We start from the raw sequence: 53,086 nt of genomic DNA on the forward strand, positions 1-53,086 counted from the left end.
GCCGCGGCCCTGGCCCTGATGGAGACCGACCGCACCGCCGACGACCTGGCCCGCCGGGCCATGGGGATCGCCGCCAGGATCTGCGTCTACACCAACGGCAATCTGACCGTGGAAGTGCTGTAAGAGCCCGTCATCCCGACCAAGGGCCGCAGAGCCGGGCGCTCCGCCCGGGATGACTTGGTTGGGTTCTGTCCAATCCTTCACTTGAGGGTTGATGGAGCAGGGGCCTAGCTACGGCGAAAAGCTGGGGAGCTTCCGCCAATGTCCAAAGTCGCCCTCTTCGCCCTGCTGGCCCTGGCCGCCACGCCAGCCCTGGCCGCCGACCCCGCCCCGGTGGTGGCCGCCGAGCGGGCCTTCGCCGTCGACGGCCTGGCCCTGGGTATCCGCGATTCCTTCCTCAAGCATTCGGCCCCCGAGGCGATCCTGTTCGCCCCGGGTGTGCGCAAGGTCCACGAGCTGTTCCCGTCCCGCCCCGCCGACCAGGGCGGCCCGCCCCTGGTGTGGTGGCCCCTGTGGGCGGGGATCGCGCGGTCCGGCGACCTCGGCTTCACCACCGGCCCCTCGACCTATGACGGCAAGCCGGGCGCATACTATTTCACCGTCTGGAAGAAACAGGCCGACGGCGGCTGGAAATGGGTCTTCGATGGCGGCGCCCCCTCCAGCACCGCCGGCGCCCTGCCCCAGGGGTCGCCGCCGGCCTATCTGCCGGTCTCCACCACCAAGGGGAAATATCCCGAGTCCGCCTTCGCCGATGTGCGCAAGGCCGAGGCGGCCTTGAACGCCGCCGTCCGGACCGACACGGCGGCGGCCTATAAGGCGGTGCTGGCCGCCGACGGCCGGGTGGTGGGCTCGCCCGCCGCGCCCGGCAATGGCCCGGCCGCCCAGGCCGCCGAACTGGCCACCCGCCCCGCCCAGATGACCTTCGGCCCGACCCTGGGGGGCGAGGCCTCGGCGGCGGGGGACCTCGCCTGGACCTATGGCGAGGCGACCTGGGTGCGGGACGGCAAGGACCGCCAGGGCCACTATGTGCGGGTCTGGCAATTGCGGCCCAAGGGCTGGGTCCTGGTGTTCGACGAGATCCTGGCCTCGCCGCCCAAGACCTAGCGCTTCTTCCTGGCGGCGCGGGCCGCGGCGGCGGCGTCATCCTGTTCGATCCGCCGCGCGACGATGTCGGCCACCAGCTCCGGCGGCAAGGGTTTCTCCGGCTGGAAGCGGATGGCGCCCTTGCTGGTCTGATAGCCGGTCAGGCGGTCGGCGAACGCCTCCACCTGGCCGCCGGGGTAGAAGCCGCAATGGCCCTTGGCCGCCGCGAACCAGACCAGCACCCCGTGCCGGCGCACCGCCGGCATGCCGTAGCTGATGCACTCGACGGCGTCCGGGGCGGCGGCGAGGATCTGGCGGCGCAGGGTCTGCAGGGCCTCGCGCTGGGCTTGCGGCAGGGTGGCGAGGTAGGCGTCGGTATTGGCGGGGGCCGGCATTTCGGGTCTCCAGTCTTCGCTTCTGGCCAAAGGACGCCGCCGCGGCGCGGAATCCGACTCGGCCCCGCCGCTTCGGCTTGAACCGCGCAAATCGTACCTATCTAACGGCGCAATGACCGAATTCTCACCGCGCGAAATCGTCTCCGAACTCGACCGCTTCATCGTCGGTCACCCCGAGGCCAAGAAGGCCGTGGCCGTCGCCCTGCGCAACCGCTGGCGTCGCCGGCGCGTCCCCGAGGCCCTTCGCGACGAGGTGACGCCGAAGAACATCCTGCTGATCGGCCCCACCGGGGTGGGCAAGACCGAGATCGCGCGGCGCCTGGCTCGCCTGGCCCAGGCCCCCTTCCTGAAGGTGGAGGCCACCAAGTTCACAGAGGTCGGCTATGTGGGCCGCGACGTGGACCAGATCGTCCGCGACCTGGTGGAGATCGCGCTTTCCATGGTGCGCGAGAAGCGCCGCGCCGCCGTCCGCGCCAAGGCCGAGGCCGCGGCCGAGGAGCGTATCCTCGACGCCCTCACCGGCCCCGGCTCCACGGCCGCCCGCGAAAGCTTCCGCAAGAAGCTGCGGACCGGGGAGCTGGACGACAAGGAGGTGGAGCTGACCCTGGCCGACACCGGCGGCGGCGGCATGTTCGAGATCCCCGGCCAGCCGAACATGGGCATGCTCAATCTCTCCGAGATGATGGGCAAGGCCTTCGGCGGCCGCACCAAGACCCACAAGACCACCGTTGCTGCAGCCCACTCTCCCTTGATCCAGGAGGAAAGCGACAAGCTGCTGGACCAGGAGGCCCTGACCCAGGAGGCCATCGAGCTGGCCGAGAACCAGGGGATCGTCTTCCTCGACGAGATCGACAAGGTGGCCTCCAGCCGCGAACGCTCCGGCGGCGCCGACGTCTCCCGCGAAGGGGTGCAGCGCGACCTGCTGCCCCTGATCGAGGGCACCACCGTCTCCACCAAGCATGGCCCGGTGAAGACCGACCACGTGCTGTTCATCGCCTCGGGCGCCTTCCACGTGGCCAAGCCCTCGGACCTGCTGCCCGAACTTCAGGGGCGGCTGCCGATCCGGGTGGAGCTGAAGGCGCTCACCCGCGACGACATGCGCCGCATCCTCACCGAGCCCGAGGCCAACCTGATCGTCCAGCACCAGGCCCTGCTGGCCACCGAGGGCGTGACGCTCACCTTCACCGACGAGGCCATCGACGCCCTGGCCGACGCCGCCGTGGCGGTGAACGGCTCGGTGGAGAACATCGGCGCGCGGCGGCTGCAGACCATCCTGGAAAAGGTGCTGGAGGAGATCAGCTTCACCGCCTCGGACCGCTCAGGCGAGGCCATCAGCATCGACGCGGACTATGTGAAGGCCCATGTCGGCGACCTGGCCAAGGACGCCGACCTCTCGCGGTTCATACTCTAACAGCTCAGAACCGCGCCCGCCGGGCGTTGTAGATGGCGCCCTCCAGGGCCTTGGCGAACTCGGCGCGTTCGGAGGGGCTGAGCGCGCGGGCCACTGGGGCCTCCTTGCCCGAGAGGGCCAGGCGCAGGTCGATGGCGTGGTCATCCTCGGTCAGCAGGGTGACGCGGGTGAAGGCCGTGGGGCTTTCCCACAGCAGCTTGCTCATCTTCGGCGTCTCCTGGAACACCTGGACCCGGCGGTCGGTGACCCGCACCCGCTCGATCTGCTTGGCCGCGGCGTAGCTGGCCAGGAAGGCCACCACGATGGCGGCCAGGTCCAGGCCCAGGAACATCGGCACTAAGACCGCGCCCATGGAGAGGAAGATGGCCGCCGAGGCGCAGTTGAGCACCGTCACCACCGTGATCAGCACCATGAAGCCGCGCTGCGACAGGCTCCGGTTGGGCCTGATTTCGGCGTCCATGAAAACGACATCGTCCATAGCCCGGGCACGCTAGGCGATTTGCGGACCTCCAAACAGGCCCCACGTGCAGGGACGCTTGGCGAAGCGGCCCGGAGCGGGCGATGGTCGGCCATGGCCAAGACCCCCAACGCCCCGACCCGAAAATGCCTCAGCCCCGCCGAACAGGCGCGGATCGCGGAAATTTTTCATCGCTTCATCAGCCTCAGCGACGATCCCCGCACCGAACTGGAATACGCCAGCCCCTACGAGCTGGTGACCGCCGTGGCCCTTTCGGCCCAGGCCACCGACGTCTCGGTGAACAAGGCCACCCGGAAACTGTTCGCCGCCGCCGACACCCCGCAGAAGATGCTGGCGCTCGGGGAGGAGGGGCTGATCCCCTACATCGCGTCCATCGGCCTCTTCCGCACCAAGGCCAAGAACGTCATCGCCACGGCCCGCATCCTCATCGACCAGCACGGCGGCGAGGTGCCCCTGGACCGGGTGGCCCTCCAGGCCCTGCCCGGCGTCGGGCGCAAGACCGCCAGCGTGGTGCTCAACGAGCTGCGGATCGAGCCGGCCATCGCCGTGGACACCCACGTCTTCCGCGTCGCCCATCGCCTGAAGCTGTCGGAGGGCAAGACGCCGGACCAGGTGGAGGCCGACCTGATGGCCATCGTCCCCGAGCCCTACCTGACCCGCGCCCACCACTGGCTGATCCTGCACGGCCGCTATACCTGCCTGGCGCGGCGGCCGAAGTGCGAGGACTGCCCTCTCGCCGACCTCTGTCCCTCCCGGAAGCTGTTCGTCTAGTCCAGCTTCACCGGCAGCTCGACGTCGCAGATGGAGAAGTCGGCGCCCTTGGCGATGCGAACCTGGCGCACCAGGGTGCGGAAGGCGGGGCTGCGGTCGTTGAGGATCGAGACCCGGGGCCGCTCGGCGGCGGGGATGTCGGCGGCGACCCGCACCTTCAGCATCCTGTCGGGATCGGCGGGGGGCTCGCCCACCTTGATCAGCCGCACCACATCCAGGCCCGAGACCACCCGGCCCCAGACCGAATAGTCGCGGTCGAGCCGGCGGCTGGCGGCCCGCATGAAGAAGATCTCGCTATTGCCGGTGTCGTCGGCCGCCTGCCGGCCCATGCCGGCCACGCCGGGGCAATAGGCGCCCCAGGCGCGGATGGTCCCGTCGGTGCTGCGCGCCGCCTCCTGGCCCGACACGGTCTGGATCGGGACCGCGCCGAGGAAGCCGGTGGTGGCGTCCGACGGCGCGCTGACCGCCAGATAGTCGGCGATCTTCAGCTTGAAGGTGAATTCCGGCGGCAGGTCGGGGTGGCTGGAGACCCCGCCGTCCCGGTTGTTGGGATTGCCGGTCTGGTCGACGAAGCCCTCGATCACCCGATGGAATTGCAGGCCGTCATAGACACCCTCGCGGGCCAGCAGCTTCACCCGGGCCACCGACTGCGGCGCCATGGCCGGGGCCATGGCCACGATGACGCGGCCTTGGGTGGTGTCGATCACCAGCGTGTCTTCGGGATCGAGGGGCCGCCAGTCGCTGGCGGGGGCGGCGCCCATCAGGGCGAACGCGCAAAGGGCGGCGGAGAACTTGCGGATCATGCGACCCAGTGAAGCTTCTCCGCCGCCCCGCGCCAAGCCGATCTTTTGAGGGACCGGCCCTGGGCGGGAGTTTCGGTCAGGTGATGCGCTTGACGCTCACCGGGTCGCTGCCCGGGAAGCTCTCCTCGAGGCCTTCGTCCAGCAGGGCTTCCTGGCGGTCTTCGGCCTCGTGTTCCTTGTCGGCCAGCTGGTCGGGCTTCTCGCCGTCCTTCAGGGGGGTCACCTTGCGGGCGTGGGGGACCTCGGCCTCCTTCACGCTCTGTTTGTCGCTGGCCGCGCGCTCGGCGCCCTTGGCTTGATTGAGAATGCCCATGTGCCGGTCCTCTTGAACTGATGGCGGTTGCGCCGCCGTTCCGACCTAACGTGCGGGCCGCTCGCCGGTTGCCGCCCAACCTTGAGCATGCCGCAGCCGGACGCCACTGGCGTGGAGGCTGCTGGACCAGACGGGCCGCAAGGGAACCAGGCTCTCCACCAAGCGCAGCTCCACCCCGTGGGCGGCCATCATGGCCGGCAGGTCGGTGAGGGTCTCGACCGCCAGGGGCGTCACCGCCCGGCGCGAGACCCACATGCCGGCGTCAGCCAGGTCCTCGAAGGTCTCGGAGGGCAGTTCGTAGCGGTAAAGGGTTTCGCGTTTCAGGCGCTCGAGCCAGGCCCACTCCACATGGGCGATCATCCGGGCGGCGCTGGCTCCGAACCACCGCTGGCGGTCGGCCGGTGTGGTGGCCGGGGTTTCCCACAGCAGGATGCGCGGGCAGTCGCGGGGGAAGAAGTAGAGCGGCTGGGTCGTCTCGTCGATCGCCCAGACCAGCGGGCCGTTCAGCCAGTCCCGCCCCGGCGGCCGCGCCGAGGGAACCCGCACGGGCCTGGGAACAAAGCATTCGATGCCCGGATCGTCGCTGAAGTGAAAAAGCCGCATGCCAGATCCTGTCTAAAGCCCCGCCCGCGTTGCTCAAGCTTGTCTTTCCCTGTAGTCAGCCCGCCAACGTTTCCCCGGAAAGCCCAATGACCGAACTCTACGACGTCGCCGCCATCGGCAACGCCATCGTCGATGTGATCGCCCCGGCGACCGACGACTTCCTCTCCGCCAACGCCCTCGACAAGGGCGCCATGATGCTGATCGACGAAGCGCGCGGCGTGGAGCTCTACGGCAAGATGGCCGCGGGCATCGAGGCCTCCGGCGGTTCGGCCGGCAACACCATCGCCGGGGTCGCCAGCTTCGGCGGCCGGGCGGCCTATCTGGGCAAGGTGGCCAAGGACCAGCTGGGCGACGTCTTCGCCCACGACATGCGCGCCATCGGCGCCCACTTCGACACCCCGCCCCTGCTGGGCGGCCCGGCCACGGCCCGCTCGCTGATCAACGTCACCCCCGACGGCGAGCGCACCATGTGCACCTATCTGGGCGCCTCGACCGAGTTCGCCGCCGACGATGTCGATCCGGCGGTGATCGAGGCCGCCAAGATCGTCTATCTCGAGGGCTACCTGTTCGACGCCGAGGCCGCGCGGCGCGCCTTCGCCAAGGCCGCGGGCCTGGCCCGGGGCTCGGGGCGCATGATCGCCATCACCCTGTCGGACGGGTTCGTGGTGGAGCGCCACCGCGAGGCCCTGCTGGGCTTCATCGAGAGCCAGGTGGACCTGGTCTTCGCCAACGACACCGAGCTGATGGCGATGTTCCAGACCGACGATTTCAACGACGCCATGGCCCAGATGCGCGGCAAGGTGAAGATCGCCGCCGTCACCCGCGGCGCGGCCGGCTCCACCATCGCCGCGGCCGGCCAGACCTTCGACGTTTCGGCCTATCCGGTGGAAAAAGTCGTGGACACGACCGGCGCGGGCGACCAATACGCAGCCGGTTTCATGTTCGGTCTCGCCAAGGGCCGGCCGCTGAATGTCTGCGGCCAGCTCGGCTCGCTGGCGGCGTCGGAAGTGATCTCGCACTACGGCCCGCGTCCCCTGGTCAATCTGCAGGACCTGGCGGCGTCGAAAGGACTCTAAGCCCATGGCCCGCACGGCCGAAGTCGTCCGCAATACGAAAGAGACCCAGATCACGGTTCGCGTGGATCTGGACGGCTCCGGGGTGTCCGATGTCGAAACCGGCATCGGCTTCTTTGACCACATGCTGGACGGTCTCGCGCGATTCAGCGGGATCGACCTATACGTCCGCACCAAGGGCGACCTGCACATCGACTTTCACCACACGGTGGAAGACACCGGGATCGTGATCGGTCAGGCGATCAGGCAGGCGCTGGACGGCTTCAAGGGCATCTATCGCTTCGGCCACGCCTATGTCCCGATGGACGAAACCCTGACGCGTTGCGCCCTCGACCTCTGCAATCGCCCGTATCTGATCTGGAAGGTGGCCTTCAAGACCCCGAAGATCGGCGAGTTCGACACCGAGCTGTTCAAGGAATTCCACCACGCCTTCGCCATGAACCTGGGCGCCTGCGTGCATCTGGAGACCCTGTACGGCGACAACAGCCACCACATCGCCGAGAGCGGCTTCAAGGCCCTGGCCCGCGCCCTGCGCGCCGCCGTCGAACTCGACCCCAAGACCCATGGTCACGCGCCATCGACCAAGGGCGTCCTGTAGGATCATTCCATGCAGACTGTCGCCCTGATCGACTACGGGTCGGGCAACCTTCGCTCGGCCGAAAAGGCCTTGGTGAAGGCCGCCGACGGCGCGAGCCGGATCGTGGTCACCTGCGATCCTGAGACGGTGGCCGCCGCCGACCGCATCGTCCTGCCCGGCGTCGGAGCCTTCTCGGCCTGCATGACCGCGCTCTCCGAACGTCCCGGCCTGATCGAGGCCATGACCCAGGCGGTTCGCGGCAAGGGCGCGCCCTTCCTGGGCATCTGCGTGGGCATGCAGCTGCTGGCCACCCGGGGCCTGGAGTTCGGCGAGACCCGCGGCCTGGACTGGATCGGCGGCGACGTGCGCAGGATCGAGAGCCACGACCCGGCCATCAAGATCCCGCACATGGGCTGGAACACCCTGATCGGCGCCAGCGGCCCCGACCTGATCGCCAGGATCGGCGAGGCCCCCATGTACTTCACCCATTCCTTCGCCTTCTATCCGGACGACGAGAACGACGTCGCCGCCTGGGTGGATCACGGGGGACAATTCCCGGCCGCTGTCGCCAACGGCAACATCGCGGGCGTACAGTTTCACCCTGAAAAGTCGCAGAGCGCCGGACTTGCCCTGTTGGCGCGCTTCCTGGAGTGGCGACCTTGATCCTCTATCCCGCGATCGACCTGAAGGACGGCCAGTGCGTGCGCGTCCTGCACGGCGACCTGACCACCGCCACCGTCTTCAACGCCTCCCCCGCCGACCAGGCCCGGCAGTTCGTGGAGAGCGGATTCCACTGGGTCCACGTGGTGGACCTGAACGGCGCCGTCCAGGGCCGGGCGATCAATGAGAAGGCCGTCGAGGCCATCCTCGAGAACGTCTCCATCCCCGTCCAGCTGGGGGGCGGCATTCGGTCGATGAAGGATATCGAGCGCTGGATCGAGGCCGGGGTCTCCCGGGTGATCCTGGGCACCATCGCCGTCACCGATCCCGAGATCGTCAAGGCCGCGGCCCGCGAGTGGCCCGAGCAGATCGCCGTCAGCGTCGACGTCCGCAAGGGCAAGGTGGCGACCCAAGGCTGGACCGAGAGCTCCGACCTGGACGCCGTCACCGTCTCCAAGCGGTTCGAGGACGCCGGGGTCGGCGCCCTGATCATCACCGACATCGACCGCGACGGCACGGTGATGGGCTTCAATGTCGAGGCCTTCGGGGCCATCGCCGACGCCGTCAACATCCCGGTGATCGCCGCCGGCGGCCTGGCCAGCGTCGACGACATCGTCCGGCTGCGGGCCCGCAAGGGGGTGCCGATCGCCGGCGCCGTCCTGGGCCGCGCCCTCTACAACGGCGCCATCAGCCCCGCCGAAGCCCTCAAGGTCGCCGCCTGATGCTGAGGGTTCGCGTCATCCCCTGCCTGGACGTCAAGGACGGCCGCGTGGTGAAGGGCGTGAACTTCGTGGCCCTGCGCGACGCCGGCGATCCGGTGGAACAGGCCAGAGCCTATGACGCCGCCGGCGCCGACGAGCTGATGTTCCTGGACATCACCGCCAGCCACGAGCGGCGCGGCGCCATCCTGGACGTCATCGCCCGCACCGCCGATGTCTGCTTCATGCCGCTGTCGGTGGGGGGCGGCATCCGCGAGGTGGCCGATGCGCGGCGGCTGCTGCTGGCCGGGGCCGACAAGATCAGCGTCAACACCGCCGCGGTGGAGAACCGCGACCTGATCAGCGCCTGCGCCGACGCCTTCGGCTCCCAGGCCGTGGTGGTGGCCATCGACGCCAAGCACGGCGCGGCGCGCGCCGGGTCTGGCGGTCGCAACGACGGCTGGGAGGTCTATACCTATGGCGGCCGCACCGCGACGGGGCTGGACGTGGTGGACTACGCCGTGGAGGCCGTGAAGCGCGGCGCCGGCGAGATCCTGCTGACCTCCATGGACCGCGACGGCGCCAAGACCGGCTACGACATCGACCTGCTCCATGCCGTCACCAGCGCCGTGAACGTCCCGGTGATCGCCTCGGGCGGCGCCGGCGCCGCGGCCCACATGGTCGAGGCCGTGATCAAGGGCGGCGCCGACGCCGTCCTGGCCGCCTCGATCTTCCACTTCGGGGAAGTTTCCATCGGCGAGGTCAAGCGCGCCATGGCCGAGGCCCATATTCCTGTCCGCCTGACGGAGACCGCCGCATGAGCCGTTTTTCCGAGACCCTGGAGCGCCTGGCCGCCACCATCGAGGACCGAAAGGGCGCGAGCCCCGAAAGCTCCTACACCGCCAAGCTGCTCTCGGAAGGCGTCGAGCGCGCCGCCAAGAAGCTGGGGGAGGAGGCCGTCGAGGTGGTGATCTCCGCCGTCCAGAAGGACAAGGACGGCCTGGCCGCCGAGAGCGCCGACCTGATGTACCACTTCCTGGTGGTGCTGGCCGCCGCCGGCGTCAGCCTGGACGACGTGGCCGCCTGGCTGGAAAGCCGCGAGGGCCGCTCGGGCCTGGAAGAGAAGGCCTGGCGGCACCGGTCGGAGACGTAGAGGGCCCACCCTCCGATGTCATCCCGCATGGAGGCCGCAGGCCGGAAGTGCGGGACCAAGAAGCACCGATCTCTCCGGCACGCCCCGCGCTTCTGGGTCCCGGCCTTCCGCGCTACGCGCTCCAGCCGGGATGACACCCTAGGAGAGCGCCGCGGCCGTTCTTGTTCGTGCCCTTCGTGGTTGGACTCCTAGAACGGCCACCAGCTCCAGAACCAGGTGACCATCCGGGCCCAGAGGCCGTCGAAGGAGAATCCGATGGCCGTCTCCACCGGACCCTTGGGGGGCTCGGGGACGAACCAGCTGGGCGCGGCGGGCGGAGCGCAGTTCATGCGCATGCCCACCCCCTTCAGATAGCCCCGGCGGATCTCCCCGGCGCGGATGGCGGCCTGGACCTTCTTGTCGTGGCGCGCGGCGCCGGTCAGCTTGCGCACCCAGCCGCGGAAGGGCAGCAGGCCGCCGCTCTCGCTGCGCACCTCGGAGATGCCGGCGTCCTTGATCGCCCCGCCCACCTTCTGGGCCCGGGTGCGGGTGTCGGGGGCCGGCGCCTCGTCGAGGTCCGGGCCCAGGGCGGCGTCCAGGCGGCCGATCTCGGCGGCGATGGGCTCGCAACGCGACAGACCCGCCAGGTCATAGGGGTCGGACCGGGCGCGGGAGAGCACGTCGGGAATGCCCTTCTGCTTGAGGTTCAGGTCCTCCAGGGGGGCCAGGGCCGCGTCCCGGAAAGTGTCCTTGGCCTGCATGACGCCGCGATCGGCGGCCTGGGTGGAGCCCGCGGACAAAAGAGTGACGGTGACGGCGAAAGCAGCGGCGCGCATGGCGCCACCATAGTCGAGCTCAACGGCGCGCGCTAACCTCGCCCCTCATGACCCCCGCCCTCGACGTGCTCGCCGGCCGCGCGACGCCGCCCTTCCTGGCGCTGACGACCACCCGCGACCGCGATTGGCGCTGGGTGGCTTGCATGGCCGTGGCCGGCCCCCTGGCCACCATAGGCATGGCCATCCTGGTGGCGGTGGCCTTGTTGGTCAGCGACCACTTCGGTCTGTCGCTCAACGCTTTCGGCGGCGACCTGCCGAACCTGCCGCGGCTGCTGAAATCCAGCGTCTACATCCTCGAGGTGGGGATCGGCCTGGCCGCCGCCGCCCTGGGCCTGCTGCTGGCCGCCCGGCTGATCTTCAAGCGCCCCCTGCGCAGCTGGATCACGGCGGCTCCGCGCTTCCGCCTGAGCCTGCTGGCCTGGGGCGTGGCCGCCGGGGTGGTGGCGATCGCGGTGCTGAACCTGATCTCGGCCTTCGCGCCCACCACCGGGAGCGAGGCGCCGATCCTCGACCCTGCCTATCCGGTGAAGGATCGCCTGGCCTATGTGGCGGCCAGCAGCCTGGGGTTCCTGATCGCCGCCTGGGCCGAGGAGGTGGTGTTCCGCGGCTACCTGCTGCAGCAGGTGAGCGCCTTCACCCGCCGGCTGTGGCTGGTCCTGCTGATCAACGGCCTGGTCTTCGCCCTCTTCCACCTTGAGTTCGACCCCGGCGCCCTGGCGGCCCGCGCCCTGCTGGGGATGGTCTTCGCCTGGGCGACCCTGAGGCTCGGCGGCCTGGAGTTCGGCGTCGGCGCCCACGCCGCCCAGAACCTGGGGGTGGCCCTGTTCGGCGAGGTCCTGCTGCCCACCTCGCCTCAGACCACCGTCAAGCTGGCCGACCTGGGGTACGAGCTGGTGCTGGCGGTGACCATCGTGGCCTGCGTGGAATGGCTCTATCGCCGACGGACCCTGGCGGTTCCGGCCCTGGCCTAGGGGGCGACAGGCGCCAGCGACCGATGAGGCGCGTGGTCTCCATCCGAACAAACCCGTCATCCCGGACGGCCGCCAGGCCGATCCGGGACCCAGGGGCCGCGATCAATCCCCCTGGGTCCCGGCTCTTCGCTTCGCTGCGGCCGGGATGACGCCGGTGGGAATGCGCCAGCTCCGCCCCCCTATTTCAGCAGCAGCTGGCCTTCCTTCTGGACGCGGCCCTTGATCTTGCCGGCGATGAGGGCGAGCACGTTGGGCAGGTTGATGGTCATGTGGACCGCGGCGTCCAGCACCTCCAGGTGGCCGGTGACGTTCTGGCCCATGGCCGCGACGGCGAAGTTCATGCGGTCGCCGTCCCAGCTCTTGGTGAGCGCCTTGGCCGCGGCCTCGCCGAACTGCTGGCTGATCTTGCCGAAGCCCTCCTCGATCCGCTGGCGCGCCACGGCGCGGCCCAGCTCGTGGGGGATGGTGATGGTGATCGGCTTGCTCATGTCGGGCCCTTCTGACTGACGTCCATAACGGCGCAGATGGGGATCGGGTCCAGCCGGAACAAAGGCCGCCCCTGTGGATTGTTTCAGGGCGATCCTGATTGGCGGGGCCCCGGTGGCGTTTCTTTCTCGATATCTCTGCGGTCTGATCGGCGCCCTGGCGCTGAGCGGCTTGGCCGGCGCGGCCCAGGCCCAGACCCCCTGCGCGGGCGCCGCGCCCGCCGTGGGGGCCGAACTGCACGGCCCGGTCCTGCACATCCTCGACGCCGACCATCTCTGCGTGGCGCAGGGCGCGACCCCCGACCAGTGGGTGGAGGTCCAGCTCGCCCCGGAGCCCGTCCAGACCACCGCCACCCTGCAGCCCAGCCGCGGGTCGCTGATGGCGGTGGCTTTCGCCCAGAACGTCACCTGCCGGATCCTCGACCAGGCTGACGGCCTGCCCGTCGCCGCCTGCCGCCTGGACGACCAGTCGCTGCGCGGCCTGACCCGGCAGCCGGCGGCCTATGTCGCCGGTCAGGCCTGGCGCTAACCGCTCGTCCCGGCGGGCCCGCCGCTCGTCCCAAGCCCCTTTTCCGCACGGCGGTCTGACGCTCCCCTGGGCGCATGACCCGACACGCGCTCCCCCTGCTCGCCGCCGCCAGCCTCGCGGCCTGTTCCGCCCCCCGCCCCGCCCCGGCCCCCGACGCCGGATGGGCCCACTATGGCGGCGACGCCGGCGGCCAGCGCTATTCCCCCGCCGCCCAGATCACGCCGGACAACGTCGCGGGGCTGAAACCCGTCTGGCGGTTCTCCACCGGCGACCTGGCCAGCAAGGGCGCCGCCATGAAGCGCGCCGCCTTCGAGGTCACCCCGATCCTGGCGGCCGGCCGGCTCTATCTGTGCTCCCCCTTCAACGAGGCCAGCGCCATCGATCCGGAGACCGGCAAGGCCCTGTGGCGCTTCGACCCGAAGCTCGCCCCCGACATCCGATATCCCAACGCCTACAACTGCCGGGGCCTGGCCTATTGGAGGAATCCCGCCGCACCACCCGCCGCGCCCTGCGCCGAGCGGATCTTCATGAACACCAACGACCGCCGGCTGTTCGCCCTCGACGCCGCCACCGGGCGGGCCTGCGCCGGGTTCGGGGCGGGGGGCTGGGTTCCGGCCATACCCGGCGTGACCCTGACCCGCCCCGGCGGCGCCCAGATCACCTCGCCGCCGGTGGTGGTCCAGGGGTTGGTGATCACCGGCTCCTCGATCGACGACAACCAGAAGGTCGATGAGACCCCCGGCGCAGTCCATGCCTTCGACGCCGTCACCGGGGCGCTCAAGTGGCGGTTCGACCCCCTGGACAGCGCCCGGCCCGGGATCCGCGCCGGCGCCGCCAATGTCTGGGCGCCCATGTCGGCGGACGAGGCGCGGGGACTGGTGTTCCTGCCCACCTCCAGCGCCAGCCCGGACTTCTATGGCGCGGCCCGGCCGGGGAACGGCGGCCACGCCAATTCGGTGGTGGCCCTGCACGCGGCCACCGGCCAGGTGGCCTGGGCCTTCCAGACCACCCACCATGACGTCTGGGACTATGACCTGCCGGCCCAGCCGACGCTGGCGACGGTGACCTATCGCGGCGTGACCGCCCCGGCGGTGATCCAGACCACCAAGCAGGGCCTGGTCTTCACCCTCAACCGCGACACCGGCGCCCCGGTGATCCCGGTGGTGGAGCGCCCGGTTCCCCAGGGCGGGGCCCTGGGGGAGACCCTGTCGCCGACCCAGCCCTTCCCGGTCGCCCCGGCCGCCCTGGCGCCGAGCCGCATCGCACCCCAGGACGCCTTCGGCCTGACCCCCTGGGACCGGGCCGCCTGCCGCCGGCTGCTGGAGGGCGCGCGAAACCAGGGGCTCTACACCCCGCCCACCACCCGGGGGACGATCATCTATCCCTTCACCGGCGGCGGCTCGAACTGGGGCGGGATCGCCTTCGATCCGGGCCGCCAGGTGGTCTACGCCAACACCTCCAGCGCCCTGCACAAGGTGACCCTGATCCCCGCGGACCAGGTGAAGGCCGCCCAGGCCGCCCAACCGGACCTCGAGATCAGCCCCAACACCGGCGCCCGCTACGGCATGAAGCGCGAGCTGCTGCTCTCCCCCCTGGGCCTGCCCTGCAACCCGCCACCCTGGGGGGAACTGTCGGCCATCGACATGCATGACGGCAGGGTGCTGTGGCGCGTGCCGCTCGGCACCACCCGGGACCTGGCGCCCGGCTCGCAGCTCTTCCTGAGAGGGACCGGCACGCCGAATGTCGGCGGGCCCATCGTCACCCGCGGCGGCCTGGTGTTCATCGGCGCCGCCATGGACAACTATCTCCGCGCCTTCGACGCCCGCTCCGGCAAGGAGCTGTGGAAGGGCCGCCTGCCGGCCGGGGGCCAGGCCACCCCCATGACCTATGTCTGGAAGGGCCGGCAGTACGTGGTGATCGCCGCCGGCGGACATTCCAAGAGCGACACCAGGCGCGGCGACCAGCTGGTGGCCTTCGCCCTGCCGGACTAGGGAACCTTCGGGACGCGGCGCGTCTTTTCGCTGGCGCGCGGCCCCGCGCCCGGTGAAACCTTAGGCCCATGACCCTGACAACCCGCGTTCTCATCGGCCTGGTGGCCGGTCTCGCCGCCGGCGCCGCGATCGCGGCCTACGCCCCGGGCGCCGCCCCGCAGATCATCGCCGTGGCCGAGCCGGCCGGGGGAGTCTGGCTCGACGCCCTGCGGATGACCATCATTCCCCTGGTCTTCGCCCTGCTGGTGACCGGCGTCTCCCAGGCCGCCGACACCGCTAGGGCCGGGGGCGACGCGGCCCGGACCCTGGGGCTGTTCGCCGTCCTGCTGGTGGGCTCGGCGGCCTTCTCCGCCCTCGCCACCCCGGCCCTGCTGGCGGTCTGGCCCGCCCCGGCCGAGGCCGCCCAGGCCCTGCGCGCCGCGGCCCACGCCGCGAATGGGGAGATTCCGCCGACCCCCACCATCGAGGCCATGCTGAAGAGCTTCATCCCCACCAATCCGGTGCAGGTGGCCGCCGAGGGGGCCATGGCGCCCCTGGTGGTCTTCGCCCTGGTCTTCGGCCTGGCCGCCACCCGCATCGCCGCCGAGCACCGGGCCAGCCTGCTGGGGTTCTTCGCCGCGGTGAAAGACACCATGATGGTCCTGGTCCACTGGGTGCTGTGGGCCGCCCCCTTCGGCGTTTTCGCCCTGGCCCTGGTCACCGGGGCCCGCACCGGCCTGGGGGCGGTGGGGATCCTCGGCCACTATGTGATCGTGGTCTCCATCATGTGCCTGAGCATGGCGGCGATCGCTGTGGTCCTGGCCGTGGTGTTCGGCCGCGTGCCCTTCATGGCCTTCGTCCGCGCCATGATCCCGGTGGAGGCCGTGGCCATCTCAACCCAGTCGTCCCTGGCCTCCCTGCCGGCCATGCTGGACACCGCCGAGCGGCTTGGGGTTCCCGACAAGGTGCGCGGCATGGTCCTGCCCATGGCCGTCGCCCTGTTCCGCATGACCAGCCCGGCCGGCAACATGGCGGTGGTGATCTATGTGGCCCACGTCTACGGGGTGCACCTGTCGCCGCTGGTGCTCGTGGTCGGGACCCTGGTGGCCGCCACGGTCAGCCTGGCCGCGGTCGGCATCGCCAGCGCCGTGACCTTCTTCACCACCCTCGGCCCCATCTCCATGGCCATGGGGGTGCCGATGGAGCTGCTGCCCCTGCTGCTGGCGGTGGAGACCCTGCCCGACATCTCGCGGACCATCGGCAATGTCACCGCCGACGTCGCCGTCACCACCATGGCCGCCGAATGGAGCCTGGAGGAGGACGCCGAGGAGGAGCTGCCGGTGACCGAGGGGGTCTAGGCCCGGCTCTTCCGCTTGAGGGCCACATAGAGGGCCCCCTCGCCGCCGTGGGTGCGGTGGGCCTCGGAGATGCCGGCCACCACCTCGCGCAGGGACGGGCTCGACAGCCATTCCGGGGTCATGCGCCGCAGCACCCCGCCGCCGCGGGCGCCCTTGCCGGTGATCACCAGCACCGCGCGGTCGCCGCGGTTCCAGGCGCCCAGCACGAACCCTTCGAGCGCCGCCTTGGCCTGCATCTGGTCCAGGCCGTGCAAGTCGATGCGGCCGCCGATCGCCTCGCGCTCCTTGGCGATGCGCTGCTTGCGGCGCGGCTCGATGTCCTCGGGCCCCAGCCAGGGATGCGGCGGGCGCTTCGGCGCGGGCTTCTCCGGGATGGGGATGCGGGCGGCGGGCGCGTTGTGGTCGATCTGGGCGGCCAGAGCGTGGCGTTCGGCCTTGGAGACCGCGCGGCCGGGCATGGGGTGGACCGTGGCGGCCACCATGGACCAGAGGCGCAGCTCGTCGGGCCGGACGGGCCGCTTCACGATCCGGGACCCACCCGCGGGACCAGGCGGTGCATCCGCAGGGTATGGCGCACCCGGCCGGCCTCGGCGCCGGCGCGCTGGCCCTGGCCCAGATAGAGGTCGGCGCGGACCTCGCCCTTGATCGCCCCGCCGACGTCCAGCGCCGTGACCAGGCGCCGGTAGGTGGGGAAGGCGCCGTTGAGCAGCGGGGCCACCCCGTCGATCCAGAACAGCTCGCCGGTGGCGTGACGGCTGGGGTCGACGGCGATGGCGCGGCCGGCCGGCAGGGGAATGCCCGCCGAACCCACCGGCGGGCGGCCGTCGTCCGGCGCCAGGGTGAAGAAGACGTAGCGCGGGTTGAGCCGCATGATGGCCTGGGCCTCGGGGCCCCGATGGTCGGCCAGCCACTGGCGAATGGCCTCGCCGGAGGTGTTGTTGGCCGCCAGCAGCCCCTTGTCGCGCATGGGGTTGGCGATGCCGGCGAAGGGCCGGCCGTTGGTGGCGGAAAACAGCACCTTGGCCCGGGTCCCGTCCGGATAGGTGATCACGCCCGAGCCCTGGACCTGCAGGAAGAACAGCTCCTCGGGCCGCATCCAGGCCAGGGCCTGGCCGGGCGGGGCGGCCTCGATGGCGGTACGGTCGGGATAGGGGCCGAGCTGGCCGTCCGGGCCCCGCTGCTGGGCGTCGCGGCCGCCCTGGCCGCTGGCCACCAGGTCGGCGGGCTTGGGCCGGACCGGGGCGGAGAACTCCGCGTCGGGCTTGGCGCGGGCCTCATATTCCGGCGCGTAATAGGCCGTCAGGATTCCCTCGCCGGGCAGGGCCTCGGGGCGGAAATTGGCTTCGAAGAAGGCGCGGGCCTCGGCGCGCGGCAGCAGGGGCTGGCTGCGGGCCCGGCGGCAGATCTCCCCCATGGCGGCGTCGCGGGCCGCCCCGCAGGTGGCGCGGAAGGACTCGAAGGCCTGGGCGTGATCCTCCTCGTTCCAGCCCGGCAGGTCGCTGAACTGCTCGAGCTTGGGCGGCGGACCGGGCGGCGGGCCGGGGATGGGGCGCGGCGTGGGGCCGGGCTTGGCCGTGGCGCAGGCCGCCAGGGTCAGGGCCGCGGCGCAGGCCAGGAGGATCTTGGGCAGGTTGCGGGCCACGACGGACTCCGGGCTGACCGGCCAGGGGCCGGGATGAGCGGGTGGTCCTACGCCTCGGCGGCGTCGACGCGGACGAGGGTCCAGTTGGGGTCGCGGCTCTTAAGATTGCGTTCGAAGGTCCAGAGCTCGGCGGTGCGGCGGTCGTCGACCCCCTCACCCTCCGGACCCTTGGTGCGGCTGCGGAACTCGGCCAGGAAGCGGACGGTGATCTTGGCCACGTCTCCCACCACGTCGGCCTTCTCCAGGTCGGCGCGCGGAGCGTGGGCGAATTCCACGGTCTCGGTGCGGCCTTCGGTCTCACGCCGGGCGATCTCGGCGTCGAAGCTGGACATGATGGCCGGCGACAGCAGGTTGCGCAGGGTGTCACGGTCGCCGGCGGCGAAGGAGGTGACGATCATCTCGTAGGCGCCCTTGGCCCCGGAGAGGAAGCGCGGCAGGTCGAAGCTTCCGTCCCGGGCGCGCACGGCGGCCAGGCCCGACAGTGCCACGCCCTCCGCGGCCTCGGCGGCCTGGGGCTCTTCGCCCTCCAGGCGCGCCGGCTTGACGGCGGCCACGGCGGCGTCGGCCGGGGTGTCCTCGGGCTGTCGCCCGACCCTGCGGCCCAGCACCGAATAGAGCTGGAACAGCACGACCACGGCGAGGCCCGCAAAGATGATCAGCTCTAAGATCGGCAAAACACTATCGCTTCGTTGGAGACGAGGGGTGGGCTTCAATATAGGACGTTGCAACGCCCCCGTCAGGGGCGACGTTGCATCGGCGAAAGTCGCATGATAGCAGCGCCGGTCCCAAACAGGGCGTGAACCAGTCCTTAAAGCACGGAATCTTCGCCACATGAGCGACACTGACGCGGCCGGCCAGGAAAACGGCGCCGATATCGGCCTGACCGACCCGGGAATCCGGATTCTCGCCCAGTTCATCCGCGATCTCAGCTTCGAGAACCCGCGGGCCCCCGACAGCCTGCGGGCCGGGACCACCCAGCCCAGCATCGACATGGGCGTGGAGATGAACGCCCGTGGCCGCGACGACGGCTATTTCGAGGTGGACCTGAAGCTCTCGGCCCGCGCGACCCGCGACGACGGCCCGGTCTTCCATGTCGAGCTGCTCTATGGCGGCGTCTTCGAGATCGCCGGGGTTCCGCCGGAGGAGTTGGAGCCGGTGCTGCTGGTGGAATGCCCGCGCTTCCTGTTCCCCTTCGCCCGCCGGGTGATCGCCGACGTGACCTCGGACGGCGGCTTCCCGCCCTTCCTGCTCGACCCGATCGACTTCGCCGGCGTCTACGCGGCCCGCAAGGCCCAGGCCGACGGCGCCGGCCAGGTCGGCAACGCTTAGGCCAAGGTGCTCCCCTCCTGGGGGAGCTGTCAGCGAAGCTGACTGAGGGGGACTTTGACCCTTGTATTGGGGTCGAAGGGGTCAACTGCGTTGATCCCCCTCCGTCTCGTCGCGTTGCGACGATCCACCTCCCCCACATCGCGCTTGCGCGCTGGGGGAGGATCTTACAGCCCGAACCGCGTCCAGAGCTCGTCGTTCTTCAGGACGTCGCGGATGAAGGCCGCGTGGATTTCACGCTCGGCCTCGGTGGACCGCGCCGCCAACGGCCGCGGCCGCGCGCCGTAGGTCGAGGGGTTGGCCACGGCGTAGGCGGCGGTGTCCATGGCCTGGGTGGTGAGCTCCAGGCTCCGCTCGCGGCCGCCCTTCAGCTCCAGATAGACCGCCGCCAGCAGGCGGGCGTCGATCAGCGCCCCGTGCTTTTCCCGTTCCGACAGCGAGATCTTGAAGCGCTTGCACAGCGCGTCCAGGGAATTGGCCATGCCGGGGAAGCGCTTGCGCGCCAGGGCCAGGGTGTCGATCCACCGCGGCTCCTCGATGATCGTCAGGCCGCAGACCCCCAGCTCGTGATTGATGAAGGCCCGGTCGAAGGTGGCGTTGTGGGCGATCAGCGGCGCGTCGCCCACGAACTCCAGGAAGGCATGGCTGACCTCCGGATGGGCGAACTTCGGCTTGCCCTTCAGGAAGGCCGACGACAGGCCATGGACCCGCTCGGCGTCCGGCGGCATGTCGCGCTCGGGATCGATATAGACGTGGAAGTGCCGGCCCGTGGGCAGGAAGTCGTCGATCTCCAGACAGGCGATTTCCACCAGCCGGTGCCCGAGGTGCGGCTCGAAGCCGGTCGTCTCGGTGTCCATGACGATTTCGCGGGCCATGGCCCTAGATGACCCGCTTCGAAGGCCGTTTCAACAGCGCCTCAGGTCGCAGGGCGTTTTTGCTGGGGAGCGTGACGGGCGCCGAAACCGGCGACCACTTTCGGCTGTCACGCTCCGCCTTTCTGGGGACGGCGCGCGGGATCGCGCAGGGCCGCGATGATCTCGGCGACCTGGGCCCGGGCGTGATCGAGGCCCTGGCCGGTATCCACCACGAAGTCGGCCCGCTTGCGCTTTTCGCTGTCGTGCAATTGGCGCTTGAGGATGTCGTCCAGGCGCTCGGCGGTCCAGCCGGGCCGGGCCAGGACCCGGGCGCGCTGCTGGTCCTCGGGCGCCGAGGCCACCACCACGGCGTCCATGTTCCGGTCGCCGCCGGTCTCGAACAGCAGGGGGATGTCCAGCACCACCATGTCGGCGCCGGCCTCCTGGGCGCGCTTGAAGAAGGCGCCCCGATCGGCGCCCACCAGGGGATGGACGATGGCGTTCAGGCGGGCCATGGCCGCGTCGTCCCCCAGCACCCGCTGGCGCAGGGCCTCGCGGTCGACGGCGCCGTCCTTGGTAACCCCTGGAAAGGCCGCCTCCAGGGGTTCGACGGCGGCCCCGCCCTTCACATAGAGGTCGGCCACCACCGCGTCGGCGTCATAGACCGGGATGCCGGCCTCGCGGAACATGGCCGCGGTGGTCGACTTGCCCATCCCGATGGAGCCGGTCAGTCCGATATTGAGCATGGCGTCAAAGTCCCAGGGCTTGGATGGCGAGCGCCCGGACGTCGATCCCGTCCGGCGGCGCCTGGCCGAAGAAGGCGCGGAAGGCGGGGATGGCCTGGCCGATCAGCATCTCCAGCCCGTCCACCGTGGGCCGGCCCAGCGCCCGGGCCTGCGCCAGGAACGGGGTGAGCAGGGGCTTGTAGACCATGTCCATCACCACGCAGGTGGCCGGGGTCGCGGCGATCGGCACGTCCAGGCTGCCGGAGCCGCTCAAGCCCGCCGAGGTGGCGTTGATCAGGGCGCCGACGCCGGCGAAGGCGCGGCCCGCTTGGTCCAGGCCATGGGCGCTCACCGTGGGCCCGAGGTCGGCGGCGATCTCTCGCGCCCTGGCGACGGTGCGGTTGATGATCCGGATATCGGTGGCCCCGGCGCTGAGGAAGGCGGCGGCCGCGCCGCGGGCCGCGCCCCCCGCCCCCAGGATCGCCACCGGGGCCGCGGCCGGGTCGAAGCCGGGCGCCTGGATCGCGAAGGCGGCCAGCAGGCCCAGGCCATCGGTGTTGTCGGCGAACACCGTGCCCTCGGGTCCGAAGACCAGGACATTGGCCGCCTGGGCCAGGCGCGCCCGCTCGCTGACCTCGTCGGCCAGGGTGAGCGCCACGGTCTTGAAGGGCACGGTGACGTTCAGGCCCGACAGGGAGCCGCCCCGCAGGCCGTTGATGAAGCTCGCGAAGTGTTCGGGAAAGACGTTGAAGGGCACATAGACCCCGTCGATCCCCGCCGCCGCGAGCCACGCGTTGTGCAGGGTCGGGCTCAGGGTGTGGGCCACCGGATGGCCCACCACGCCCGCCACCTTGGTGGCGCCGGTGATCTTGGTCATGCCGCCAGGGCCCCGTGTTTGCGCAGCAGGTCCAGCAGGCCCAGCAGGGGCAGGCCGAGGATGGCGAAATAGTCGCCCTCGATCTTGGAGAACAGTTGCGAGCCGTGGCTCTCCAGCCGGTAGCAGCCCACCGAGCCCAGGGCCTCCTCCCCCTCCGCCAGCAGATAGGCCTCCAGGAACTCGTCGGAGAAGTCGCGCATGGTCAGGGTGCAGGTAGCCACCTCGCGCCAGATCGGGGCGCCGTCCCTGGCCACCACCACCGCCGAGTGCAGCTGGTGGGCCTTGCCCCGCAGCAGCTTCAGGCGCGCGCGGGCGTCTTCCACGGTCTCGGCCTTGTCATAGAGTCCGCCCTCGAACTCCAGGGTCTGGTCGGCGCCGATCACGAAGCCCGCGCGGGATCGCGAGATCTTCACCGCCTTCAGTTCGGCCAGGGCGTCGGCCACCTCGCGGGGGGTTCCCCCCTGGCCGAGCAGGGCGGTCTTCACCGCGTCCTCGTCCACCCCGGAGACCGCGGTCTCAAAGGGCACGCCGGCGCCCTTCAGCACCGCGGTGCGCGCCGCGCTCTTGGAGGCCAGGATGATCGGGGCGCTCATCCCAGCACCTCGATCTGGCCGTGGCCCCCGTGCAGCAGGTTAAGGACCGAGGCGGCGGTCTCCTCAACGCTGCGGCGGGTGACGTCGATCACCGGCCAATCCATCTTCTCGTAGAGGCGGCGGGCCAGGACCGTCTCCTCTCGGACCGCCTCGATGTCGATATAGCTGCTCTCCCGGTCTTCCTTCAGGCTGAGCAGGCGGTTGCGCCGGATCTGGATCAGCCGGTCGGGCGAGATGGTCAGGCCGACGATCAGGGCGTTCTTCAGGGTCATCAGCTTCTCGGGCGGCGGCCGCCCGGGCACCAGGGGCACATTGGCGGCGCGGACCCCGCGGTGGGCCAGATAGATGCAGGTGGGCGTCTTGGAGGTGCGCGAGACCCCCACCAGCACCACGTCGGCCTGGTCTAGGTCCTGGCCGCCTTGGCCGTCATCGTGGCCGATGGCGTAGTTCAGGGCGTCCATGCGGTTGAAATAGTCGTTGTCCAGGGCGTGCTGCACCCCGACGCGGCGGGTCAGGGCCGCGCCCAGATAGCGCGACAGGGCCGAGACCAGGGGATCGAGGGCGGCGATGCAGGCCATGTCCAGCTTGCGGCACCCCTCCTCCAGGGCCGCCCGCAGCTCGTCGTCGACGATGGTGTGGATCACCACCCCCGGCGCGGCCTCGATGTCGGTCAGCGCCCGTTCCAGCTGCCGGGGCGACCGGACCAGGGCGTAGATGTGCTCGATGGGCAGGACGTTCTCGAACCGGGCGCAGACCGCGCGGGCCATGGCGTTCAGGGTCTCGCCGGTGGAGTCGGAGACCAGGTGCACATGGAAGTAGGTGGCGAAGCGCGAGGCGGTGGTCATGGACCCTTGGGGTTCGAGCGGCGGGGGCGGAAGAAATATCTGGGGACAGCTGTGTCGACACCTTCTTAGCGAAGCCGCGCGCGCTTGGGGATAGCTGCGGCCAAATCGCGCTGTTCCCGCGGGGCCGGTGGAGAACGGGGATGAAAGCCCGAGTTTGAGTCCGTCTCGCACCCCGGTCATCCCTGCGGCGCGGGGGATGTGAATCCCGCCCAAGGTCAAGCTGCGGATGACCGGCGTTCGTCCAGGCCTTCGGTCCCGAAGGGGTTAATGAATCGTTAAGCCCGCTCAAGCGGTTAAGACTTCGTTAACACAATCCACAGCCCCGCTTTTCACGGCGGGAGGAAGCGGCCCTGGCCTGGGGAAAGGGAGTCGAGGAGGGGGTGCGACATCGGAGGTTTCCCCCATGATCGACAGGCCTACCGCTACCTCTTCAATCCAGATTCTAAATCTTAGATAGGTAGAAGGCAGGCGGGGCCGAACGGACGGGCTTGAGCCGGAGGGGGGAAGGCGATTTAAGGCTCCCCATGCCGAACAGCTCAACACCGCGTCTGCTCCGGGCCCTGGCCGGAGAAACCCTGGACCGCCCGCCGGTCTGGTTCATGCGTCAGGCGGGCCGCTCCCTGCCCGAGTACCGGGAGCTGCGGACCCGGGCCAAGGACTTCATCGCCTTCTGCCACAATCCGGAGATGGCCGCCGAGGCGACGATGCAGCCGATGCGCCGCTTCCCCCTGGATGCGGCCATTGTCTTCGCCGACATCCTGCTGATCCCCCAGGCGCTCGGCCAGGAGGTCTGGTTCGAGGCGGGCGAGGGGCCCCGGCTCGGCGAGATGCCGTCCATCGAGAGCATGACCGACCAGATCGAGGCCTCCACCGGGCGGCTGTCGGCCATCGGCGAGACCCTGTCCCGTGTGCGGGCCGAGCTGGAGCCGGACCGGGCCCTGATCGGCTTCGCCGGCGCGCCATGGACCGTGGCCACCTACATGATCGAGGGCCGCGGCTCCGACCGCTCCGGGGCGCGGACCTACGCCTACCAGAACCCCGAGAAGCTCGACCGCCTGCTGGACGTGCTGGTGGAGTCCACCGCCCGCTACCTGGTGATGCAGGCGAAGTCTGGCGCCCAGGTGCTGAAGCTGTTCGAGAGCTGGGCCGAAGGTCTGGCCGAGGACGTCTTCGAACGCATCGTCATCAAGCCGCACACCGCCATCATCGAGAAGGTCCGCGCCGCAGGGATCGACACCCCCTTCATCGGCTTCCCGCGCGGGGCCGGCGCCCTGGTGGAGACCTACGCCGCCCGGGTCCCGGTCAACTGCGTGGCCCTGGACACCCAGGCCACCGCGGTGCTGGGCCAGAAGATCCAGGACAGCGGCAAGACCATCCAGGGCGCCCTGGACAACCTGCTGCTGCGGGCCGGGGGTCCGGCCCTCGACGCCCGGGTCGACGCCCTGATCGAGCAGTGGAATTCCGGCCCCTATATCTTCAACCTGGGCCATGGGGTCCTGCCCGACACCCCTATCGAGCACATCGAGCGCACGATCCGCCGGGTGACCGGCAAGTGACCCGTCTCGCCGTCGTCCTGTTCAATCTCGGCGGCCCCGACGGCCCCGAGGCGGTGCGGCCCTTCCTCTACAACCTGTTCAAGGACCCGGCGATCATCGGGGCCCCGGCCTTCGTGCGCTATCCGCTGGCCGCCCTGATCTCCTCGCGGCGCGAGACCTCGGCCCAGGCCAATTACGCGATCATGGGCGGCGGCTCGCCCCTGTTGCCGGAAACCCTGGCCCAAGCCGGCGCCCTGGATACGGCCCTGGCGGCGGCGGCGCCCGAGATCACCGCCAAGACCTTCATCGCCATGCGCTACTGGAAGCCCTTCGCCGACGAGACGGCCAAGGCGGTGGCGGCTTTCAATCCCGACGAGATCGTCCTGCTGCCCCTCTATCCGCAGTACTCGACCACCACCACGGCCTCGTCCCTGCAGGACTGGGCCAAGGCCTATAGGGGCCCTGGCCGGACCCGCACGGTCTGCTGCTATCCCACCGCCGAGGGCCTGATCGAAGCCCACGCCCAGCGCATCCGCGACACCTGGGAGGAGGCCGGCAAGCCCACGGACGTCCGGCTGCTGTTCTCCGCCCACGGCCTGCCCGAGAAGGTGATCGCCGGCGGTGACCCCTACCAGGCCCAGGTGGAGGCCACGGCCGCGGCGGTGGCCGCCCGGGTCCCCGAACTCGCCGACTGGCGCGTCTGCTACCAGAGCCGGGTCGGGCCGCTGAAATGGATCGGCCCCTCCACGGTGGACGAGATCCACGTGGCCGGGGAACAGGGGGTCGGCCTGCTGATCACCCCCATCGCCTTCGTCTCCGAGCACATCGAGACCCTGGTGGAGCTGGACCACGAATATGCCGAGCTGGCCATGCAGCAGGGGGTCGCCCCCTATCTGCGGGCCCCGGCGCTCGGGGTCGAGCAGGTGTTCATCGACAGCCTGGTCCAGACGGTGACCCGGTCCCTGGCCCGGGCCGGCGGCGCGGCGCCCGAGGGGGCATGGCTTTGCCCGTCCGGCTATGGCAAATGCGGCCGGACGCAGGGCGTGACGGCCTGACTTAAGGGAGCGAACCTCAAGGTTCGCCAAGGGAGCTTCGGCGTGAACTACGACCTGCTGCGCGGCCTGCACATCCTCTCGGTGATCGCCTGGATGGCCGGCATGATGTACCTGCCCCGCCTGTTCGCCTATCACGCCGCCGCGCCGGTGGGCGGGGAGATGGACAAGAACTTCCAGACCATGGAGCTGAAGCTCTACCGGATCATCATGGGACCGGCCATGGTGGCCACCTGGGTCTTCGGCCTGGCCCTGATCTATGTGGACGCGACCCAGATCCGCGGCGGCTGGGACTTCCTGCAGACCCCCTGGATGATCACCAAGCTGGCCGGGATCGTCTTCATGACCGCCTGGCACCATGTGCTGGGGGCGGCCCGCAAGAAGTTCGTCGCCGGGACCAACACCCGCACCCCCCGCTTCTGGAAGATGACCAACGAACTGCCCTTCATCGCCGCCATTATCATGGTCATCGCGGTGACGACCGAGTTCGGCGGCTAGCGCCGCTTTTTTACCGTCCAGGCCTGACGTGATAGCCTCTCCGGGCTCTGGGGAGGGACGCATGGACAACCAGCTTTCGGCGCAGGCGGTCAGGGATATCCAGACGTTCCGGTCCGGGGTCTTCGCCGCCCTGGTGCTCTACGTCATCCTGGTCCTGCTCAACGCGATCAGCGTGCTCGCGATGTTCTGGCTCATGGCCTTCAAGGTGGTGGACGTCCCCTGGCAGGTCCTGGGGGCGTGGGCGGTGGGGACGGGCGGTCTCGGCGCCGGATCGCTGATCTTCACCTCGATCCTGCCGCACCTGTTCGCGCCCCAGGCCCTCGGCGACTAGGTCTGCGGCTTGACCCGAACCGCGCGATGTGGTTCCGCTGGACCCACATGGCGTCGCGCAATCGCGAAGTCATGCCCCGCCCTACCTCCGGCGACGCGCGCTTCTAAGAAATCCAAGCTGCTGCGTCCCGGCCCCTGAACACCCCCGGCGAGTCTCAAGGCCCGCCATAGACGTTTCAAGTTTGCTCGACGCCCAAGGACTCTCAAGTCCTGGGGGCGACGAGCCGTATCAAGGCGATACCCCATGTCCGAAGACAATATCTCCGACACCCTCGACGCCGAAGACTCCGCCCTCGACCAGGCGATGGACGCCCAGGTCGCGGCCGCCCAGGAGACCAGCGACGACGACGACGACAACGAACTCTCCGCGGCCATCGCCGCGCTGGGCATCACCCGGATGTCCCTCCAGGAGCTGAAGGACAAGTCGCCCGTCGACCTGCTGGCCTTCGCCGAGAAGCTGGAGATCGAGAACGCCAACTCCATGCGCAAGCAGGACATGATGTTCGCGATCCTCAAGACCCTGGCCGAGGAAGGCATCGAGATCTCCGGCTCGGGCACCCTGGAAGTGGTGTCCGACGGCTTCGGCTTCCTGCGCTCGCCGGAAGCCAACTACCTGCCCGGCCCCGACGACATCTATGTCAGCCCCTCGCAGATCCGGAAGTTCGGCCTGCGCACCGGCGACACCGTCGACGGCGCCATCCGCGCGCCGCGCGAGGGCGAGCGCTACTTCGCCCTCATCAAGGTGGATCTCACCAACTTCGAGAATCCCGAGAACGTCCGCCACAAGGTGCTGTTCGACAACCTGACCCCGCTCTATCCGGACGAGCGGCTGAAGATGGAGATCGAGGACCCGACCCTGAAGGACCGCTCGGGCCGGCTGATCGATATCGTCGCCCCGCTCGGCAAGGGCCAGCGCTGCCTGATCGTCGCCCCGCCGCGGGTGGGTAAGACGGTCATGCTGCAGAACATCGCCAAGTCGATCGCGGTGAACCACCCCGAGTGCTACCTGATCGTGCTGCTGATCGACGAGCGGCCCGAGGAAGTCACCGACATGCAGCGCACCGTGCGCGGCGAGGTGATCAGCTCCACCTTCGACGAACCCGCCACCCGCCACGTCCAGGTCGCCGAGATGGTGATCGAGAAGGCCAAGCGCCTGGTGGAGCACAAGCGCGACGTCATCATCCTGCTGGACTCCGTGACCCGCCTGGGCCGCGCCTACAACACCGTGGTCCCGTCCTCGGGCAAGGTGCTGACCGGCGGTGTGGACGCCAACGCCCTGCAGCGCCCCAAGCGCTTCTTCGGCGCGGCGCGCAACATCGAGGAAGGCGGCTCGCTGACCATCATCTCCACGGCCCTGATCGACACCGGCAGCCGGATGGACGAGGTGATCTTCGAAGAGTTCAAGGGCACCGGTAACTCGGAAATCATCCTGGACCGCAAGGTCGCCGACAAGCGCATCTTCCCGGCCATCGACGTGCTGAAGTCCGGCACCCGCAAGGAAGAGCTGATCACCCCGAAGGACCAGCTGCAGAAGACATATGTCCTGCGCCGCATCCTCAACCCCATGGGGGCCCAGGACGCCATCGAGTTCCTGTTGGACAAGCTGCGCCAGAACAAGAACAACGACGAATTCTTCCAGTCGATGAACACCTGATCGCGATGGTGGCGGAGGCCGCGGCCTCCGCCTAATCTACCCCCGTTCAGACGGGGGTGGAGGATGATCAGGGTCTATGCGTCGGGGGGGTCGCGATCGCCCTGGGCGTTCGAGGCGCCGGGGGCGCCCTATGAGGCCGTCCCGTGACCGAGAGCTACATCATCGCCGGTGGCGTGGCCGGGGCCGCGCGGCTGTCGGTCCTGTCCCAGGCCATGGCGGAGGCCACCGGCTCCCTGCTGGACATGATGGACATCCCGCCCGATGCCCGCATCCTCGACGCCGGCTGCGGCGGCGGCGACGTCACCCGCCATCTGGCCGGCCGCACCACGGGACCGGTGATCGGCCTGGACCTGGACGCGGTGAAGATCTCCGTGGCCGGGCAGGACGCGCCCACCAACGCGGCGTTCCACGTGGGGGGCTTCGAGCGGGCCGAGGACCTGGGCCCCTTCGACGTCATCTATGCCCGCTTCCTGCTCTCCCACCTCACCGATCCGGGGGCGGCGGTGGCCACCTTCCTGAGGAGCCTGGTTCCGGGCGGGCTGCTGGTGGTGGAGGACGTGGAGTTCTCGGCCCACCTCTGCGAGCCCAGCCGGCTCAGCTTCCGCCACTATGTGCAGTGGTATGTGGGCTCTGCCCACCGCCGCGGCGCCGATCCGGAGATCGGGCCCAAGCTGCCCGGGCTGCTGGGGCGCGGCGGATTCCGCAATGTGGACGCCCGCCTGGTCCAGCCGGCCGGGCTGACCGGCCCGGTAAAGGCCATGGCCGCCCTCACCCTGGCTGGAATCGCTGAAGCCGTTGAAATGATGGGTGTTTCACGTGAAACCCTGATCGACGACATCGCCGACCTGGTCCGGGCGCGGGACGACCCGACGGTGTTCATGAGCTTGCCGCGGGTGACCCAGGCCTGGGGTTGGAAGCCGGAGGACTGAGAGGCCCTAACCCCCTCCGTCACCCGCTGACGCGCGCGCCACCTCCCCCGATACGGCCTTCGGCCTGGGGAGGAATTTGGCGTTCTAGTTCCTACCCCAGCGCGAAGTGCGGTTCGGGGGAGGTGGATCGGCGAAGCCGAGACGGGGGGCTCGGCCCTCCCCGCTGCTGGGCCCTAGGGAATCAACAGACTCGCCCCCACCGTGTCGCGACCCTCCATGGCCTCGTGCGCCTTGCGGGCCTCGGCGAGCGGGAAGGTCTGGCCGATCTCGATCTTCACCTTGCCCGACTTGATGACGTCGAACAGGGCGCCGGCGCTGGCGTCCAGCTCGGCGGTGGTGAGCAGGTAATCCCCCATGGTGGGGCGGGTGAGGAAGACCGAGCCGGCCTGCATCAGCCGGGCCGGCGCGATCGCCGGCGGCGGGCCCGAGGCGTTGCCGAAGGAGACGAACAGGCCGCGCTTGGCCAGGCTCCCCAGGGTGCCCTCGAAGGTGGCGGCCCCCACCGAGTCATAGGCCACCGGCACGCCCTTGCCGCCGGTGATCTTGCGCACCTCGGCGGCGACGTCGGCGTCGCGGTAGAGGATGACGTGGTCGGCGCCCAGGGCCCGTGCGCGGTCGGCCTTGTCCGCCGAGCCCGCGGTGGCGATCACCGTCGCGCCCAGGGCCTTGGCCCATTGGACCAGGATCGAGCCGACCCCGCCGGCGGCGGCATGGACGAGGATGGTCTCCCCGGCCTTCACCTCGTGGCAGCGGCGCAGCAGGAACTCCGCCGTCATCCCCTTGAGCAGGGCTCCGGCGGCGACCTGGGCGTCGATCCCGGCCGGGGGCTTGACGGCCCGCTCGGCGTTCACCGCGTGGACCTCCGCATAGGCCCCGATCGGCCCCGAGGCGTAGGCGGCCAGGTCGCCCACGGAGAACCGGGTCACCCCCTCCCCCACCGCCTCGACGACGCCGGCGCCCTCCATCCCCAGGCCCGAGGGCAGCTTCAGGGGATAGAGGCCCGAGCGGTGATAGGTGTCGATGAAGTTCAGCCCGATGGCCTGGTTGCGCACCAGGATCTGGCCCGGCCCGGCCACCGGGGTCGGAAGATCTACGAGCTTGAGGACCTCAGGGCCGCCCGTGGCCTCGATCTGGATGGCGCGCATATCTGAAATCCTAGGCCAGGTGTTGCTGGAAGAAGGCGAGGCTGCGCCCGTTGGCGTGGCGGGCCGCGTCGGCGTCGTAGTGCTCGCCGCCGTGGCGGGCGAAGGCGTGGTCGCAGCCGGGATAGGTGTGGATGGTGACCTGGGCGTGGTTCTTCAGGGCCTGGAGGATGACGGCCTGGGCCTCCTTGGGGACGAACTGGTCCTCCTCGGCGATGTGCAGCATCAGGGGGCGCTCCAGCTTCTCGACTTCCCCGACCCGGCTCTCGATGCCGACCCCGTAATAGCCGACGCTGGCGTCGGCGTCGGTGCGGGTGGCGGTGAGGAAGGCGAGCAGGCCCCCCAGGCAATAGCCCACCGCGCCCACCTTGCCCGAACAGCCGGGATCGGCGCGGATGCGGTCGATCACCGCCTGGATGTCCATCACGCCGGCGTCGGGATCGAAGGCGTTGAACAGCTCGAAGGCCTTCTTCCACTCCGCCTCGGACTTGTCGGTGATGTCGATCCCCGGCTCGATCCGCCAGAACAGGTCGGGGCAGATGGCCAGATAGCCCTGGGCGGCCAGGCCGTCGGCGATCTCGCGCATGACGGCGTTGACCCCGAAGATCTCCTGGATGACCACGATGGCCGGGGCCTTGGCCGCCGCGGGCCGCGCCACATAGGCGGTGAACTGGCCGTCTTCGGTGGTGAGCGTGATGGTCTCGCCGGACATGGAGCCTCCCTGTGCCTTGCTATGCGTTGGCTACTAGCGCGCAGTGGCCGGTAGCGGCCATAACTATTGCTTGAAGGAAGGGCCACGCCATGAAGATGACCATCGAGATCGACTGCACCCCCATCGAGGCCCGCACCTTCATGGGCCTGCCCGACGTCACAGTCTTGAACGACAAGCTGGTGGAGGAGATGCAGAACCGCATGACCGCCAATATCAACATGCTCTCCCCCGACGAGCTGATGAAGAACTGGACCGCCTTCGGGGTCGGGGCCCAGGAACAGTTCCGCAAGCTGATGTCCACCGCGGTGGACATGGGCATGGGCGCCGCCAACCGCCCGAAATGACCGACACCATCTACGCAGCCGCCACCGCGCCCGGCCGCGCGGCGGTGGCGGTCGTCCGTGTCTCGGGTCCGGGGACGCGGGGTCTGGTCAAGGCCCTGGCGGGCCGCCAGGTCCGGGCGCGGACGGCGACCCTGCGGACCGTGAGGAACGCCGACGGCGCAGCCCTCGACCAGGCCCTGGTCCTGCGCTTCGAGGCGCCGGCCAGCTATACCGGCGAGGACAGCGCCGAGTTTCACGTGCACGGGGGTCCCGCCGTGGTGGCCGCGCTGCTGGAGGCGCTCGCCACCCTGGGCCTGCGCCTCGCCGAGCCCGGGGAGTTCACCCGCCGCGCCTTCGAGAACGGCAAGCTGGACCTGGCCCAGGCCGAGGGGGTGGCCGACCTGATCGAGGCCGAGACCGAGGCCCAGCGCCGCCAGGCCCTGGATCAGGTGGAGGGGGCGCTGGGCCGCGCCCACCAGCGCTGGCGGGCCGACCTGATCGAGGCCCTGGCCAATTTCGAGGCGGCCGTGGACTTTCCCGACGAGGAGGTGCCCGCCGAGGTGGCCGACCGCGCCCGGCCCTATCTGGAACGCCTGGTGAGCCAGCTGCACGCCGCCCTGGCCGATGTGGACCGGGGCGAACGGGTGCGGGAGGGCTTCCGCATCGCCCTGGTGGGGTCGCCCAACGCCGGCAAATCCACCCTGCTGAACGCCCTGGCCGGCCGCGAGGCCGCCATCGTCACCGCCACCCCGGGCACCACCCGGGACGTGATCGAGGTTCCGATGCGGCTGGCGGGCTACAAGGTGCTGCTGGCCGACACCGCCGGTCTGCGGGAGACCGCCGACGAGATCGAGGCCGAGGGGGTGCGCCGGGCGCGAGCCTGGGCCGACAGCGCCGACCTGAGGATCTGGGTGGTGGACGGGGCGTCTTCCGCCATCGACCCGCCGCCGGGCGAGTTGCGGGCCGGCGATCTCTGCGTGGTCAACAAGGCCGACCTGCCACCGGGCGACGATACGGGCCGGGCGCTCCTGGAGGCCCGGGCGCTTGAACTTGAAATGCACCGGATCAGCGCCCGGGACGCCAGCCACGTGGGGGTGATCCTCGCGGCCCTGACCGATCACGTGGTGGGTCGGCTGTCCGGCGCCGAGCCCCCCACCGCCACCCGCCTGCGTCACAAGGACCTGCTCTCCGAGGCGCTGGCGCGGCTGGAACACGCCCTGGCCGTTCAGGGCTCGCCGGAGCTGGCGGCGGAGGATGTGCGGCTGGCCGGCCGCGCCCTCGACCGCATCACCGGCCGCATCGACCCGGAGGACGTGCTGGACCGGGTGTTCGCGACCTTCTGCATTGGAAAATAAGGTGTTTCACGTGGAACGCTTCGGAGGACTGGGCTAGCTCCTCCTCTCCCGCTTGCGGGAGAGGGTAGGGTGAGGGTTCTTTCTGAAGCGCCGCTATCAGTCCACCTCAGCCATGCGCAGCTTTGCTGCGCGCGCCTCACCCACCCTCTCCCCATGAATGGGGAGAGGAGGAGCCTCGCAAGGCGCCTTGCGGTAAGACTCTTTCACGTGAAACCGCCGGCCCCTTCCGCTATAGGAAGCCCCCGCCCATATGGCGCGGATGCGGAGTTTCGGCGTGGCCTCCTGGGACGTGATCATCATCGGCGGCGGCCATGCGGGCTGCGAGGCGGCGGCGGCGGCGGCGCGGTTCGGCGCGCGCACCCTGCTGCTGACCCATAAGCTCGAGACCATCGGCGAGATGTCCTGCAATCCGGCCATCGGCGGCCTGGGCAAGGGTCACCTGGTGCGCGAGATCGACGCCCTGGACGGGGTGATGGGGCGGCTGGCGGACAAGGCCGGCATCCAGTTCCGGCTGCTGAACCGCTCCAAGGGCGCCGCGGTGCGCGGGCCCCGGGCCCAGATCGACCGCAAGCTCTATCGGGAAGCCATGCAGGCCGAACTGGCCGCCACCCCGAACCTGACCATCAAGGCCGAGGCGGTCGAGGACCTGCTGGTGGTGGACGGCCAGGTGACCGGGGTCGTGGGGGCAAGCGGTGAAATCTATCCCGCGGGCCGCGTGGTCCTGACCACAGGTACGTTCCTGAAGGGCGTGATCCATCAGGGCGAGCAGCGCATCCCCGCCGGCCGGGTCGGCGAGGCGCCGGCCATCGGGCTTTCCGACCGTCTCTATGCGCTCGGCCTGGACATGGGGCGGCTGAAGACCGGCACCCCGGCGCGGCTGGTGGCCTCCTCCATCGCCTGGGAGAAGCTGGAGATGCAGGCGGCCGACGAGGTCCCCTCCCCCTTCTCCTTCCTGACGGCCAAGATCACCACGCCGCAGATCGCCTGCGGCATCACCTACACCAATGCCCAGACCCACCAGATCATCGCCGAGCGCCTGACGGAGTCGGCGGTCTATGGCGGGCGGATCAATGGCCGCGGGCCGCGCTACTGCCCCTCCATCGAGGACAAGGTGGTCCGCTTCGCCGACAAGACCGCCCACCAGATCTTCCTGGAGCCCGAGGGCCTGGACGACGACACCGTCTATCCCAACGGCATCTCCACCTCGGTCTCGGCCGAAACCCAGGACCTGTTCCTGCGCACCATCGTGGGCCTGGAGAACGTCCAGGTGCGCCGCCACGGCTATGCGATCGAATACGACTATGTCGATCCCCGCGAGCTGTCGGCCACCCTGGAGGTCAAGCGCCTGCCGGGCCTCTACCTGGCCGGCCAGATCAACGGCACCACGGGCTATGAGGAGGCCGCCGCGCAAGGATTGGTGGCCGGGCTGAACGCGGCGCGGGCCGCCTCCGGCGCAGACGACGCCGTGTTCGGCCGCGACGAGGCCTATATCGGGGTGATGATCGACGACCTGGTGACCCGGGGCGTCACCGAGCCCTATCGGATGTTCACCAGCCGGGCGGAGTTCCGCCTGACCCTGCGCTCCGACAACGCCGACCAGCGCCTGACGCCCAGGGGCCTCGCCCTCGGCTGCGTCGGTGTTTCACGTGAAACAGCCTGGACCGCCAAGTCCGCCGCCCTTCTCGCCGCCCGTGGCCGCGCCGCCGAGCTGACCCTGACCCCGGACAAGGCGGCCAAGGCCGGCCTGCCGGTCAAGGCCGACGGCCAGCGCCGCGACCTGACCCAGCTGCTGGCCTATCCCACCATCGGTTTCGAGGACCTGGCCGTGATCTGGCCGGAGATCGCGGCCTGGGACCCTCAGGTGCGCGAGCAGATCGAGATCGACGCGTCCTATGCGGGCTATCTCGATCGCCAGGAGGCGGACGTGGCCGCCTTCCGCCGCGACGAGAACCTGCGCCTGCCCGCCGAGCTGGACTATTCGGCGGTGGGCGGCCTCTCCAACGAGGTGCGGGACAAGCTGACCGCGATCCGTCCCCTGACGCTCGGCCAGGCGGCGCGGATCGAAGGGGTGACGCCCGGCGCGCTCACCGCCCTGCTGGCCCATGTGCGCAGAAGGGCCGCCTGATGTCCGAGACCCTTCCCGCCGAGGTCGTCGAGGTCGCCGACGCCGCCGACTTCGCCCTGGCCACCGGCGCCGACGAGAGCGTCATCGCCGACCTGCGGCAATACCAGTCATACCTGGAGGACTGGAACCAGCGGATGAACCTGGTGGGGCCTTCAACCCTGGAGATTTTCTGGTCGCGGCACGCCTGGGATAGCGCCCAGATCCTGCCCCTGGCGCCCGAGGCGCTGACCTGGGCCGACCTCGGGGCGGGGGCAGGTTTGCCGGGCATCGTGCTGGCGATCCTCAACAAACACCGCCCCGGTTTCCACATGCACCTGGTGGAAAGTATGGCCAAACGCTGCCGCTTCCTCACCGAGGTGGTGGAGGGTCTCCACCTGCCGGCCACCGTTCATAATTCTCGTGCGGAGGACTTGTCCCTGACTGTGGATATCGTCACCGCGCGGGCTTGCGCCCCGATGACCCGGTTGCTTGGGTACGCCCAGCCCTACCTGAAGCGCGGCGCGACCGCCTTGTTCCTCAAGGGGCAAGATGTTGCGGTCGAATTGGAAGAGGCTACCAAATCTTGGAAGTTCGAGGCGGATGTCCTGCCCAGCTTCAGTGATGCGCGCGGGCGCATCGTACGCGTAAGGACGTTGAGCCGTGGCCGCTGATCCGAAACCCTTCCGGGCGCTGCGAATCCTGGTGGTCGCCAACCAGAAGGGCGGCGTGGGCAAGACCACGACGGCCATCAACCTGGGCACGGCCCTGGCCGCCGTCGGCGAGCGGGTGCTGCTGATCGATTCCGATCCCCAGGGCAATGCGTCCACCGGCCTGGGCATCCCCCATTCCAAGCGCAAGACCACCCTCTATGACGTGTTGATGGGGGACGCCCCCATCACCGCGGCCATCGTCCCCACCGACCTGCCCGGCCTCGACATCGTCCCGGCCCATGCCGACCTCGCCGGGGTCGAGCTGGAGCTGGGCCAGCAGGCCCGCCGCTCCTTCAAGCTGCGCGACGCCATCGACCCGATCCGCCAGTCGGGCGCCTATACCTATGTCCTGATCGACTGCCCGCCCTCGCTCAACCTGCTGACGGTCAACGCCATGGCCGCCGCCGACGCGGTGCTGGTGCCCCTGCAGTGCGAGTTCTTCGCCCTGGAGGGCCTGTCCCAGCTGATGCGGACGGTGGAGCTGGTGCGGGGCAGCCTCAATCCCAACCTGGAGATCCAGGGGGTGGTGCTGACCATGTACGACCGGCGCAACAGCCTGTCGGAACAGGTGGCCAAGGACGTCCGCGCCCACTTCGGCGGCACGGTCTACGCCACGGTGATCCCCCGCAATGTCCGGGTGTCCGAGGCGCCCAGCTTCGGCAAGCCGGTGCTGGTCTATGATCTGAAATGTGCGGGGAGCCAGGCCTATCTGAAGCTCGCCCGCGAAGTCGTGCTGCGCGAGCGCGATCGCCGCGCCAAGGCCGCGTGAGGAAACAATGATGGTCGAGAAACGCGGACTGGGCCGGGGGCTATCGGCCCTGCTGGGGGAGGTCGAGGAGACGCCGGTCACCGCGGGGGCCGCCGGCGGCCTGCGCGACATCCCCATCGAGCTGATCCATCGCAACGAGAAGCAGCCCCGCTGGGTCTTCCCCGAGGAAGAGATCGAGGAGCTGGCCGCGTCCATCCGCGAGAAGGGCGTCCTGCAGCCGATCCTGGTGCGGCCGGCCCCGGACATGGACGGCCACTTCGAGATCGTGGCCGGGGAACGCCGCTGGCGGGCGAGCCAGAAGGCGGGACTGCACGTCCTGCCGGCCCTGGTCCGCGAGCTGAACGACATCCAGATGCTGGAGATCGGGGTCATCGAGAACGTCCAGCGGACGGCGCTCTCCCCCATCGAGGAGGCCAACGCCTACCAGCAGCTGGTGGAGGTCCACGGCCGTAGCGCCGCCGAGGTGGCCGACGCCGTCGGCAAGAGCCGCTCCCACGTCGCCAACCTGATCCGCCTGCTGGCCCTACCCGAGATGGTCCGGCACTACCTGATGGGGGGCCAGCTCACCGCCGGCCACGCCCGCGCCCTGCTGGGGACCCCCGACCCCCAGGCCCTGGCCGAGATCGTCATCGCCAAGGGCCTGTCGGTGCGCGACACCGAATCCCTGGCCCGCAAGGCCTCGGCCGGAGAGACCCCCGCCAAGGCGGCGCGCCCGGCGCCGGTGAAGGACACCGACACCCAGGCCCTGGAGGTCGACCTCTCCGAGGCGCTGGGCCTGACCGTCGAGGTGATCGACAAGGGCGGGGTCGGGGAGCTGCGGGTGAAGTACGCGAGCCTCGAACAGCTGGACGAGGTCTGCCGGCGGCTGACGCGGGCGTAAGCCTTCCCCTCTCCCGCTTGCGGGAGAGGTCGGGGTGAGGGGCCGCGCGGGTCGCGCGGCTGGCGTCGCAGACGCCATCTCCTGCGGTGGGTTTACAGTGCGGCGTCGAGGCCCCCCTCTCCCTGCCCTCTCCCCCCAAAAAGTGGGGAGAGGAGAAGATTCAAAATCGGCCCTGTGGCGCACAGCGGGGCGATCGTCCGTATCCCTGGACGACGGCGAAACGCCATCCTGTGGATGGTTTCGGCGAAATCGACGTAAGTCGTTCTAAAATATAGCCTATTCGGCGCACACGACAGGCGGCGCAAAGGGCGGTTTTCAGGCTCTTTTCAGAGACCCAGGCGCTTGGCGCGGCCGGCGATCTGCAGGGCCAGGCGTTCGGCGATCAGAGCGTCCGGAGAGCCCGCCGTCTTGCAGGCCTTGTCGGCGGCGAACACCTCGGGCTGGATGCGGTCGAGTTCCGGCAGGGTCCAGGTGCGGGCCTGGCGCAGGAACTCCCGCTCGCTCTTCCAGAACACGCCCGAGGCCTTGGCCGCCTCCTGCAGGCCGGCGCCGGACTTGGCGAGGGTCAGGGTGCGGCGCATGCGGCCGAGATACATGCCCAGCGCCCGGACGGCGGCGGGGCCCCCCTCCCCCTCGGCGGCGGCGCGGCGCAGGCCGGCCTGGGCCTCGGCGAGGCGGCCCCCGAAGGCGTCGGCGGCGGCGTCGGACAGGGAGGCCTCCGGCTCGACGCCGAGGAAGTCCTCCAGGTCCTTGGGATTGGCGGTCATGCCGCTGCCGGGGCCGAGGAACAGGGCCAGGCGCTCGACCTCCTGGCGGGCGACGCCGCGCTCCTTGGGCATGCGGGCCACGAAGAGCTGCAGGGCCTCGGCGGTCAGCCCCACCCCGTCCTTGGAGAGCAGGTCGCGCACCAGGCGGGCGATGTCGCCGGGCTCGTCCTCGTAGCAGGGGATGGTCGCGGCGCCGGGCGCCTTCTCGGCGGCCTTGCGCAGGGCGGAGTTGCGGTCGAGGTTTCCCGCCTCGATCAGCAGGAAGGCGTCGGGATTGAGCTCGCCGGCCGCATGCCGGGTCAGGGCCTCGGCGGTCATGCGGTCCAGGGCCTGCTTCTCGGTGGCGAACTTCAGCCGCACCAGGCGCCGGCCGCCCATCAGGGACTGGGCCGCCAGCTCGCCCTCCAGCCGGGCGCCGTCGCCGTCCAGGTCGCCGTCGGTGAGCAGGGCCACGTCGAAGGGGTCGTCGGGACGGTCGCAGACCTTGAGCGCCAGCTGATTGGCGCGGTCGCGGACCACCCCCATGTCGCGGCCATAGATCAGGGCGGCGCGAATAGTCTTATCGGGCGCGCCGAGGAAGCGTTCGATGTCCGGCCGCTTGGCGAGGATCATCGGGCAGCCTTACGACTTGGCGCCGGCCAGCCAGGTGGCGAGCTCGAGCTCGATCTTGCGGGCGGCCTCGCCGGCGGCGCGGTCCTGGGCGTCCTGCTGGGCGGCCACCGAGGCGTAGGGCTGGTCGGCCGAATCATAGGTCACCTCGACCCGCACCCGGCCCACCTTGGCCGCCGCGCCCGAGGGCAGGGCCACCAGGGTGTAGGCCGCCGTCAGGACGTATTCGTAGCGGGTGGCGACATTGTCGACCCGGATGCCGCGGGGATAGCGCTGCTCGGAGATTTGCAGGTCCATGCGGTACTTGGGCTTGAGGTCCGAATCGCGGGCCAGCGCGTCGTCCAGGTGCTCGCGCATCAGCTGGCCGGCCCGGCCGGTGGGGGCCGAGATCTGCACCGAGGACAGGGTCGCGCCCACCCCGGGGCGGCCATAGAGCGGCGTGAAGCCGCAACCCGCCAGGGCGAGGGCGGCGAGCGCCAGGGCGCCGATGCTTGCGATGCGAGCCATGTGCCTCAGCTTGCCACGATGTTGACGATGCGATCCTTCACCACGATCACCTTGCGGATGGTGAGGCCCTCAAGGCGCCGTGCGATCTCAGGATCGTCAAGCACCATCTTCTCGACCTCGGCCGGTTCGGCCCCGGCCGGCGCGGAAATCTCGCCCCGGCGCTTGCCGTTGACCTGCACCGGCAGGACGCGGACGGCGTCCTCGGTCAGGGCCGGATCGAAGTCGGGCCAGGGGGCGGAGACCACCATCCCCTCGCCGCCGATGCGGGCCCAGGCCTCCTCGGCCAGGTGGGGGGTGAAGGGGGAGACCAGGCGGGCGAAGGCCGACAGGGCCTCGGCGCGGGCCGCCAGCAGGGCGGGGCTCGCGCCCTCCACCGGGGCGGCCTTCAGGGCGTTGAGGAACTCGTACAGCCGGGCGATGCCGGAGTTGAAGCGGAAGCCCTCCACGGCCTCGGTGACCGCCTTGACGGTGCGATGGGTGGCGACCCGCAGGGCCACGGCCTTGGGGTCGGAGGCGATGTCGGCCGGGGCGATGCTCTCCGGCTGGGCGTCGAACTCGGCCCAGACCCGATTGACGAAGCGCCAGGCGCCCTCGACCCCGGAGGTGGACCAGATGGAGTCCCGCTCAGGCGGAGAGTCCGACAGCACGAACAGGCGGGCGGCGTCGACACCGTAGACCTCGAAGATGTCGCCCGGCGCCACGGTGTTGCGCTTGGACTTCGACATCTTCTCGATGTCGCCGATGATCACCGGCTGGCCGTCGGAAATCCGGACGGCGCGGCGGGTGTTTCCCTCCGCGGTGATCTCCAGCTCCTTGGGCTCGACCCAGTCGCCGTTCTGCAGGCGGTAGGTCTCGTGGGTGACCATGCCCTGGGTGAACAGGCCCGCGAAGGGCTCCTTGGCCTCCAGCATGCCGGCGTCCGACAGGGCGCGGTTGACGAAGCGGGCATAGAGCAGGTGCAGGACGGCGTGCTCGATGCCCCCCACATACTGGTCCACCGGCATCCAGTAGTCGGCGGCGGCCTTGTCGATGGGATCGGCGGCGTCCGGATTGGTGAAGCGGGCGAAGTACCAGGCGCTGTCGACGAAGGTGTCCAGGGTGTCGGTCTCGCGGGTGGCCGGACCGCCGCAGTCGGGGCAGGTGGTGACTTTCCAGGTGGGGTGACGCGCCAGCGCGTTGCCGGGCTTGGAGAAGTCCAGGTCCTGCGGCAGGGCCACCGGCAGCTGGTCCTTGGGCACGGCCACCACGCCGCACTTGTCGCAATGGACCACCGGCACCGGGCAGCCCCAGCCACGCTGGCGAGCCACGCCCCAGTCGCGCAGGCGGAAGACGGTGGCGCCCTCCCCCTGGCCCTGGGCCTCGATCTTGGCGATGGCGGCGGCCTTGGCCGGCTCGATCTCCATCCCGTCCAGGAAGCCGGAGTGGAAGATGGTCCCGGGACCGGTATAGGCCTCGCTCCCGATCTCATAGGTGGCGGGGTCCTCGCCCGGCGGCAGAACGACGGGTTTCACCGGCAGGCCGTACTTGCGGGCGAAGTCCAGGTCGCGCTGGTCGTGGGCCGGGCAGGCGAAGATGGCGCCCGTGCCGTAGTCCATCAGGATGAAGTTGGCGATCCAGACCGGCAGCCGCCAGCTGGGGTCGAAGGGGTGGGCCACGGTCAGGCCGGTGTCGAAGCCGATCTTCTCGGCGGTCTCGATCTCGGCCTCGGAGGCGCCGCCCTTGCGGCAGGCCTCGATGAAGGCGGCGGCCTTGGGGTCCTTGGCCGCGATCTGCTGGGCCAGGGGGTGATCGGGGGCCACGCCCACGAAGCTCGCCCCGTACAGGGTGTCGGGACGGGTGGTGTAGACCTCCAGCCCGGCCTCGAAGCCCTCGGGCGCGGCGTCGGCGAATTTGAAGGCGAACTTCAGGCCCTTGGAGCGGCCGATCCAGTTCTCCTGCATCAGCCGGACCTTCTCGGGCCAGCGGTCCAGGGTCTTCAGCCCCTCCAGCAGGGCGTCGGCATAGTCGGTGATGCGCATGAACCACTGGTTCAGCTTGCGCTTCTCCACGATGGCGCCCGAGCGCCAGCCGCGGCCGTCCACCACCTGCTCGTTGGCCAGGACGGTCTGGTCCACCGGGTCCCAGTTCACCACGCCCTCGCGGCGATAGACCATGCCGCGCGCCATCAGGTCGATGAACCAGGCCTGCTGCTGGCCATAATAGGCCGGGTCGCAGGTGGCGAATTCGCGTGACCAGTCGATGGACAGGCCCAGCTGCTTCAGCTCGGCCCGCATCTTGTCGATATTGGCGTAGGTCCAGGCGCGCGGGTCGACCCCGCGCTCCATGGCCGCGTTCTCGGCGGGCAGGCCAAAGCCGTCCCAGCCCATGGGGTGCAGGACGTTGAAGCCCCGGGCGCGCTTGAAGCGGGCGTTGGCGTCGCCGAGGGTGTAGTTGCGCACATGGCCCATGTGCAGGCTCCCCGACGGATAGGGGAACATCTCCAGGGCGTAGTATTTCGGGCGCGCGGGATCGATCTGCGCGCGGAACACGTCGGCGTCGGCCCAGGCCTTGCGCCACTTGGGTTCGACTTCTTTGGGATTGTACCGGGCCATGGCGGGGGCTTAGCGCGCTTTCACTGAGGAAGGGAAGCGGCCGGACACGCCGAAAGCGCGCCGACCTGATGAGTTCGGCGCGCCCGGTTATTTGTCAGATCCCCGAACGCGCCCGGGGGGTCAGCCCCGGATGTTCGAGAGCTTAAGCTGACGCGCCTTGGTCAGGATGGCGTTTTCGATGTCGGTCTCGGTCTGGCCGGCCGACGGGGCGTCCACCCAGCCGCCCGCGCCGTCGCGGACCTGCTTGAAGACCGCCACGTTCAGGCCATCGGCCCGCAGGCGGGCGTCCAGGATATAGACCGTGCACTTGAAGCGCTCGTCGGGCTTTTCCGGATTGATGTACCAGTCGGTGATCACCACGCCGCCATAGGGGTCGGCCGAGGCCAGCGGCATGAAGGCCAGGGTGTCGAGGGTCGCTCGCCACAGATAGCCATTGACCCCGATGGTCGGCTGTTCGCCGCTCGGAGCCGACTTGCCGCGTCCGCCAAGATGGAAGATGCCGCCGCCCTCTTCCTGGGTCTGGAAGGTCTTAGGGCCACCACTCGAGCAGGCCGCGAGCGCCGAAAGGCTGAGAGCCAAGGCCCCCGCCGCCACGCCACGCATCCACACTCCACGCACAAACGGCATATATCCGCTCCCAGTCGCTGTTCCGCGTCGGTTTCTCGCCGCGTCGCCGCCCCCGCGCCGGATGCCTCTATAACAACGCCCGAAGCGGCGCCAAACAGGAATCGCGTGGCTCTGCCGCCACAGGCGCCGAACCATCTGTCCACAGACCCGGCCTGCGGCGTGTTGACGTGTTGACCTCGCCCCTTGCGCGACTTTAATCGCATCAACGGTCACGCCTCTCATGGCGGGGCCGGGGCTTAGGGGCCATATAGGTGGTTATGTTCAATCGGACGGTCATGGCGCTGGTCGGCGCGGCGCTCATCTCGAGCGCCGGATCGATAGCTCATGCCCAGACGACGAAGAAGACCACCGACTTTTCCGTGCGCAATGAGACTTTGACGCTGGCCCCGCCTCAGGCGGCCAAGGCGCTGAAGTTCGACGCGCGCAAGGGGCGCTGGGGGGTCACGCTCAATCTGCAGCAGCCGGACGGCCGCGACGCGCAATGGAACGACGTCCAGGCGGGCGCCTATTTCCGCGTGACGCCGTCGCTCCGGGTCGGCGGCGCCGTGGCCCTGGGGGAAAAGGAAACCCCCATGTACCGGAAGACCCAACCCCAGGACGGCGCCCCGCGCGTCCGCCTCGAGACCGCCTTCAAGTTCTAAGGGTCTGTTCAGACTGATCTGCTCGCCGCCAGGCTCACGCCGGGCGGCATTTTTGACTCTGCTTCCTCTCCCCCGTCCCTTCGGGGGGCGTCCGGCCGGGTGGTGAGTGTCGGCGCGATCCCCTCACCCTGCCTCTCCCCTTGGAAGGGGAGAGGCGATCAGGCCGCGAACACCTCGACGCCCGCGATCCCAACGACGCCCGTGGATAGCAGCCGCGCCGCGGTGACGGCGTTCACCCCGCCGAGGGCGTAGACCGGGCTGGCGGCCACCCGAACGAGGCCCGCCAGCCGGTTCGGCCCCAGCGGCTTGCCCGCCGAGGCGCTGTTCGAAGGAAAGATGGCCGAAACCACCACGGCGTCGACCCTGGCCCTTGCGGCGCGCGGGCTGTGGGCGGCTGCCGTGATCAGCCAGCCGGGGCGCCGCGCGCGGATCCGGGCGGCGCGGTGCGCCAGGCGCTCGGGCAGGTGGATCCCGTCGGCGCCGACCCGGGCGGCCAGGGCCTCGTCGGCCCCGATCAGCAGCATCAGGCCGCGCCGCCGGGCGATGGCCTTCAGGCGCAGGGCCACCGCCGGCGCGTCGGCCGCGCCGAACGCCCGGTAGACGATGGCCGATCCTCTCGGTAGGCGGGCCGCGATCGTCTCCGGATCGGGGGTGCGCTGAGGGTCGGTGAAATAGAGCAGGGCGGGCAGGGGCTTCCGCTGGCCCGCGCGCCGCCGTAAGCAGGCCCCCGTCCGCGCCACTGTCCAGAACCCAGCTATGACCCGCTCCTTCGATCCCGCCGCCGCCCGCGCCGACATCCTGGCCCGCATCGCGCTCGCGGCGAAGGCCTGCGGTCGGGCGGCCGGCGATGTGACCCTGGTGGCGGTCTCCAAGCAACAGCCCTGGGACCGAGTGGCCACGATCCTGGAGACCGGCCAGACCGTGTTCGGCGAGAACCGGGTGCAGGACGCCATGGCGGCCTGGGCGGACCACCGCGAGGGGATCGAGCTGCGGCTGATCGGGCCGCTGCAGACCAACAAGGTCAAGGAGGCCGTGGCCTTCTTCGACGTCATCGAGACGGTGGACCGGGAGAAGCTGGCCGCGGCGCTGGCCGCCGAGATGGCCAGGCAGGGCAAGAGCCCCCGGCTCTATGTCCAGGTCAACACCGGCGAGGAGGAACAGAAGGCCGGCGTGATCCCCGGCGAGGCCGACGCCTTCATCACGGCCTGCCGCGAGACCCACGGCCTGACCATCGAGGGCCTGATGTGCATTCCCCCCGCCGACGAGCCGCCGGGGCCGCACTTCGCCCTGCTGGCCAAGATCGCCGCCCGCAACGGAATCTCGAAGCTCTCCATGGGGATGAGCGACGATTTCGAGACCGCCGTGCGGTTCGGGGCCACCAGCGTGCGGGTGGGCTCAGCCCTCTTTGGTCCCCGGGGGTGAGACCCGCAGGGTCGGCCGCTCGGGCCTGCGCGCCCTGTCCATGTGCTCCATGGCGTCCAGGAACGGGTGCGGGTTGACGTCGACGATGGAGATGGCCGAGCCCGGCTGGGCCTTGGCGATCAGCTCCAGCACGTCCCAGGCCTGCAGGGCCACGCAGCCCTCGGTGGGCTCCCAGTTCGGCCGGGCCACGTGCAGGAAGATGGCCGAGCCCATCAGGGGGACCGCCGGATCGTCGTTGTGGGCCAGGACCAGGATGAAGTCATAGACCTTGTCGTCGCGCCACAGGGCCTCGGCGCTGGCCGGGTAGGGCAGGGTGACGGGGCGGTTGTAGTTGGGATCGCCCGGCGCGTCGCACCAGCCGTCGGTGGGCTTGAGGGCCTGGATCGGCAGGGCGGTGGGGGGCGGCGGCATCTTGTCGGGGCGGTAGAGCACCCGGCGGATCGGCCAGACCCCCAGGGGCGAACAGCCGTCCCCCTCGCGCTTGTCCTCGGCGGCGATCACCCCGCCCCGGCCCAGGGCGCAACGGGTTTCGCGGCCCCCCAGATCGAAGCGGCCGTCTGACATCGCCGTGAACAGCACGCTTCATTCCCCCTGAGCGGTTGGCGCTGGCGCCCGACACGGTGCATGTTCGCGCCCATGGCCCAACGCAAGACCCTACTCGTCGTCGACGACAATGATGATCTGCGCGGCGAACTCGCCGAGCAACTGGAACTGCACGAGGAATTCGCCGCCATCCAGGCCGCCACCGCCGGCGACGGCGTGCGCCAGGCCGTCGAGGCGCGCCCCGACCTGATCCTGCTGGACGTCGACCTGCCCGACATGGACGGCCGCGAGGCCTGCAAGGTGATGCGCTCGAAGGGGGTCACCGCGCCGGTGATCATGCTGACGGCGGCCGACACCGACGACGACACCATCCGCGGCCTGGAGTCAGGGGCCAACGACTACGTCACCAAGCCCTTCAAGTTCGCCGTCCTGCTGGCCCGCATCCGCGCCCAGCTGCGCAGCCACGAGCAGTCGGAGGGCGCGGTCTTCCACCTTGGGGCCTACGAGTTCCGGCCCTCGGCCAAGATGCTGGTGGACGCCAACCAGAAGAAGATCCGGCTGACGGAAAAAGAGACCAACATCCTGAAGTACCTCTACCGGGCCGGCGAGAAGCCGGTGAGCCGCGAGGAGCTGCTGGCCGAGGTCTGGGGCTATAACGCCGGGGTCACCACCCACACCCTGGAAACCCACGTCTATCGCCTGCGCCAGAAGATCGAGCCCGATCCCGGCAACGCCCGCCTGCTGCTCACCGAGGCCGGCGGCTACCGCCTGGCGCCGTAGAGCACGCTCGCTCTAGGCTCGGAATGGGCGCCTGACAGGGTCCCTTCGCGGCCGCCCGGCCCTATCGTCCTCTCCTGAACCGGAGATCGATGCATGGAGCCGCTGGTGAGCAAGGGACCTTGGCGCGAGGCCTGGAACGCCGCGTTTCCGGCGCGCCGCGCGCGATCGGCGCAGCAACTTTCCCTGCTCTACGGCTTCGGCGTCGGCCTGACGGCCGGCTGCGCCATGATGCTGATGGCCTTCGGCCTGGGCGTCGGCGTGGGAATCCTGGCCGGGGCGTGAGGGCGGCTCTTCCCTGGTGTCATCCCGGTTTCCGCGCAGCGGAAGACCGGGACCCATACTCACCGATCCCTCCCGAAGGCCCCGCGCATCTAGGTCCCGGACAAGCGCTCCGCGCTTTCCGGGATGACAGCTGTTGTTCGTTTCCGAGGTTCGCGGGCGGCTCTACAGCCCGAAGTCGGCGCTGACCGGGGCGTGGTCGCTGGGGCGTTCCCATTCGCGGACGTCGTCGTGGACGCGGGCCGCGGCCGCGCCGGAGCGGAAGGCGGCTTCCCGCAGGCCCGGCGAGATCAGCACATGGTCCAGGCGCAGGCCGCGGTTGGAGGCCCGGAAGTCGGCCGCCCGGTAGCTCCACCAGGAAAACAGCTTCTGCGGATCGGGAATGGCCTCCCGCACCAGGTCGGTGAACTGGCCGGCCGCCATCAGATTGGCGAAGGCGTCGAGCTCGATGGGGGTGTGGCTGACGATCTTCGACATCTGCTTGTGGCTCCAGACGTCGAACTCGCCTGGCGCCACGTTGAGGTCGCCGACGATGGCGAGCGGGGCCTTGGGGTCACGCCGCGCCATCTCGGCGGTGAGCTTCTCGTAGAAGTCGAGCTTGTGGTCGAACTTGGGGTTGATCTCCCGGTCGGGGATGTCGCCGCCGGCCGGGATGTAGAAGTTCTGGATCTCGACGCCGGCCACCTTGGCCGAGACGCAGCGGGCGTGGCCCTCGCGGCAGACGTCCAGGGGCGCGACCTCCTCGAAGGGCAGGCGCGAGGCGATGGCCACCCCGTGCCAGCCCTTCTGGCCGGCGATCTTGATATGAGGCAGGCCCATGTCGATGAAGGCCTGGCGCGGGAACTCCGCCTCCTGGCACTTGATCTCCTGCAGGCACAGGACATCGGGGGCCTGTTCGTCGACGAAGCGGCCCACCTGCTCGGCGCGCAGGCGGACGGAGTTCACATTCCAGGTGCAGAGACGGAGGCGCATGCGCGGGGTGTAGCTGGCTTGTTCGGGAAAAGAAAACGCCCGGGCACTGGAGAAAGCCCGGGCGTAGTGGTGTCTCTCATGCCGCCGCCGGGAGGGGATAGGTTCCGGCACGGAACACGCCCGCTCGCACGGACGTCATGAGTGGCATTATTGCAACTTCCAAATACAAACGTCAACAAGATTCACGAGGCTTATTGCCTGTTGTCCGATTGTCACATTTTGGCACGACCCACGCCCTTGGGCCGGGGATCGTTGAGGACGAAGAGGGTGGGGGCCAGGCCCGAGGCGCGCTGCAGGCCGCTGAGCCGGATACGGGTCGACTGGCCCTGGGCGTCGCTCACCGTCCAGCCCACCAGGGCCAGGGGATTGTCGGAGAAGGTCAGCGTGATCTGGCCCTCGGCCTGCTTCTTGCCGTCGCGGGCGGTGATGGTGAAGCCGTCCGCCAGGCGGCTGACGTCGCTGATCACCACGCCGCGGTCGAGCTTGATCTGCCGGGCCAGGAAGATGGAGAGCGGGGTGGCCATCAGCGGATAGCGGTCGAAGGTCTTCAGCCGGGAGTCCGCCACCGAGACATTGGCCCCGTCGGCCACCACCAGCAGGCCGGAGGGCGCCTCATAGGCGAAGCGGGCCTTGCCCGGGCGCTTCAGATAGACCGTACCCTGGGTCATGGTCCCGCGCGCGTCGGTCTGGACGAAGCGGCCCTTGGCCTCGGTCAGGCCCTGCAGATAGGTGGCGGCGCGGTCCACCAGCGCCCGGTCGTCGGCGCTCAGCGGGGCGATGGCGGGACGGGCGGCGAGCGCGGGCAGGGGCAGGGCGGCGAGGCCGAGCGCCAGGGCGCGTCGTGTCAGTCGGGTCATGGACCAGGCTCCTTTTCGCGCAACAACCTATAGCGGCCGCGCGGCGTCAATAGGGCGGGAGAACGGCGCAGGGAGCCGGGCGTTCCCGGCTCAGGCCGCGGCGGGCTCGGCGGCGCGCATGCGGTCGGGCCACTCGGCCAGCACCGCCAGCAGGCGGGCCGGGGAGATGGGCTTGCCCAGGTGGTCGTCCATGCCGGCGTCGAGGCAGGTCTGCACCTGGTCGGGCAGGACATTGGCGGTCATGGCGATGATCGGCAGGCCGCGCAGGTGCGGGTGGGGCAGGGCGCGGATGGCCCGGGTGGCGGTCAGGCCGTCCATCACCGGCATCTGGACGTCCATCAGCACCAGGTCGAAGGGCTGGGCGCAGACCGCGGCGATCGCCTGTTCGCCGTCCTCGGCGGTGGTGATCTCGACGTCGAAGGGGGTCAGCAGGGTGGCGATCAGCTCGCGGTTCACCGCCACGTCCTCCACCACCAGCAGCCGCAGGGGGGCGTCCAGGTCGAGGGTCTCGGCGTCGTCGCCGTCCTCGGCCTCGAAGGCGTCGGTGCGGGGCAGGGTCAGCTCGAACCAGAAGGTGGAGCCCTGGCCGGGGGTGGAGACGGCGCCGAGGGTCCCCCCCATCAGCTCAACGGTGCGCTTGCAGATGGCCAGGCCCAGGCCCGTGCCGCCGTAGCGCCGGGAGACCGAGGCGTCGGCCTGGGTGAAGCGCTCGAAGAGCTGTTCGATCTGTTCGGCGGTGACGCCGATCCCGGTGTCGGTGACCTCCATCCGCAGCCGGCCGCAGTCGTTGGCCGCCTCGTCCTGGCGCACGGTCAGGGTGACCCCGCCCTGGCTGGTGAACTTCAGCGCGTTGGAGACGAAGTTCAGCAGCACCTGGCGGATGCGCGAGGGATCCCCCAGCAGGGGGGCGATCTCGCCCTGGGTGGCCACCTCCAGGGTCAGGCCCTTGGCGGCGGCCTGGTCGGCCATCAGGGCGGCGATCGCCTGGGCCGGGGCGGCGGGATCGAAGGGCCGGGCCTCCACCTCCACGGCGCCGGCCTCCAGGCGGGAGAAGTCCAGCACGCTGTTGACCAGCTCCAGCAGGGTGGTGCTGGCGTCGTGGATCAGGCCGGCGTGGCGGGCGTCCTCCGCGGCGAGGCGCGGGGAACGCCGCAGGACGCCGGAGAAGCCGATGATGGCGTTGAGCGGCGTGCGCAGCTCATGGGTCATGTTGGCCAGGAACTCGGACTTGGCCGCGGCGCCCTCCTCGGCGCGGCGGCGGGCCTCCACCAGTTCGGTCTCCAGGGCCTTGCGGGCGTCGATGATCCGGGAGACCGAGATGATCTGCGGCGCGGCGCCGGCCTCCTCGGAGGTGATCAGCCCGAAATTGGTCTCCACCCAGACCGGGTGACCGGCCTTGTGGAGAATCCGGTACTGCAGGGTCAGCTCGCCGCCGCGCGCCACCATGTCGGCGATCTCGCGCGGCACCCAGGCGGCGTCCTCGGGATGCAGGAAGGTGTAGTTGGGGGTGGCGAACAGCTCCTCCACCGAATAGCCCATGGCCGTGGCGATGGAGGGCGAGAGATAGCGCCGGCGGCCGTCCAGGTCGTTGAGGGCGATGACGTCGGTGATGTTGTTGGCCAGGACCCGGTACTGGGCCTCGGAGGTGCGCAGCTTCTCCTGGGCCTCGTTGAACCTGCGCCGCGCGGCCAGGGTGCGGACCACCGCGTCGCTGGCGAAGCCCAGGGACATGACCATCAGGCCAAACACCGCCAGCTTGGGCATGGCGAGCGGGTTGGGGGCCAGGAACACCCCCCAGGCCAGGATGCCGGCGCCGGGCAGGGCGCCTCCCACCACGAAGCCCAGAGCCGACTGGTAGGCGTGGGTCTGGGCGAAGAAGATCACCGACAGCCACAGCGTCATGGCCATCACCGCCCCGGCCGGGGTGCCGGCGCTCCAGAGCAGGGCGCCCAGGGTCATCCAGGAGACGCAGCCGAAGGCCACCGTCGAGAGCTGGGCCAGGCGCAGGCGCGGGCTGGCGGCCAGGCCGAGATATTGCCGGCGCGAGGCCAGCAGGCAGAGGCTCTCCGACAGGGTCTGCAGGACCAGGAAGACGACGCAGACGCGCCAGGGCAGCTCCAGGGAGGCCAGGGCCGCCACCGCCGCGGTGACGCTCATCCGCAGCGGGAAACCCTGATAGGTCTTGGCCGCCAGCTCGTCGAGGCCGTCATCGAGCAGTGCGCGCATCGGGCTCTCCGGGCCGTTTCCTCAACGTAATCCGGGGGATGTTGCGTTTGGATTACCAGGTCGGCCTCCCGACGCAATCGGTCACGCAAGTTGAGTTGTGGCCGTCGCGCCCCCGCCCCAGGGTCGCGTCCATGAGCCAGGTCCACCCCACCGCCGTCATCGCCCCCGGCGCCCGGATCGCGCCGGACGTGGTGGTCGGCCCCTATGCGGTGATCGGGCCGCAGGTGCGGCTGGCGGCCGGAAATGTCGTCGGGCCGCACGTGGTGATCGAGGGGGCGACCGACATCGGCCCGGGCAACCGCTTCCTGCAGTTCTGCGCCATCGGGGCCGGGCCGCAGGTGGACGGCTGGGCCGGCGAGGCTGGCGCCCTGGCGATCGGCGGCGGCAACGTCTTCCGCGAGTTCGTCACCGTCCACGCGGCCACCGGGGCCCAGCCGACCAAGATCGGCTCGCGGAACCTGATCATGACCGGCGCCCATGTGGCCCACGACTGCGTGCTTGGCGACGACATCCGCATGGCCAACGCCGCCACCCTGGCGGGCCATGTGGAGATCGGCGACCACGCCCAGCTCAGCGGGCTCGTCGCCGTTCACCAGCACACGCGGATCGGAACCCACGCCTTCGTGGCCGGCGGTTCGATCGTGACCCAGGACGCGCCGCCCTTCTGCCTGGTGCAGGGGGACCGGGCGCGGCTGGCGGGGCTGAACGCCGTCGGGCTGAAGCGGGCGGGGTTCAGCCCGGCCGAGATCGCCGACCTGCGCCGCGCCTACCGGCTCCTGTTCCTGGGCGCGGGTCCCATGGAGGACCGCCTGGCCGCCGCGCGGCTCAGCGCCGGCGCCCGCGCCCTGGTCCTCGTCGAATTCCTGGAAAGCTCCGGCCGGGGGTGCATTTCCACGCAACGGTCGCGTCTGAGGGCGGCGGCCTGATTTCTCACCGTGTCATCCCGCATGCAGCGGCGAAGCCGCGGAAGTGCGGGACCCATAGGCTGTGATCCCTCCGCAAGTCCCCGCGCGTCTGGGTCCCGGCCTTCCGCTACGCGGAAACCGGGATGACATTGGGGGATGGGTGGGTCAGGCGACCTCGGGAACCACCTGCGGATCCTGCTCGGCGGCGTAGTCGACGCCGGCCAGGCCGAAGCCGAAGATCTTCAGGAAGTCGGACCGGAAGCCGGCCAGGTCGGCCAGCTCGGGCAGGGTTTCGGTGGAGATCCTCGCCCAGCGGCGCTTGACCTCGTCCTGGACGGGCGCCGACAGCTCCCAGTCGTCCAGGCGGACGCGGCCGGCCTCGTCGAGGGCCTCGGGGGCCGGCAGGACGGTGCGGAACAGCCGGTCGATCTGCTCGATGCAGCCCTCGTGCAGGCCCATCTCCTTCATCACCTTGAACAGCACCACGCCGTAGAGCGGCACCACGGGGATGGCCGAGGAGGCCTGGGTGACCACGGCCTTCAGGGAGACGACCCGGGCGGCGTGGTCGCCGTGCTTGGCGCGGATGGCGGCGGCGGCGCGGTCGAGATCCTCCTTGGCCTTGCCCAGGGTGGCCTTCCAGTAGATCGGCCAGGTCAGCTCCGAGCCGATATAGGTGTAGCTGAGGGTCTTGAAGCCCGGCGCCAGGACCCCGGCGTCCGACAGGGCGGCGATCCACATCTCCCAGTCCTCGCCGCCCATGACCGCGACGGTGCCGGCGGTCTCCTCGGGGGTGGCGGGCTGGAGCTCGGTCTCGAAGACCTCGCCCTTGTCGGTGTTGAGCGTCTTGACGGTGACGGGGGCGCCGAGCGGCTTGATGGCCGAGCGGAAGGTCTCGCCGGTCTTCGGGTGGGTGCGCACCGGGGCGGCCATGGAATAGACCACCAGGTCCACCTGGCCGAGATTGTCGGCGATGGCCTTGACGGTCTGCGCCTTCATCTCGTCGGAGAAGGCGTCGCCGTCCAGGGTGACGGCCTTGCGGCCGGCCTTGGCGGCCTCGGCCTCGAAGGCGCGGTTGTTGTACCAGCCGGCGCTGGCGGTCTTGGTCTCGCTGGGCGCCTTCTCGAAGGAGACGCCGACCGTGTCGGCCCCGCCGCCGAAGGTCGCCACGATGCGCGAGGCCAGGCCGTAGCCGGCCGAACAGCCCAGCACCAGGACCCGCTTCGGCGCGGCCGGGATATCGCCCTTGCCGGCGACATAGCCCACCTGCTGGTGGACGCTCATGGCGCAGCCCTCGGGGTGGGCCGTGGTGCAGATGAAGCCGCGGATACGGGGCTCGATGATCATGGGCGCCTCTTTTCGTGGAGGCGGAAGATACACGGGCGCGCGGTGAGGGAAAGCTGGAGTTAGGGCGGCGGGCCGGCCAGGACTTCGCGCTTGCCGGCGTGGTTGGCGGGGCTGACGACGCCCTCGTTCTCCATCCGCTCGATGAGCGAGGCGGCGCGGTTGTAGCCGATCTGCAGGCGGCGCTGGACGTAGGAGGTCGAGGCCTTCTTGTCGCGGGTCACCACCGCCACGGCGCGGTCGTAGAGATCGTCGCCGGAGCCGCCCTCGTCGAAGCCGCCCTCGCCCTCGCCGTCCTCGTCGTCGGCGCCGGCGGTGACCTCCTCGAGGTACTGGGGCTGGCCCTGTTCGCGCAGGAACTTGGCCACGGCCTCCACCTCGCCGTCGGAGACGAAGGGCCCGTGCAGGCGGGTGATGCGGCCGCCGCCGGCCATGTAGAGCATGTCGCCCTGGCCCAGCAGCTGCTCGGCGCCCTGCTCGCCCAGGATGGTGCGGCTGTCGATCTTGGAGGTGACCTGGAAGCTGATCCGGGTCGGGAAGTTGGCCTTGATGGTGCCGGTGATGACGTCCACCGAGGGGCGTTGGGTGGCCATCACCAGGTGGATGCCGGCGGCGCGCGCCATCTGGGCCAGGCGCTGGACGGCGCCCTCCACGTCCTTGCCGGCCACCATCATCAGGTCGGCGACCTCGTCGATGATCACCACCAGATAGGGCATGGCCTCGGGGTTGATCTTCTCGCTCTCGTAGATCGGGCGGCCGGCGTCGTCGAAGCCGGTCTGCACGGTCCGCTCGAAGTGCTCGCCCTTGGCGGCGGCCTCCCGGGCCCGGTCGTTGTAGGAGGCGACGTTGCGCACCCCGATCTTCGACATCCGCCGATAGCGGTCCTCCATCTCGCGGACGGTCCACTTCAGCGCGACGATGGCCTTCTTGGGGTCGGTGACCACGGGGGCCAGCAGGTGCGGGATGCCGTCATAGACGCTGAGCTCCAGCATCTTCGGGTCGATCATGATGAACCGGC

General features: G+C 70.0%; 60 protein-coding genes (2 of these 60 cut by a window edge). 32 read left to right on the top strand and 28 right to left on the bottom strand.

Annotated elements, in window-relative coordinates:
* Nucleotides 1-123, top strand: partial view of an ATP-dependent protease subunit HslV gene (hslV, locus tag ACO06I_RS16445; RefSeq protein ID WP_421933699.1) — the 3' end only. Its footprint begins 432 nt before the window's first position; 123 of the gene's 555 nt are visible here — the last part of the coding sequence; the start codon falls outside the window, past its left edge; its stop codon occupies nucleotides 121-123.
* Nucleotides 124-261: 138 nt separating this feature from the next.
* Nucleotides 262-1,104 (top strand): DUF4440 domain-containing protein, encoded by an 843-nt coding sequence (locus ACO06I_RS16450; protein WP_421933700.1) that lies wholly within the window; start codon nucleotides 262-264, stop codon nucleotides 1,102-1,104.
* Here the strand turns inward: ACO06I_RS16450 and ACO06I_RS16455 are convergent.
* Nucleotides 1,101-1,478, bottom strand: a complete 378-nt coding sequence (locus ACO06I_RS16455; RefSeq protein ID WP_421933701.1) for an iron chaperone — start codon at nucleotides 1,476-1,478, stop codon at nucleotides 1,101-1,103. The two genes, ACO06I_RS16450 and ACO06I_RS16455, sit on opposite strands and share 4 nt — an antisense overlap.
* Before the next feature lie 112 nt (nucleotides 1,479-1,590).
* Between ACO06I_RS16455 and hslU the strand changes: the two genes are divergently transcribed.
* A complete protein-coding gene (hslU, locus tag ACO06I_RS16460) occupies nucleotides 1,591-2,889 on the top strand; it encodes an ATP-dependent protease ATPase subunit HslU (protein ID WP_421933702.1) in 1,299 nt (432 codons plus the stop codon).
* 4 nt (nucleotides 2,890-2,893) lie between these two features.
* On the opposite strand, the gene ACO06I_RS16465 is transcribed toward hslU, so the two are convergent.
* The gene (locus tag ACO06I_RS16465) at nucleotides 2,894-3,349 is read right to left on the bottom strand and encodes a DUF2244 domain-containing protein (protein WP_421933703.1); all 456 of its coding nucleotides are present in this window, start codon (nucleotides 3,347-3,349) and stop codon (nucleotides 2,894-2,896) included.
* A gap of 111 nt (nucleotides 3,350-3,460) precedes the next feature.
* Between ACO06I_RS16465 and nth the strand changes: the two genes are divergently transcribed.
* Nucleotides 3,461-4,138, top strand: coding sequence for an endonuclease III (nth, locus tag ACO06I_RS16470; protein ID WP_421933704.1), 678 nt, complete (start codon nucleotides 3,461-3,463; stop codon nucleotides 4,136-4,138).
* Here the strand turns inward: nth and ACO06I_RS16475 are convergent.
* The 3 genes from ACO06I_RS16475 to ACO06I_RS16485 form a co-directional block, all read right to left on the bottom strand.
* A complete protein-coding gene (locus tag ACO06I_RS16475; protein WP_421933705.1) occupies nucleotides 4,135-4,941 on the bottom strand; it encodes a peptidylprolyl isomerase in 807 nt (268 codons plus the stop codon). The two genes, nth and ACO06I_RS16475, sit on opposite strands and share 4 nt — an antisense overlap.
* A gap of 76 nt (nucleotides 4,942-5,017) precedes the next feature.
* Nucleotides 5,018-5,254 carry a hypothetical protein gene (locus ACO06I_RS16480; protein ID WP_421933706.1) on the bottom strand — a complete coding sequence of 79 codons (237 nt, stop codon included), beginning with the start codon at nucleotides 5,252-5,254 and terminating at the stop codon, nucleotides 5,018-5,020.
* Nucleotides 5,255-5,299: 45 nt separating this feature from the next.
* Nucleotides 5,300-5,857 carry a DUF6886 family protein gene (locus ACO06I_RS16485; protein WP_421933707.1) on the bottom strand — a complete coding sequence of 186 codons (558 nt, stop codon included), beginning with the start codon at nucleotides 5,855-5,857 and terminating at the stop codon, nucleotides 5,300-5,302.
* 86 nt (nucleotides 5,858-5,943) lie between these two features.
* On the opposite strand from ACO06I_RS16485, the gene ACO06I_RS16490 reads away from it, so the two are divergent.
* Genes ACO06I_RS16490 through ACO06I_RS16515 form a run of 6 tightly spaced genes read left to right on the top strand, consistent with a single transcriptional unit; the run spans nucleotide 5,944 to nucleotide 10,018 of the window.
* Nucleotides 5,944-6,933 carry an adenosine kinase gene (locus tag ACO06I_RS16490; RefSeq protein ID WP_421933708.1) on the top strand — a complete coding sequence of 330 codons (990 nt, stop codon included), beginning with the start codon at nucleotides 5,944-5,946 and terminating at the stop codon, nucleotides 6,931-6,933.
* A 4-nt stretch (nucleotides 6,934-6,937) separates the two neighbouring features.
* Nucleotides 6,938-7,528, top strand: coding sequence for an imidazoleglycerol-phosphate dehydratase HisB (gene hisB, locus ACO06I_RS16495; RefSeq protein ID WP_421933709.1), 591 nt, complete (start codon nucleotides 6,938-6,940; stop codon nucleotides 7,526-7,528).
* 9 nt (nucleotides 7,529-7,537) lie between these two features.
* Nucleotides 7,538-8,170: an imidazole glycerol phosphate synthase subunit HisH gene (hisH, locus tag ACO06I_RS16500; protein WP_421933710.1), complete on the top strand. Its 633-nt coding sequence runs from the start codon at nucleotides 7,538-7,540 to the stop codon at nucleotides 8,168-8,170.
* Nucleotides 8,167-8,889, top strand: coding sequence for a 1-(5-phosphoribosyl)-5-[(5-phosphoribosylamino)methylideneamino]imidazole-4-carboxamide isomerase (gene hisA / locus ACO06I_RS16505; protein ID WP_421933711.1), 723 nt, complete (start codon nucleotides 8,167-8,169; stop codon nucleotides 8,887-8,889). Before hisH ends, hisA begins: the two co-directional genes overlap by 4 nt.
* On the top strand, nucleotides 8,889-9,686 hold the full coding sequence (hisF, locus tag ACO06I_RS16510) for an imidazole glycerol phosphate synthase subunit HisF (RefSeq protein WP_421933712.1): 798 nt from the start codon (nucleotides 8,889-8,891) through the stop codon (nucleotides 9,684-9,686). The genes hisA and hisF overlap by 1 nt, the downstream gene beginning before the upstream one ends.
* Nucleotides 9,683-10,018, top strand: coding sequence for a phosphoribosyl-ATP diphosphatase (locus ACO06I_RS16515; protein ID WP_421933713.1), 336 nt, complete (start codon nucleotides 9,683-9,685; stop codon nucleotides 10,016-10,018). Before hisF ends, ACO06I_RS16515 begins: the two co-directional genes overlap by 4 nt.
* Nucleotides 10,019-10,206: 188 nt before the next feature.
* Here ACO06I_RS16515 and ACO06I_RS16520 read toward each other — a convergent pair whose 3' ends face one another.
* Nucleotides 10,207-10,833: a hypothetical protein gene (locus tag ACO06I_RS16520; RefSeq protein ID WP_421933714.1), complete on the bottom strand. Its 627-nt coding sequence runs from the start codon at nucleotides 10,831-10,833 to the stop codon at nucleotides 10,207-10,209.
* Between the two features lie 47 nt (nucleotides 10,834-10,880).
* Here ACO06I_RS16520 and ACO06I_RS16525 point away from each other — a divergent pair, with 47 nt between their 5' ends.
* The gene (locus ACO06I_RS16525; RefSeq protein WP_421933715.1) at nucleotides 10,881-11,804 is read left to right on the top strand and encodes a CPBP family intramembrane glutamic endopeptidase; all 924 of its coding nucleotides are present in this window, start codon (nucleotides 10,881-10,883) and stop codon (nucleotides 11,802-11,804) included.
* Nucleotides 11,805-11,983: 179 nt separating this feature from the next.
* Here ACO06I_RS16525 and ACO06I_RS16530 read toward each other — a convergent pair whose 3' ends face one another.
* The gene (locus tag ACO06I_RS16530; RefSeq protein ID WP_421933716.1) at nucleotides 11,984-12,292 is read right to left on the bottom strand and encodes a polyhydroxyalkanoic acid system family protein; all 309 of its coding nucleotides are present in this window, start codon (nucleotides 12,290-12,292) and stop codon (nucleotides 11,984-11,986) included.
* Nucleotides 12,293-12,404: 112 nt separating this feature from the next.
* Here ACO06I_RS16530 and ACO06I_RS16535 point away from each other — a divergent pair, with 112 nt between their 5' ends.
* The 3 genes from ACO06I_RS16535 to ACO06I_RS16545 all read left to right on the top strand — a co-directional run bounded on the left by ACO06I_RS16535 (nucleotide 12,405) and on the right by ACO06I_RS16545 (nucleotide 16,146).
* Nucleotides 12,405-12,818 carry a hypothetical protein gene (locus tag ACO06I_RS16535; RefSeq protein ID WP_421933717.1) on the top strand — a complete coding sequence of 138 codons (414 nt, stop codon included), beginning with the start codon at nucleotides 12,405-12,407 and terminating at the stop codon, nucleotides 12,816-12,818.
* 74 nt (nucleotides 12,819-12,892) lie between these two features.
* Complete coding sequence (locus ACO06I_RS16540; protein ID WP_421933718.1) at nucleotides 12,893-14,809, top strand: pyrroloquinoline quinone-dependent dehydrogenase; 1,917 nt, start codon at nucleotides 12,893-12,895, stop codon at nucleotides 14,807-14,809.
* Between the two features lie 68 nt (nucleotides 14,810-14,877).
* Entirely contained in the window at nucleotides 14,878-16,146 is a 1,269-nt protein-coding gene (locus tag ACO06I_RS16545; protein ID WP_421933719.1) for a dicarboxylate/amino acid:cation symporter, read from the top strand.
* On the opposite strand, the gene ACO06I_RS16550 is transcribed toward ACO06I_RS16545, so the two are convergent.
* From ACO06I_RS16550 to timA, 3 genes are read right to left on the bottom strand one after another with little or no spacing between them, the layout of a single operon-like run.
* A complete protein-coding gene (locus ACO06I_RS16550) occupies nucleotides 16,143-16,670 on the bottom strand; it encodes a Smr/MutS family protein (RefSeq protein WP_421933720.1) in 528 nt (175 codons plus the stop codon). The two genes, ACO06I_RS16545 and ACO06I_RS16550, sit on opposite strands and share 4 nt — an antisense overlap.
* Nucleotides 16,667-17,788 (bottom strand): MltA domain-containing protein, encoded by a 1,122-nt coding sequence (locus tag ACO06I_RS16555; RefSeq protein WP_421933721.1) that lies wholly within the window; start codon nucleotides 17,786-17,788, stop codon nucleotides 16,667-16,669. The genes ACO06I_RS16550 and ACO06I_RS16555 overlap by 4 nt, the downstream gene beginning before the upstream one ends.
* A 47-nt stretch (nucleotides 17,789-17,835) precedes the next feature.
* On the bottom strand, nucleotides 17,836-18,456 hold the full coding sequence (gene timA, locus ACO06I_RS16560) for a TIM44-related membrane protein TimA (RefSeq protein WP_421935098.1): 621 nt from the start codon (nucleotides 18,454-18,456) through the stop codon (nucleotides 17,836-17,838).
* Between the two features lie 163 nt (nucleotides 18,457-18,619).
* Here timA and secB point away from each other — a divergent pair, with 163 nt between their 5' ends.
* Nucleotides 18,620-19,117, top strand: coding sequence for a protein-export chaperone SecB (gene secB / locus ACO06I_RS16565; protein ID WP_421933722.1), 498 nt, complete (start codon nucleotides 18,620-18,622; stop codon nucleotides 19,115-19,117).
* 164 nt (nucleotides 19,118-19,281) lie between these two features.
* Here the strand turns inward: secB and dnaQ are convergent, their stop codons facing one another.
* The 5 genes from dnaQ to ACO06I_RS16590 all read right to left on the bottom strand — a co-directional run bounded on the left by dnaQ (nucleotide 19,282) and on the right by ACO06I_RS16590 (nucleotide 23,008).
* Nucleotides 19,282-19,989, bottom strand: coding sequence for a DNA polymerase III subunit epsilon (gene dnaQ / locus ACO06I_RS16570; protein WP_421933723.1), 708 nt, complete (start codon nucleotides 19,987-19,989; stop codon nucleotides 19,282-19,284).
* A gap of 107 nt (nucleotides 19,990-20,096) precedes the next feature.
* On the bottom strand, nucleotides 20,097-20,714 hold the full coding sequence (gene coaE, locus ACO06I_RS16575) for a dephospho-CoA kinase (RefSeq protein ID WP_421933724.1): 618 nt from the start codon (nucleotides 20,712-20,714) through the stop codon (nucleotides 20,097-20,099).
* A 4-nt stretch (nucleotides 20,715-20,718) separates the two neighbouring features.
* On the bottom strand, nucleotides 20,719-21,570 hold the full coding sequence (gene aroE, locus ACO06I_RS16580) for a shikimate dehydrogenase (RefSeq protein WP_421933725.1): 852 nt from the start codon (nucleotides 21,568-21,570) through the stop codon (nucleotides 20,719-20,721).
* Entirely contained in the window at nucleotides 21,567-22,163 is a 597-nt protein-coding gene (locus tag ACO06I_RS16585; protein WP_421933726.1) for a Maf family protein, read from the bottom strand. Before ACO06I_RS16585 ends, aroE begins: the two co-directional genes overlap by 4 nt.
* Nucleotides 22,160-23,008 (bottom strand): pyruvate, water dikinase regulatory protein, encoded by an 849-nt coding sequence (locus ACO06I_RS16590; RefSeq protein WP_421933727.1) that lies wholly within the window; start codon nucleotides 23,006-23,008, stop codon nucleotides 22,160-22,162. The genes ACO06I_RS16585 and ACO06I_RS16590 overlap by 4 nt, the downstream gene beginning before the upstream one ends.
* 524 nt (nucleotides 23,009-23,532) lie before the next feature.
* Between ACO06I_RS16590 and hemE the strand changes: the two genes are divergently transcribed.
* The 6 genes from hemE (at nucleotide 23,533) to ACO06I_RS16620 (ending at nucleotide 29,006) form a co-directional block, all read left to right on the top strand.
* Nucleotides 23,533-24,564 carry a uroporphyrinogen decarboxylase gene (gene hemE, locus ACO06I_RS16595; RefSeq protein ID WP_421933728.1) on the top strand — a complete coding sequence of 344 codons (1,032 nt, stop codon included), beginning with the start codon at nucleotides 23,533-23,535 and terminating at the stop codon, nucleotides 24,562-24,564.
* Nucleotides 24,561-25,598 carry a ferrochelatase gene (hemH, locus tag ACO06I_RS16600; RefSeq protein ID WP_421933729.1) on the top strand — a complete coding sequence of 346 codons (1,038 nt, stop codon included), beginning with the start codon at nucleotides 24,561-24,563 and terminating at the stop codon, nucleotides 25,596-25,598. Before hemE ends, hemH begins: the two co-directional genes overlap by 4 nt.
* A gap of 42 nt (nucleotides 25,599-25,640) precedes the next feature.
* Complete coding sequence (locus ACO06I_RS16605) at nucleotides 25,641-26,093, top strand: CopD family protein (protein WP_421933730.1); 453 nt, start codon at nucleotides 25,641-25,643, stop codon at nucleotides 26,091-26,093.
* A 61-nt stretch (nucleotides 26,094-26,154) separates the two neighbouring features.
* Complete coding sequence (locus ACO06I_RS16610) at nucleotides 26,155-26,424, top strand: hypothetical protein (protein ID WP_421933731.1); 270 nt, start codon at nucleotides 26,155-26,157, stop codon at nucleotides 26,422-26,424.
* A 303-nt stretch (nucleotides 26,425-26,727) separates the two neighbouring features.
* A complete protein-coding gene (gene rho / locus ACO06I_RS16615) occupies nucleotides 26,728-28,077 on the top strand; it encodes a transcription termination factor Rho (protein ID WP_421935099.1) in 1,350 nt (449 codons plus the stop codon).
* 143 nt (nucleotides 28,078-28,220) lie between these two features.
* The gene (locus ACO06I_RS16620; protein ID WP_421933732.1) at nucleotides 28,221-29,006 is read left to right on the top strand and encodes a class I SAM-dependent methyltransferase; all 786 of its coding nucleotides are present in this window, start codon (nucleotides 28,221-28,223) and stop codon (nucleotides 29,004-29,006) included.
* 173 nt (nucleotides 29,007-29,179) lie between these two features.
* Here the strand turns inward: ACO06I_RS16620 and ACO06I_RS16625 are convergent, their stop codons facing one another.
* Nucleotides 29,180-30,151 carry a quinone oxidoreductase family protein gene (locus ACO06I_RS16625; RefSeq protein WP_421933733.1) on the bottom strand — a complete coding sequence of 324 codons (972 nt, stop codon included), beginning with the start codon at nucleotides 30,149-30,151 and terminating at the stop codon, nucleotides 29,180-29,182.
* Nucleotides 30,152-30,161: 10 nt separating this feature from the next.
* Nucleotides 30,162-30,860 (bottom strand): dienelactone hydrolase family protein, encoded by a 699-nt coding sequence (locus tag ACO06I_RS16630; RefSeq protein WP_421933734.1) that lies wholly within the window; start codon nucleotides 30,858-30,860, stop codon nucleotides 30,162-30,164.
* An 89-nt stretch (nucleotides 30,861-30,949) separates the two neighbouring features.
* Here ACO06I_RS16630 and ACO06I_RS16635 point away from each other — a divergent pair, with 89 nt between their 5' ends.
* The 6 genes from ACO06I_RS16635 (at nucleotide 30,950) to ACO06I_RS16660 (ending at nucleotide 37,001) form a co-directional block, all read left to right on the top strand.
* The gene (locus ACO06I_RS16635) at nucleotides 30,950-31,204 is read left to right on the top strand and encodes a DUF6489 family protein (RefSeq protein ID WP_421933735.1); all 255 of its coding nucleotides are present in this window, start codon (nucleotides 30,950-30,952) and stop codon (nucleotides 31,202-31,204) included.
* Entirely contained in the window at nucleotides 31,201-32,538 is a 1,338-nt protein-coding gene (gene mnmE, locus ACO06I_RS16640) for a tRNA uridine-5-carboxymethylaminomethyl(34) synthesis GTPase MnmE (protein WP_421933736.1), read from the top strand. Before ACO06I_RS16635 ends, mnmE begins: the two co-directional genes overlap by 4 nt.
* 259 nt (nucleotides 32,539-32,797) lie before the next feature.
* Nucleotides 32,798-34,663, top strand: a complete 1,866-nt coding sequence (mnmG, locus tag ACO06I_RS16645; RefSeq protein WP_421935100.1) for a tRNA uridine-5-carboxymethylaminomethyl(34) synthesis enzyme MnmG — start codon at nucleotides 32,798-32,800, stop codon at nucleotides 34,661-34,663.
* Nucleotides 34,663-35,313 carry a 16S rRNA (guanine(527)-N(7))-methyltransferase RsmG gene (rsmG, locus tag ACO06I_RS16650; protein WP_421933737.1) on the top strand — a complete coding sequence of 217 codons (651 nt, stop codon included), beginning with the start codon at nucleotides 34,663-34,665 and terminating at the stop codon, nucleotides 35,311-35,313. Before mnmG ends, rsmG begins: the two co-directional genes overlap by 1 nt.
* Nucleotides 35,314-35,332: 19 nt before the next feature.
* The gene (locus ACO06I_RS16655) at nucleotides 35,333-36,121 is read left to right on the top strand and encodes a ParA family protein (RefSeq protein WP_421935101.1); all 789 of its coding nucleotides are present in this window, start codon (nucleotides 35,333-35,335) and stop codon (nucleotides 36,119-36,121) included.
* A gap of 7 nt (nucleotides 36,122-36,128) precedes the next feature.
* Complete coding sequence (locus ACO06I_RS16660; protein ID WP_421933738.1) at nucleotides 36,129-37,001, top strand: ParB/RepB/Spo0J family partition protein; 873 nt, start codon at nucleotides 36,129-36,131, stop codon at nucleotides 36,999-37,001.
* Between the two features lie 326 nt (nucleotides 37,002-37,327).
* Here ACO06I_RS16660 and holA read toward each other — a convergent pair whose 3' ends face one another.
* From holA to ACO06I_RS16680, 4 genes are all read right to left on the bottom strand, one after another.
* A complete protein-coding gene (gene holA, locus ACO06I_RS16665) occupies nucleotides 37,328-38,380 on the bottom strand; it encodes a DNA polymerase III subunit delta (protein ID WP_421933739.1) in 1,053 nt (350 codons plus the stop codon).
* A 9-nt stretch (nucleotides 38,381-38,389) separates the two neighbouring features.
* Nucleotides 38,390-38,884, bottom strand: a complete 495-nt coding sequence (gene lptE / locus ACO06I_RS16670; RefSeq protein ID WP_421933740.1) for an LPS assembly lipoprotein LptE — start codon at nucleotides 38,882-38,884, stop codon at nucleotides 38,390-38,392.
* A 5-nt stretch (nucleotides 38,885-38,889) separates the two neighbouring features.
* The gene (gene leuS / locus ACO06I_RS16675; RefSeq protein WP_421933741.1) at nucleotides 38,890-41,475 is read right to left on the bottom strand and encodes a leucine--tRNA ligase; all 2,586 of its coding nucleotides are present in this window, start codon (nucleotides 41,473-41,475) and stop codon (nucleotides 38,890-38,892) included.
* A 120-nt stretch (nucleotides 41,476-41,595) separates the two neighbouring features.
* Entirely contained in the window at nucleotides 41,596-42,102 is a 507-nt protein-coding gene (locus ACO06I_RS16680; protein ID WP_421933742.1) for a DUF3576 domain-containing protein, read from the bottom strand.
* A gap of 275 nt (nucleotides 42,103-42,377) precedes the next feature.
* On the opposite strand from ACO06I_RS16680, the gene ACO06I_RS16685 reads away from it, so the two are divergent.
* Nucleotides 42,378-42,743 (top strand): NtrZ family periplasmic regulatory protein, encoded by a 366-nt coding sequence (locus ACO06I_RS16685; protein WP_421933743.1) that lies wholly within the window; start codon nucleotides 42,378-42,380, stop codon nucleotides 42,741-42,743.
* A 158-nt stretch (nucleotides 42,744-42,901) separates the two neighbouring features.
* On the opposite strand, the gene ACO06I_RS16690 is transcribed toward ACO06I_RS16685, so the two are convergent.
* Entirely contained in the window at nucleotides 42,902-43,483 is a 582-nt protein-coding gene (locus tag ACO06I_RS16690; protein WP_421933744.1) for a thiamine phosphate synthase, read from the bottom strand.
* 16 nt (nucleotides 43,484-43,499) lie between these two features.
* Here ACO06I_RS16690 and ACO06I_RS16695 point away from each other — a divergent pair, with 16 nt between their 5' ends.
* The gene (locus tag ACO06I_RS16695) at nucleotides 43,500-44,165 is read left to right on the top strand and encodes a YggS family pyridoxal phosphate-dependent enzyme (RefSeq protein WP_421933745.1); all 666 of its coding nucleotides are present in this window, start codon (nucleotides 43,500-43,502) and stop codon (nucleotides 44,163-44,165) included.
* Here the strand turns inward: ACO06I_RS16695 and ACO06I_RS16700 are convergent.
* A complete protein-coding gene (locus tag ACO06I_RS16700; RefSeq protein WP_421933746.1) occupies nucleotides 44,139-44,744 on the bottom strand; it encodes a L,D-transpeptidase family protein in 606 nt (201 codons plus the stop codon). The two genes, ACO06I_RS16695 and ACO06I_RS16700, sit on opposite strands and share 27 nt — an antisense overlap.
* A 57-nt stretch (nucleotides 44,745-44,801) precedes the next feature.
* Between ACO06I_RS16700 and ACO06I_RS16705 the strand changes: the two genes are divergently transcribed.
* Nucleotides 44,802-45,488: a response regulator transcription factor gene (locus ACO06I_RS16705; protein ID WP_421933747.1), complete on the top strand. Its 687-nt coding sequence runs from the start codon at nucleotides 44,802-44,804 to the stop codon at nucleotides 45,486-45,488.
* A gap of 105 nt (nucleotides 45,489-45,593) precedes the next feature.
* Nucleotides 45,594-45,770, top strand: coding sequence for a hypothetical protein (locus ACO06I_RS16710; RefSeq protein ID WP_421933748.1), 177 nt, complete (start codon nucleotides 45,594-45,596; stop codon nucleotides 45,768-45,770).
* A 162-nt stretch (nucleotides 45,771-45,932) separates the two neighbouring features.
* On the opposite strand, the gene xth is transcribed toward ACO06I_RS16710, so the two are convergent.
* The 3 genes from xth to ACO06I_RS16725 form a co-directional block, all read right to left on the bottom strand.
* Nucleotides 45,933-46,739 carry an exodeoxyribonuclease III gene (gene xth, locus ACO06I_RS16715; RefSeq protein ID WP_421933749.1) on the bottom strand — a complete coding sequence of 269 codons (807 nt, stop codon included), beginning with the start codon at nucleotides 46,737-46,739 and terminating at the stop codon, nucleotides 45,933-45,935.
* A gap of 212 nt (nucleotides 46,740-46,951) precedes the next feature.
* A complete protein-coding gene (locus ACO06I_RS16720; protein ID WP_421933750.1) occupies nucleotides 46,952-47,596 on the bottom strand; it encodes a LolA family protein in 645 nt (214 codons plus the stop codon).
* 90 nt (nucleotides 47,597-47,686) lie between these two features.
* Entirely contained in the window at nucleotides 47,687-49,822 is a 2,136-nt protein-coding gene (locus tag ACO06I_RS16725; RefSeq protein ID WP_421933751.1) for an ATP-binding protein, read from the bottom strand.
* A 131-nt stretch (nucleotides 49,823-49,953) separates the two neighbouring features.
* Here ACO06I_RS16725 and lpxA point away from each other — a divergent pair, with 131 nt between their 5' ends.
* The gene (gene lpxA, locus ACO06I_RS16730) at nucleotides 49,954-50,748 is read left to right on the top strand and encodes an acyl-ACP--UDP-N-acetylglucosamine O-acyltransferase (RefSeq protein WP_421933752.1); all 795 of its coding nucleotides are present in this window, start codon (nucleotides 49,954-49,956) and stop codon (nucleotides 50,746-50,748) included.
* A gap of 144 nt (nucleotides 50,749-50,892) precedes the next feature.
* On the opposite strand, the gene fabV is transcribed toward lpxA, so the two are convergent.
* Both fabV and ACO06I_RS16740 read right to left on the bottom strand, forming a co-directional pair.
* Entirely contained in the window at nucleotides 50,893-52,071 is a 1,179-nt protein-coding gene (fabV, locus tag ACO06I_RS16735) for an enoyl-ACP reductase FabV (protein WP_421933753.1), read from the bottom strand.
* A gap of 59 nt (nucleotides 52,072-52,130) precedes the next feature.
* On the bottom strand, nucleotides 52,131-53,086 hold the 3' end of the coding sequence (locus tag ACO06I_RS16740; protein ID WP_421933754.1) for a DNA translocase FtsK 4TM domain-containing protein. It continues 1,438 nt past the right edge of the window; only the last 956 of its 2,394 coding nucleotides appear in the window; the start codon falls outside the window, past its right edge — the gene reads right to left on this strand; its stop codon occupies nucleotides 52,131-52,133.

The organism is Phenylobacterium sp., from assembly GCF_965229015.1.
Taxonomy (GTDB): Bacteria; Pseudomonadota; Alphaproteobacteria; order Caulobacterales; family Caulobacteraceae; genus Phenylobacterium.

Excerpts from the sequence above, each read along its gene's own strand:
- ACO06I_RS16465 (WP_421933703.1), bottom strand. The coding sequence starts at position 3,349 with ATGGACGCCGAAATCAGGCCCAACCGGAGCCTGTCGCAGCGCGGCTTC.
- ACO06I_RS16545 (WP_421933719.1), top strand. The coding sequence starts at position 14,878 with ATGACCCTGACAACCCGCGTTCTCATCGGCCTGGTGGCCGGTCTCGCC.
- ACO06I_RS16705 (WP_421933747.1), top strand. The coding sequence starts at position 44,802 with ATGGCCCAACGCAAGACCCTACTCGTCGTCGACGACAATGATGATCTG.
- ACO06I_RS16490 (WP_421933708.1), top strand. The coding sequence starts at position 5,944 with ATGACCGAACTCTACGACGTCGCCGCCATCGGCAACGCCATCGTCGAT.
- rho (WP_421935099.1), top strand. The coding sequence starts at position 26,728 with ATGGACGCCCAGGTCGCGGCCGCCCAGGAGACCAGCGACGACGACGAC.
- ACO06I_RS16625 (WP_421933733.1), bottom strand. The coding sequence starts at position 30,151 with ATGCGCGCCATCCAGATCGAGGCCACGGGCGGCCCTGAGGTCCTCAAG.
- ACO06I_RS16660 (WP_421933738.1), top strand. The coding sequence starts at position 36,129 with ATGATGGTCGAGAAACGCGGACTGGGCCGGGGGCTATCGGCCCTGCTG.
- ACO06I_RS16450 (WP_421933700.1), top strand. The coding sequence starts at position 262 with ATGTCCAAAGTCGCCCTCTTCGCCCTGCTGGCCCTGGCCGCCACGCCA.
- fabV (WP_421933753.1), bottom strand. The coding sequence starts at position 52,071 with ATGATCATCGAGCCCCGTATCCGCGGCTTCATCTGCACCACGGCCCAC.
- hemE (WP_421933728.1), top strand. The coding sequence starts at position 23,533 with ATGCCGAACAGCTCAACACCGCGTCTGCTCCGGGCCCTGGCCGGAGAA.
- holA (WP_421933739.1), bottom strand. The coding sequence starts at position 38,380 with ATGATCCTCGCCAAGCGGCCGGACATCGAACGCTTCCTCGGCGCGCCC.
- hisF (WP_421933712.1), top strand. The coding sequence starts at position 8,889 with ATGCTGAGGGTTCGCGTCATCCCCTGCCTGGACGTCAAGGACGGCCGC.
- ACO06I_RS16485 (WP_421933707.1), bottom strand. The coding sequence starts at position 5,857 with ATGCGGCTTTTTCACTTCAGCGACGATCCGGGCATCGAATGCTTTGTT.
- ACO06I_RS16725 (WP_421933751.1), bottom strand. The coding sequence starts at position 49,822 with ATGCGCGCACTGCTCGATGACGGCCTCGACGAGCTGGCGGCCAAGACC.
- lptE (WP_421933740.1), bottom strand. The coding sequence starts at position 38,884 with ATGGCTCGCATCGCAAGCATCGGCGCCCTGGCGCTCGCCGCCCTCGCC.
- ACO06I_RS16695 (WP_421933745.1), top strand. The coding sequence starts at position 43,500 with ATGACCCGCTCCTTCGATCCCGCCGCCGCCCGCGCCGACATCCTGGCC.
- coaE (WP_421933724.1), bottom strand. The coding sequence starts at position 20,714 with ATGCTCAATATCGGACTGACCGGCTCCATCGGGATGGGCAAGTCGACC.
- ACO06I_RS16540 (WP_421933718.1), top strand. The coding sequence starts at position 12,893 with ATGACCCGACACGCGCTCCCCCTGCTCGCCGCCGCCAGCCTCGCGGCC.
- ACO06I_RS16515 (WP_421933713.1), top strand. The coding sequence starts at position 9,683 with ATGAGCCGTTTTTCCGAGACCCTGGAGCGCCTGGCCGCCACCATCGAG.
- dnaQ (WP_421933723.1), bottom strand. The coding sequence starts at position 19,989 with ATGGCCCGCGAAATCGTCATGGACACCGAGACGACCGGCTTCGAGCCG.
- ACO06I_RS16720 (WP_421933750.1), bottom strand. The coding sequence starts at position 47,596 with ATGACCCGACTGACACGACGCGCCCTGGCGCTCGGCCTCGCCGCCCTG.
- mnmE (WP_421933736.1), top strand. The coding sequence starts at position 31,201 with ATGACCGACACCATCTACGCAGCCGCCACCGCGCCCGGCCGCGCGGCG.
- secB (WP_421933722.1), top strand. The coding sequence starts at position 18,620 with ATGAGCGACACTGACGCGGCCGGCCAGGAAAACGGCGCCGATATCGGC.
- nth (WP_421933704.1), top strand. The coding sequence starts at position 3,461 with ATGGCCAAGACCCCCAACGCCCCGACCCGAAAATGCCTCAGCCCCGCC.
- leuS (WP_421933741.1), bottom strand. The coding sequence starts at position 41,475 with ATGGCCCGGTACAATCCCAAAGAAGTCGAACCCAAGTGGCGCAAGGCC.
- xth (WP_421933749.1), bottom strand. The coding sequence starts at position 46,739 with ATGCGCCTCCGTCTCTGCACCTGGAATGTGAACTCCGTCCGCCTGCGC.
- ACO06I_RS16530 (WP_421933716.1), bottom strand. The coding sequence starts at position 12,292 with ATGAGCAAGCCGATCACCATCACCATCCCCCACGAGCTGGGCCGCGCC.
- hslU (WP_421933702.1), top strand. The coding sequence starts at position 1,591 with ATGACCGAATTCTCACCGCGCGAAATCGTCTCCGAACTCGACCGCTTC.
- rsmG (WP_421933737.1), top strand. The coding sequence starts at position 34,663 with ATGTCCGAGACCCTTCCCGCCGAGGTCGTCGAGGTCGCCGACGCCGCC.
- ACO06I_RS16680 (WP_421933742.1), bottom strand. The coding sequence starts at position 42,102 with ATGCCGTTTGTGCGTGGAGTGTGGATGCGTGGCGTGGCGGCGGGGGCC.
- hisB (WP_421933709.1), top strand. The coding sequence starts at position 6,938 with ATGGCCCGCACGGCCGAAGTCGTCCGCAATACGAAAGAGACCCAGATC.
- ACO06I_RS16480 (WP_421933706.1), bottom strand. The coding sequence starts at position 5,254 with ATGGGCATTCTCAATCAAGCCAAGGGCGCCGAGCGCGCGGCCAGCGAC.
- ACO06I_RS16525 (WP_421933715.1), top strand. The coding sequence starts at position 10,881 with ATGACCCCCGCCCTCGACGTGCTCGCCGGCCGCGCGACGCCGCCCTTC.
- ACO06I_RS16590 (WP_421933727.1), bottom strand. The coding sequence starts at position 23,008 with ATGACCACCGCCTCGCGCTTCGCCACCTACTTCCATGTGCACCTGGTC.
- ACO06I_RS16635 (WP_421933735.1), top strand. The coding sequence starts at position 30,950 with ATGAAGATGACCATCGAGATCGACTGCACCCCCATCGAGGCCCGCACC.
- lpxA (WP_421933752.1), top strand. The coding sequence starts at position 49,954 with ATGAGCCAGGTCCACCCCACCGCCGTCATCGCCCCCGGCGCCCGGATC.
- ACO06I_RS16455 (WP_421933701.1), bottom strand. The coding sequence starts at position 1,478 with ATGCCGGCCCCCGCCAATACCGACGCCTACCTCGCCACCCTGCCGCAA.
- ACO06I_RS16585 (WP_421933726.1), bottom strand. The coding sequence starts at position 22,163 with ATGAGCGCCCCGATCATCCTGGCCTCCAAGAGCGCGGCGCGCACCGCG.
- mnmG (WP_421935100.1), top strand. The coding sequence starts at position 32,798 with ATGCGGAGTTTCGGCGTGGCCTCCTGGGACGTGATCATCATCGGCGGC.
- ACO06I_RS16630 (WP_421933734.1), bottom strand. The coding sequence starts at position 30,860 with ATGTCCGGCGAGACCATCACGCTCACCACCGAAGACGGCCAGTTCACC.
- ACO06I_RS16610 (WP_421933731.1), top strand. The coding sequence starts at position 26,155 with ATGGACAACCAGCTTTCGGCGCAGGCGGTCAGGGATATCCAGACGTTC.
- ACO06I_RS16520 (WP_421933714.1), bottom strand. The coding sequence starts at position 10,833 with ATGCGCGCCGCTGCTTTCGCCGTCACCGTCACTCTTTTGTCCGCGGGC.
- hisH (WP_421933710.1), top strand. The coding sequence starts at position 7,538 with ATGCAGACTGTCGCCCTGATCGACTACGGGTCGGGCAACCTTCGCTCG.
- ACO06I_RS16685 (WP_421933743.1), top strand. The coding sequence starts at position 42,378 with ATGGCGCTGGTCGGCGCGGCGCTCATCTCGAGCGCCGGATCGATAGCT.
- aroE (WP_421933725.1), bottom strand. The coding sequence starts at position 21,570 with ATGACCAAGATCACCGGCGCCACCAAGGTGGCGGGCGTGGTGGGCCAT.
- ACO06I_RS16475 (WP_421933705.1), bottom strand. The coding sequence starts at position 4,941 with ATGATCCGCAAGTTCTCCGCCGCCCTTTGCGCGTTCGCCCTGATGGGC.